Here is a 55,858-nt window from a genome sequence, read left to right on the forward strand (position 1 = left end):
TCCTTACCGGCTCTTATGGCCGGTAAGGAGGCCTTCACGGACCACAGAACCTAAGCCGTAGGCGGCTGGTAAACCTTCGTCAGCTTCCCGGCCGCAGCGCGGTCCAGCAGCCACAGCGTCCGCCGATGTCCGCGCGCCCCGGCCACCGGCAACTGGACTTCGCCAGCCCCCGACAAAGCCAACGCCACCGCATCCGCCTTCGCGGACCCAGCAGTCATCAACCACACGTCGCGAGCCCGCCGGATCGCCGGCAGCGTCAGCGAAATCCGCGTCGGCGGTGGCTTGGGGCAGTTGCGCACCGCCACCACCGACCGCTCGGTCTCGTACACCGCCGGGGACTCCGGGAACACCGATGCCGTGTGGCCCTCGCCGCCCAGGCCGAGCAGCATGATGTCGAACGACGGCACGTCGCCGTGGTCCTCCGGGCCCGCCTGGGACGCCAGCACCGACGCGTACGCCGCGGCCGCCGCGTCCACGTCGGAGCCGAACTCGCCGTCCGATGGCGCCATCGCGTGGATGCGCTTCGGGTCGAGCGGGACGTGGTCCAGCAAGGCCTCGCGGGCCTGCTTCTCGTTCCGCTCGTCCGAATCCGCCGGGACGAACCGCTCGTCGCCCCAGTAGATGTCCAGGCGCGACCAGTCGATCGCGTCCCGGGCCGATGATGCCCGCAGCTCCGACAGCACCGCGATGCCCGTGCCGCCGCCGGTCAGCACCAGTGATGCCGATCCCTTGGCCGCCTGGACGTCCACCAGCCGCGTGACCAGCCGGGCGGCCGCCGCGGCCGCCAGCAGGTCCTGGTTCGCGTAGACGACCACTTCCGTCTTGCTCATTTACGAGCCTTCGCAGAAACCGCCGCGGCGGCGGGCGAGGTGACGTCGGCCTTGGCCGGCGCGCCCGTCTTGCCGTTCGTCCCGGACGTGATCTTGTGCAGGCCGTGCAGCGAAGTCTCGTAGACCTCGTCCGGGTCGAGCCGGCGCAGCTCCTCGACCAGGCAGTCCTGGGTGCTGCGCCGCTGCAGGGCGATCCGCCGGGTCGGCTGACCCGGCTGGGTCAGCGTGCCGACGCGCCCGTCCGGCCGGTGCAGCTCCACCGCGCCCGAGCGGCGCTCCAGGGTGACCGAGATGATCCCGGCCGCCCCCGAGCTCTTGACCCGCTTGACCGGCACCTTCAGGTACTCGGCCAGCCAGGCGGCCAGCAGTTCGGTCGACGGCGAATCGGCCTCGCCGGTCACGGTCGCCCCGGTGACCTTCTCGTACGGCGGCAGGTCCAGCGCCGAGACGAGCTGGGCCCGCCAGTGCGTCAGCCGGGTCCAGGCCAGGTCGGTGTCGCCCGCCGCGTAGGCCTTCGCCCGCGTGGTCAGCGCCTTGACCGGGCTCTTCTCCGCGGCCGAGTCGGTGATCCGGCGCTGGGCCAGCTCGCCGAGCGGGTCCTTGTCCGGGTCCTTCGGGCCCGCTCCGGGCCACCAGGTGACGATCGGCGCGTCCGGCAGCAGCAGCGGTACCACCGCGCTCTGGCCCTGGGCGGCCAGCGGGCCGTAGAGCCGCAGCACGATGACCTCGCTCGCGCCGGCGTCGCCGCCGACCCGGATCTGGCCGTCGATCCGCGGCGCCGCGGTGCGCGCGCCCTTGGCCACCACGATCACCCGCGACGGGTGCTCGCGGCTCGCGCCGTTGGCCGCTTCGATGGCCTCTTCGAGGTTGGCGTCGTCGTCGGCGACGATCACCAGCGTCAGGACCCGGCCGAGGGCTACTTGCCCGCCCTGTTCGCGGATCTCCACCAGCTTCTTGTTCAGTGCCGAAGTCGTGGTGGACGGCAGGTCGATGATCACGGGCGCCTCCATTTCCGGCCGGTGCGCTCCAGCATTTCGTCGGCGGACGGCGGGCCCCAGGTGCCCGGCGGGTACTGCTCCGGCGAGCCTTCCTTGGCCCAGTGCGCCAGGATCGGGTCGAGGATCTTCCAGGAGAGCTCGACCTCTTCGTTGACCGGGAACAGCGACGGCTCGCCGAGCAGGACGTCGAGGATCAGGCGCTCGTAGGCCTCGGGGGAGGACTCGGTGAACGCGTGCCCGTAGCCGAAGTCCATCGTGACGTCGCGGACCTCCATCGTGGTCCCCGGCACCTTCGAGCCGAACCGCAGCGTGATGCCCTCGTCCGGCTGGACCCGGATGACCAGGGCGTTCTGCCCCAGCTCCTCGGTCGAGGTCGAGTCGAACGGCAGGTGCGGCGCCCGCTTGAACACGATGGCGATCTCGGTGACGCGGCGGCCGAGCCGCTTGCCGGTGCGCAGGTAGAACGGCACCCCGGCCCACCGGCGGCTCTGCACCTCCAGAGTCACCGCGGCGTAGGTCTCGGTCTTCGAGTCCTTCGCGAAACCCTCTTCCTGCAGCAGGCCGGGCACCTTCGTGCCGCCCTGCCAGCCGCCCGCGTACTGGCCGCGCGCGGTCGTCTTGTCCAGCGGCCCGAGGGGCTTGGTGCCCGAGAGCACCTTGATCTTCTCCGCGCGCAGGGCCCGCGGGTCGAACGACAGCGGCTCCTCCATCGCGGTGAAGGCGAGCAGCTGCAGCAGGTGGTTCTGGATGACGTCGCGGGCCGCGCCGATGCCGTCGTAGTACCCCGCGCGCCCGCCGAGGCCGATGTCCTCGGCCATGGTGATCTGCACGTGGTCGACGTAGTTGGCGTTCCAGATCGGCTCGAACAGCTGGTTCGCGAAGCGCAGCGCCAGGATGTTCTGCACCGTCTCCTTGCCGAGGTAGTGGTCGATGCGGAACACCGACTCCTCGGGGAAGACGTCGTTGACGATCGCGTTCAGCTCTTCGGCGCTCTTGAGGTCGTGGCCGAAGGGCTTCTCGATGACGACGCGCCGCCAGGTCTTCTCGTCGGCGTTCGCCAGCCCGGAACGGGCCAGCTGCTTGGTCACCACCGGGAACGCACCGGGCGGGATCGACAGGTAGAACGCGGTGTTGCCGCCGGTGCCGCGTTCCTTGTCGAGCTCGCGGACGGTCTCGGCGAGCCGGTCGAAGGCGTTGTCGTCGTCGAACGTGCCCTGCACGAACCGGATGCCTTCGGCGAGCCGGTTCCACACCGACTCCTTGAACGGCGTCCGGGCGTGCTCCTTGACCGAGTCGTGCACGAGCTCGCCGAAGTCCTGGTGCTCCCAGTCGCGCCGGGCGAACCCGACGAGCGAGAAGCCGGCGGGCAGCAGCCCGCGGTTGGCCAGGTCGTAGATGGCGGGCATCAGCTTCTTGCGGGCCAGGTCGCCGGTGACCCCGAAGATCACCAGGCTGGACGGCCCCGCGATGCGCGGGAGCCGCTTGTCCCGCGGATCGCGCAGCGGGTTGGTCCAGGTCATGCGCTCACCTCCTGTACCGCGCGGACGACCGCCGCGAGCCCGGCGGCCCGGTCGGTCAGGTGCAGGCGCAGCACCGGGCGGCCGTGCTCGGCGAGCACCTGGCCGTCGCCGAGGGCCTGGGCGTGCTGCAGCTGACCGAGCGTGTACGGCCGCTCGGGCACGTCGAGGTCCTCCTCGACGGCGCCGGTGAGCTGCAGGAACACGCCGTTCTGGTGCCCGCCCTTGTGGTACTGGCCGGTGGAGTGCAGGAACCGCGGTCCCCAGCCGAACGTCGTCTGCTTGCCGGTGCGCTTGGCGATCTCGGGGCGCAGCAGCGCGGTCGACGCGTCGTCGAGGCGGTCGAGGTAGGCCTGCACCGCGATGTAGCCCGCGTCCGGCGCCGAAGCGAAGAACGCGCGGAGCACGTCGGTCAGGCTGCCGTCGGTGGACACCCCGTCGCTGCCGAAGATCTCGACCGGACCGTCCACAGTGGACGCCGTCTCGCCGCCCTTGAGCTTCTCCGGGTCGTCCAGCAGCGCACGCGCCGCCTTCTTCGCCGTTTCGACGTCGGGCTGGTCGAACGGGTTGATCCCGAGCAGCCGGCCGGCCAGCGCCGTGGCGAACTCCCAGAGCAGGAGCTGCGCGCCGAGCGAGCCGGTGACGGCGATCTTCGCCGCGCCCCGCGGGCTGCCGACGGCGACCGGGGTGGCGTCGGACTTCGCGTCGGCGAAGCCGGGCGCTTCCGTGCTCTCGACCGCGACCGGCAGCAGTCCGGTGCCCTGCTTGCCGGTCGACTCCGCGATCAGCTGCTCGGCCCAGTCCGGGAAGCCCTTGATACCGGAACCGGAGTCGGCCAGCACGACCTTCTCGGCACCCGTTTCGTGGGCGGCGGCCCACGCGGCGGCCAGCTTGACCGCCGGGTTGGCCGCGTCGTCGGCGGCGAGCTCGTCGGCCGCCGAGGCGGCCTGGTCGAGCAGCCGGGCGACGTCCGCGCCGGCGAGGCCGGCCGGGACGAGCCCGAACGCGGTCAGCGCCGAGTAGCGGCCGCCGACGTGCGGGTCGGCGAGGAAGGTCTTGCGGTAACCCTCCTTTTCGGACAGTTCCTGGAACGGCGAGCCCGGGTCCGTGACGACCACGATCCGCCGCGCCGCGTCGATCCCCGCGTCGGTGAAGGCCTTCGCGAAGATCCGCCGGTGGCTGTCGGTCTCGACGGTGCCGCCCGACTTCGACGACACCACGATCACCGTGCGCTCGAGGTCACCGGCCAACGCGTCGGCGACCTGGCCGGGGTCGGTGGTGTCGAGCACGGTCAGCGCGACGCCGTCGGTGGCGGTGATCACCTCCGGCGCCAGCGACGAGCCGCCCATGCCGGCCAGCACGACCCGGTCGACGCCCTCGGAGCGCAGTTCGGTCCGCAGCGCCTCGATCTCGCCGATCAGCGGCCGGGACGACTTGTGCAGCGTCGTCCAGGACAGCCGGATCGACGCTTCGGACTCGGCGTCGGCTCCCCAGAGCGTCGCGTCCTGCGCCGCCAGCTTCGAAGCGGCCTGGTCGGCGACCAGTCGCTCGACCAGGGGCGCAGCACGTTCCGCCAGTGTGGCGTCCACGATCTCGACGCCGGTCTTTTCCCCTGTCGTCATGTCGTGCTTCAGCCCTTCGCGCTCTCGAGCTGGCCCTTGACGGTCTCGAGCAGTTCCACCCAGGACTTCTCGAACTTCTCGACGCCCTCGTTCTCCAGCGTGAGGAAGACGTCGGTGATGTCGATCCCGACCGCCTCGAGCTGGTCGAAGACCTTCTGCGCGTCCTTGCCGTGGCCGCTCACCCGGTCGCCCTGGAGGTCGGCGTGCTCCGCTACCGCGTCGAGGGTCTTCTCCGGCATGGTGTTGACGGTGTCCTTCACCACCAGGTCGTCGACGTAGAGGGTGGGGGAGTAGTCCGGGTTCTTGACGCCGGTCGAGGCCCACAGCGGGCGCTGCGCGTGGGCGCCGTCGGCCGCGAGGGCCTTCCAGCGGTCCGTGGCGAACAGCTCTTCGAAGGCCGCGTAGGCGAGCCGGGCGTTGGCGACGGCGGCCTTGCCGCGCAGGGCCTTGGCCTCGTCGGTGCCGATCGCGTCGAGCCGCTTGTCGATCTCGGTGTCCACACGGGACACGAAGAACGACGCGACCGAGTGGATGCCGCGCAGGTCGTGGCCGTTGGCCTTCGCCTGCTCGAGGCCGGCGAAGAAGGCTTCGATGACCTTCTTGTAGCGCTCGACGGAGAAGATCAGCGTGACGTTGACGCTGATGCCCTCGGCCAGCGTGCGGGTGATCGCCGGCAGGCCCTCTTCGGTGGCCGGGATCTTGATCAGCACGTTCGGCCGGTCCACGGTCTTCCACAGGTCCTGCGCCTCGGCCACCGTCTTCTCGGTGTCCTTGGCCAGGCGCGGGTCGACCTCGATGGAGACGCGGCCGTCGACGCCGTTCGTGGCGTTGTAGACGTCGCGGAACAGGTCCGCGGCGTTGCGCACGTCGGTCGTCGTCAGGTCCCGGATGGTCGCCTCGACGTCGGCGCCCTGGGCCGCGAGCTCGCGGGTGCGCTCGTCGTAGGCGTCACCCTTGGACATCGCGTTGGCGAAGATCGTCGGGTTGGTCGTCACGCCGACGACGTGCTTGTCGCGGATCAGGTCCGCGAGGTTGCCCGTGTTGAGGCGTTCGCGAGAGAGGTCGTCGAGCCAGATCGAAACACCGGCTTCGGACAGCTGCGCGAGCTTGTCGTTGCTCATCTATGTCCCCTTCAGTTCTTGGTGTTGGCGATCGAGCGGCGGGCCGCGTCGACGACTGCCTCCGTGGTGAACCCGAACTCACGGAACAGTGTGGCGGCATCGGCGGAGGCGCCGAAGTGCTCGATCGAAACGTTCACCCCGGCGTCACCGGTGAAGCGGTGCCACGACTGCGCGATGCCCGCCTCGACGGACACGCGGGCCTTCACACCGGCCGGGATGACGGATTCGCGGTAGGCCGCGTCCTGCGCGTCGAACCACTCGACGCACGGCATCGAGACGACGCGCGCCTTGACGCCGTCGGCCTCGAGGGTCTTCTTCGCCTCGACGGCGAGCTGGACCTCGGAACCGGTGGCGATGAGCACCACGTCCGGGGTGCCGCCCGAGTCCGCCAGGACGTACCCGCCCTTGGCGACGCCCTCGGCGCTGGTGCCCTCGAGCACCGGCACGTTCTGGCGGGTGAGCGCCAGGCCGGACGGGTGGTGGATGTCCTCCAGCACGGCCTTCCACGCGTACGCGGTCTCGTTGGCGTCCGCCGGGCGGACGACGTTGAGGCCCGGGATCGCGCGCAGCGCGGAGAGCTGCTCGATCGGCTGGTGCGTCGGCCCGTCCTCGCCGAGGCCGATCGAGTCGTGCGTCCAGACGTAGGTGACCGGCGCCTTCATCAGCGCGGCCAGCCGGACCGGCGGGCGCATGTAGTCGGAGAAGATGAGGAACGTCGCGCCGTACGGGCGGGTGCCGCCGTGCAGCGCGATCCCGTTGAGGATCGAGCCCATGGCGTGCTCGCGGATGCCGAAGTGCAGCGTCCGGCCGTACGGGTTGGCCTGCCACATGTCGGTGGCGGCCTTCTCGGGACCGAACGAGTCGGCGCCCTTCATCGTGGTGTTGTTGCTCTCGGCCAGGTCGGCCGAGCCGCCCCACAGCTCCGGCAGCGGGTCGGCGAGGGCGTTGAGCACCTCACCGGAGGCCTTGCGGGTCGCGACGCCCTTGGGGTCCGGCTCCCAGTGCGGCAGGTTGTCGGCGAAGCCCTCGGGCAGCGTGCGAGTGGCCATCCGGTCGCCGATCTTCTTGCGCTCCGGGTTGGCCTTGCCCCACGCCTCGTACTTCTCCTGCCATTCGGCGTGGGCGGCCTTGCCGCGCTCGAGCGCCTGGCGGGTGTGCTTCAGCACGTCGTCCTCGACCTGGAACGACTGCTCCGGGTCGAAGCCGAGGATCTTCTTGACCGCGGCGACCTCTTCGCCGCCCAGCGCGGCGCCGTGCGCCTTGCCGGTGCCCATCTTCTTCGGCGCGGGGTAGCCGATCACGGTCTTCACCGCGATGAACGACGGCCGGCCGGTCTCGGCCTTCGCGTTCTTGATGGCCTCTTCGATCGCGACGACGTCTTCGCCGCCCTCGACGACCTGGGTGTGCCACCCGTAGGCCTCGTACCGCGCGACCGTGTCCTCCGAGAGGGCGATGTTCGTGTCGTCCTCGATGGAGATCTTGTTGTCGTCCCAGAAGACGATCAGGTTGCCCAGCTCCTGGCGGCCCGCGATGGACGAGGCCTCGGAGGTGACGCCCTCTTCGATGTCGCCGTCGGAGGCGATCGCGTAGATGAAGTGGTCGAAGATGCTCTCGCCGGGCGCCGCGTCCGGGTCGAGCAGGCCGCGCTCGCGGCGGGCGGCCATCGCCATGCCCACGGCGTTCGCCAGGCCCTGGCCCAGCGGGCCGGTGGTGGTCTCGACACCGTCGGTGTGCCGGTACTCGGGGTGACCCGGGGTCTTCGAGCCCCACTTGCGCAGCTGCTTGAGGTCCTCGAGCTCGAGGCCGTAGCCGGCGAGGAACAGCTGGATGTAGAGCGTCAGGCTGCTGTGCCCGGCCGACAGCACGAAGCGGTCGCGGCCCGGCCAGTGCTGGTCGTTGGGGTCGTGGCGGAGGGTGCGCTGGAACAGCGTGTAGGCCAGCGGCGCCAGGCTCATCGCGGTACCGGGGTGGCCACTGCCACAGTTCTCGACCGCGTCCGCGGCGAGCACCCGGACGGTGTCCACGGCGCGGGTGTCGGTGTCGGTCCAGTCGGCGGGCACGTTACGCCGCAGGAGTGGGTTGTTCTCGCTGGTAGGGGCGGTTTCGGACACTGAACTCCAACTCCCGGTCATGATGGTTGCGGCTGGTCTTCCACGTTCCGGTTACCCGTGCGCGGGGTCATCTATCTCAATCGATCCCGAAGGGACGATATTCCTGCTCGCGACCCTGCGCAGGGGCAATCGCGGCCCGTCGCGGCCAGCCTAGTGCTTGGACTCGTTTCCGACCCGCGATCACCCACGGGATTCACCACGTCTAACATCGTTCGAGGGTTCAGTTCGGCAGGTTTGCGCGGCACCACCACTGCCTACCCGGACTCGCCCGCCCGAACCTGACGCAGGGAGTGAAATGTCGTTGGTGAACGCTGCGCACGGACGCAGTGACGACACCAGCGCCGTGCACCCGACCGGTGATCGACCGCACGGTGACCGGCTAAGCATCCGCCGGGTCGTCGGCGCCTACGCCGCACTGGCGAAACCGCGGGTGATCGAGCTCCTGCTGGTCACCACCATCCCGGCGATGTTCCTCGCCGGCCGTCAGATCCCGTCGCCGTGGCTGGTCCTGGCCACGCTGGTCGGCGGGACGATGGCCGCGGGCAGCGCGAACGCGCTCAACTGCGTGATCGACGCGGACATCGACAAGGTGATGAACCGCACGAAGCGCCGCCCGCTGGTGAAGGACTCGGTGCCGCGGCGCGGAGCGCTGATCTTCGGCTTGGTCATGGGCGTGGCGTCGGCCGTAGTGCTCTATTTCACGGTCAACCTGCTGTCGGCCGTGCTGGCCGTGGCCACGATCCTCTTCTACATCTTCGTCTACACGCTCGGCCTCAAGCGGCGCACGTCGCAGAACGTGGTCTGGGGCGGCGCGGCGGGCTGCATGCCGGTCGTCATCGGCTGGGCCGCGGTCACCGGCACCGTGCAGTGGCCGGCGTTCGTGATGTTCGGCGTCATCTTCTTCTGGACCCCGCCGCACACGTGGGCGCTGGGCATGAAGTACCGCGACGACTACGAGCGCGCGGGCGTCCCGATGCTGCCGGTGGTCGCCACCGCCCAGCACGTCGCCAAGCAGATCGTCATCTACTCGTGGGTGATGGTGGCGTGGACGCTGCTGCTGCTCCCGGTGACGTCCTGGCTGTACGGCACGTTCGCCATCCTGGCGGGCGGCTGGTTCCTCTTCTACGCGCACAGCCTGCAGGCCGCGGTGCGGCGCGGCGAAGAGACGAAGCCGATGGCGCTGTTCCACCGGTCCAACACGTACCTGATGATCGTGTTCGTGGCGCTGGCGGTCGACTCGGCCATCGGCCTGCCCACCCTCGGCCTTCCGTTCTGAGCCCGGCGGAGTTCCTCGCCGACGTCATCGAGTCCGGCACCGTCCTGGGGGCCGACCACACGTGGTCTCCCGAGCGGGTGGCGGAGTTGTTCGGCGACGACTACGGCGACAATCCGTCGAAGCACTCCCTGGGACGCGACCACGGCCTGGTCGAGTTCTTCTGGCAGCGAGGCAGCGCCCGCGAGCCGTGGGCGGGGACCCACTTCTCGGTGCAAGCGCACCGGCTCCGGTACCGGGCCCCTTCGACGGTCAACGGCGTGATCCGCGACCGTTACGGAGCTTTCCCCGATCCGGTGCGGTTCGACGAGGTCGACGCCGTGCTCGCCGGCCGCGGCGTGGCGCTGACCGAGGTGCCGTACCCGGCCGACCCGGACGAGATGCGCACGTACTGGCAGTCAGGCTCGCGGACCATGGTCTACGTGGTGGCGGGGTCCTACTACGGTCAACCTGGCGACGTGTACAAGGTGACCAGCCCGGACACGCCGTGATGCCACGCGTGGGCAAGGACCGGGTGGTCGTGGCGCTGGCGGCCGTCGTGGTCCTCGGCCTCCTGGCCTTTCTCGCCCGCGGCAGGGTGTCGCTCGACACGAACGAGCTGCTCGGTACCGCCTGCGCCATCCCGTCCCGGATCACCGCGGTCCCGGGCGCGGCCGACGCCGCTCCCGGTGGCGGTGGGCTGCGCGTCGTCGAGCAGGGGGCCGGGGTCGTGCTCGAGAACACCAGCGCCCAGTTCGCCTACCGGATCCCGGTGGCCGCCGGCTCGACGCGCGCCGAGGTACCGCTGCTCGCGCCCGGCCGGCGCACCGCGGTCGCGGGCGCCGGGCAGGTGACGTTCGGCCCGGTCGTCTGGCTGGCCCCGGAGTCACTCGGCGGCTACACGCCGGTGACCGCCACCGCCGTCCCGGGCGGCGTGCGCTACCACTCGGCGAACTGCCGGCCGCTGACGAGCCGAGGAGCGGCGGTGCTCTACCGCACCACCAGCGGCGCGATCGGCGGCAGCGAGCTGCTGCCCCCGGAGAGCGTGTCGTGCGCACCGGGGGACCGGGAACTGCCGGCCACCCTCCGGCCCGTGGTCCGCGCCGAGGTCTACCCGTACTGCGACCTCGCTCCGGAATGATCGCGCGGCCCTCGCCGTTAAACTTGGCTGGCCCTTTTCCTTGAGGCGAAAGCAGGATCCTCTTGTCCGTGTCCTCGGACGGCTTCACCGCCGAGCTCGCCCGCGAGCAGGCTTACGTCACCACCCTCTACGCGAAGCTCGACGCCGAACGCGTCGAGGCTCAGCGGCGCCTCGACGAGACCCTTCGCCAGACCGGCGGCACCCCGCAGGCCCGCACCGAACGCGACGTCGCCACCACCCTCTACACCGACCGGCTCGCCCAGCTCGGCTCCGTCGAGCAGGGCCTCGCCTTCGGGCGGCTCGACTTCGTCCCCGAGAACGCCGAGGAGACCACCTACATCGGCCGGCTCGGGCTGTTCGACGAGGACGACGACTACAAGCCGCTGCTCGTCGACTGGCGGGCGCCCGTCGCGCGGCCCTTCTACCTCGCCACCGCGGCGTCGCCCGAAGGGGTGCGCCGGCGCCGGCACCTGCGGTCGCTGACCCGCAAGGTCACCGGCTTCGACGACGAAATCCTCGACCTCACCGCCGCCGACCAGGGCCAGGACCTGGGGCTGGCCGGCGAGGCCGCGCTGCTGGCCGCGCTCGAACAGCGGCGCACCGGTGAGATGAGCGACATCGTCGCCACCATCCAGGCCGAGCAGGACCGCATCATCCGCGCCCCGCTGGGCGGCGTCATGGTCGTCCAAGGCGGGCCGGGCACCGGCAAGACCGCCGTCGCGCTGCACCGGGCGGCCTACCTGCTCTACACGCACCGTCAGCAGCTCACCACCCGCGGCGTGCTCGTCGTCGGGCCGAACAGCACGTTCCTGCGCTACATCGGCCAGGTGCTGCCGTCGCTCGGCGAGACCGGCGTGTTGCTCGCCACGATCGGGCAGCTCTACCCGGGCCTGGACGCCGACGGCGTCGAGCCGCGCGAGACCACCGAGGTGAAGGGCCGGCTGGTGATGGCCGACGTGCTCGCCAACGCCGTCCGCGACCGCCAGCGCGTGCCCGAACCGGTCCTGGAGATCGACTACGAGCACGACGTCCTCAAACTCGACCGCAAGACCTGCACGGACGCCCGGACCCGCGCCCGCCGCTCGCGGCGCCCGCACAACCCGGCGCGGCGCCTGTTCGTCTCCGACGTCCTCGACGCGCTGACCCGCCAGGCCGCCCGCAAGCTGGGGGAGGACCTCCTCGACGGCCAGGACCTCGCCGACATCCGCGCCGAACTGGCCGCGGACGAGAACGTCGCCGCGGCGCTGAACGAACTCTGGCCCGTGCTGACGCCGGAAGGCGTGCTCGACGACCTGTTCGCCGACCGCGAACGGCTCTCCCGCGCCGCTCGGAAGCTCCTTTCGGAGGAGGACCGCGCGCTGCTCGAGAGCGGCCGCGACACGAAGTGGACGCCGGCCGACGTGCCGCTGCTCGACGAGCTGGCCGAGCTGATCGGCGTCGACGACACCGAAGCCCGCGTCGAGCGCAAACGCCGTGAGCGCGAAGACCGCGCGTACGCCGAGGGCGTGCTCGACATCCTCGAGCAGGACGAGGAGATCATCGACGAAGAGCTGCTGCGCGTCTCCGACGTCCTCGACGCCGAGTTGTTCGCCGAGCGCCAGGTGGCGCGCAGCGAGCTGACCGCCGCCCAGCGCGCCGCGCAGGACCGGACCTGGACGTTCGGGCACGTGATCGTCGACGAGGCCCAGGAGCTGTCGGCGATGGACTGGCGGCTGCTCATGCGCCGCTCGCCGAACCGGTCGATGACGCTGGTCGGGGACGTCGCGCAGACCGGCGCGGCCGGTGGCGCGCGGTCGTGGGGCGAGGCGCTTTCGCCGTACGTCGCGGACCGGTGGCGGCTCGAGCAGCTGACCGTGAACTACCGCACGCCCGCCGAGATCATGGCGGTCGCGGCCCGCGTGCTCGCCGAGGTCGACCCGGCGTTGTCGGCGCCGTCTTCGGTGCGGGAGACCGGGGTGCCGCCGTGGTCGGCGCGGCCGGCTTCCCTGGCCGGGGAGCTGCCCGGGCTGGTGGCGCGCGAGCTGTCCGAAGTGGACGGTGGCACGGTGGCGGTCCTGGTGCCCGCCCAGCGGTTCGACGAGGTGTCGTCGTGGCTTTCGGAGCACGACGAGCGGCTGAGCGTGCTGACGGTCGAGCGGGCGAAGGGCCTGGAGTTCGACTCCGTGGTGCTGGTCGCGCCGGACGAGGTCGTGACGGGCTCGCCGCGCGGGCTCAACGACCTGTACGTCGCCCTGACCCGCGCTACGCGGCGGCTCGGCGTGGTCGCCACGGGTGACGACGTCCCGGCACTCTCCGTGCTTGGCTAGGGTGCCCGGCATGCAGAAGATCGGGAAGATCGTGGTCGTCGCCGCGGCGGCGCTGTCGCTGGCCGCGTGCGGCCAGGACGCCAAACCCCAGACGGCGGCCCCGGCGGGCCCGTCCGTCCCGTCGTCCGACGCCGCCCAGGCCACCCAGAGCAAGGGCCGCGAGTGCACCGCGGACGACATCAAGACGACGGGGAAGTTCGGCGAAAAGCCCGAAATCACCATCCCGGACTCCTGTGACCCGCCGAAGAAGCTGATCACCAAGGACCTGTCCACGGGCACCGGCGGCGGTGCTAAGGCCGGCCAGCAGCTGAAGATGAACTACCTGCTGGTGACGTGGTCGGACAAGAAGGTCCTGGACAACTCGTACGACCGCGGTGAGACGTTCGACCTGAACCTGGGCGCGGGCGAGGTCATCCCGGGCTGGGACAAGGGCCTGGAGGGCATCAAGCAGGGCGGCCGCCGCCTGTTGATCATCCCGCCGGACCTCGCCTACGGCCAGGGCGGCCGTGGCATCCAGCCGAACGAGACGCTGGTCTTCGTCACCGACGCCGTTTCGGTCCCGGCCGACAAGGGCTGATCCCGGGTCCGTGAATGGCGCATTGAGGGACTTCGAGTCCCTCAATGCGACATTCACGGCGTTCAGGGGATGAGCAGGAGCTTGCCGGTCGTGCGGCGGCCCTGGAGGTCTTCGTGGGCGCGGCGCGCGTCGGCCAGCGGGTACTTGCCGCCGATGCGGACGGTGAGATCGCCCGCGAGGACGGCGTCGAACAGTTCCTGGGACCGCCAGTCGATCTCCTCGCGGCTGCGCGTGTAGTGCGCCGACGTCGGGCGGGTCAGGTACAGCGAGCCGCCGGAGTTGAGGCGCTGCGGGTCGATCGGCGGCACCGGGCCGCTGGACGCGCCGAACAGCGCCAGTAGGCCGCGGATCTTGAGGCTGGCGAGGCTGCCGTCGACGGTGTCCTTGCCGACACCGTCGTACACGACGTCCACGCCGTTGCCGTCGGTCAGTTCGCGGGTGAGCTTCGCGAAGTCGTCCCGGTCGTAGCGGATCACCTCGTCGGCGCCGGCTTCGCGGGCGAGCTTCTCCTTCTCCTCGGTCGACACGGTGCCGATCACGCGGGCGCCGCGCGCCTTCGCCAGCTGCACCAGCAGCAGGCCGACGCCGCCCGCGGCCGCGTGCACCAGCACGTCGTGGCCAGCCTTGACCTCAAACGTCGACGCGACCAGGTAGTGCGCGGTCATGCCCTGGAGCAGGGTCGCGGCGGCGGTCTCCAGCGAGACACCTTCGGGTACCTTCACGGCGATCGACGCGGGGACGACCTTGCGCGCCGCGTAGCTGCCGAGGTCGCCTTGCCAGGCGACGCGGTCGCCGGCCTCGAACCCGGTCCCGGGGGCGGCTTCGAGGACCGTTCCCGCGCCCTCGAGGCCGAGCACGAACGGCAGGTCGATCGGGTAGATGCCCTGGCGCTGGTAGGTGTCGATGTAGTTGACGCCGGCCGCGGCGACGTCGACCAGCAGTTCGCCGGCCTCCGGGGCGCGCACGTCCACTTCGGCCGCTTCGAGCACTTCCGGGCCACCGGTCTTCGTCACCTGCACTGCGGTGGGCATGCGTCCTCCTCGGGTCGGGTTCTCCCAGGCACAACTATGGCCGACGCCACGCTGTTCCGCGTTCCGGCCGGTCTTTGGTTATGGTTCGGACCGTGGCTGATTCGGATTCGGAAGAGACGGTCGTTCCGCCGTCGAGCGCGCAGCTGGGAGCGGCGCGCAAGTTCGTGAAGGCGCACGGCAAGCCGTCCCGCGCGGTGGTGGAGAACATCGGCCGGGCGGGCGCGCGCGTCGTCCTCGTGGGCGCGGACGGCGCCATGGGCGACGTGGTGGTGCCTTCTGTGGCGACCGGAGAGGCGCTGATCGAGGCCGTCGAGGACCTCGAAGCGGCGTCGTGGGACGCGGAGACGGTCAAGGCCGCGAAGATCGGCCCGGAGCACCGCCGCAAGATGGCGGGCCGGTGAACCGCACGGCGATTCTGGCCGGCTGCGCGGAGCTTCCCTCGGGCGACGGCGACGACGACGCCGTGGTCCCCGCACTGGAGTCGCTGGGCTTCTCGGTCTCGTGGGCGGCGTGGGACTCGGGTGCGCCGTTCGAGGACGCCGACGCGGTGATCCTGCGCGCGACCTGGGACTACGCTTCGCGGCGTCCGGAGTTCCTCTCCTGGTGCGAGTCGGTCCCCGCGCTGTACAACCCGGCTCCGGTCGTCCGCTGGAACACGGACAAGTCGTACCTCACGGAGCTGCTCGACGCGGGTCTGGCGGTGGTCCCGACGGTCTTGGTCGAACCGGGCGACGACCCCCGCTTCCCTTCGGGTGACTTCGTGGTCAAGCCGTCGGTGGGCGCGGGCTCGCGCGGAGCGGCCCGGTTCACGTCCGGCGCCGAAGCGTCCGCGCATTTGGCGTCCCTGCACGCCGACGGCCACACCGCGCTGATCCAGCCGTACCAGTCCAGTGTGGACACTGCCGGTGAGCTGGCTTTGGTCTACCTGGGCGGGTTCTACTCCCACGCGTTCTCGAAGGCCGCGATGCTGGGGTCCACGATGGACTCGTCGGGGCTCTATTTGTCGGAGAAGCTGGAGGCGGCCTCGCCGCCGGCGGACGCGGTGGCGCTGGCCGAGGACGTACTGGATGCGGCGTCGGCGTTGCTGGGGATCCTGCGGGCCGAGCTGTTGTACGCGCGCGTCGATGTGGTGCGGGGTGCGGACGGGAAGCCGTTGCTGCTGGAGCTGGAGTTGACGGAGCCGTCGCTGGGCTTCCGCCAGACGGACCCGTCGGCGGCGCTGCGGTTCGCTTCGGCGGTGCGGCAGCAGCTGGCGTAGTCACTTGGCGGCTCGCTGTACCGCGGCGAGCGCGAGTGCGACGACGGCCCCGAGCGCGGTCACGGCCAGCGAGCCGGTGATCAAATAAAGCCCCCCGATGCCTGCTAGGCCGGCTTTGATCAATTCCCGCAGACCGCGGTCTGGAGCGGGTTCCCTTGTCTTCCTCTTGGTCACTGTGCTACCCCTTTATCGGTGTGCTAGTGCACTCCAGGCAATGGTGACCGGTGCTGAGCCCGACCGGAATTGATCTTTTGTTTTCGGGTGGGGTTTTTCGTTGTCGCCGCGAACATCGCCGTTGTCCGGGCTTGTCGCGAATTGTCGATCTTCGTCGGTAGCGGAGGCGTCATGACCATCCGGATGGACGGTGACCTGGTCGCCGAGATTTCGGCCGCAGAGGTTGAAGCGGCGCTGCGCTGGCTGGCGAAGCTCAGGAGCGGCGATCCGCTCCAGGCCTTCGGGGAGGCGATCAAGGACCCGGCGAGTGGGCCCGCAACCGTGCTCCGCTCCCTGGCGGTGCCGACGGCGTCCCTGCCCGCCGATTCGCGGGCGTTCGCCGTGTGGGGCTTGATCGTCGACGAGATCGGCTCGATCGGAGACGCTCGCCGCCGCCACGTCCTGATGGCGGCGTTCCGGGTTCCGCCGGCGCCGGGCGGGACCGGGTGGAAGTCGACGTTGAGGGACCGCTTCGAGCAGCTGATGCTGCTGGACGTATTCGGCGACCCGCGACCCACCACCACGACTCCGATGAACAAAGCCTGGCGGTGGGCGCTCGAGGTGTTGGCCGCCCGGCTGGTGGAGAAACTGGTTTCACTGGACGAGCCGGGCTGGCGGCACTACGCGGACATTGGTCGTGCGGCGGTGGAAGTCACGAACGACAAACGCGTCGGCTGGCGGGCCCGGGCCGCTTCGCCGGGGGCGCAGCCGGTGTTCGTTAAGCGCATGCTCGTGACGGCGGTTATGCACCGCCGAACGGTGCGGCGCCGGATTACCGAACGCGACATCGTCGCCTGCGAGGACGGTGTCGACGGGTTTAACGTCCACGCGGCGACCGGCTGGACGCACGACGCGGCGGACATACCGGTGACGGCACCGTGGGCGTGCCGGGTGGTCGCTTCGCCCAGGGAATACCCCGGCGCCCCGGTTCTGACGCGCCTGCGCTTTCGCCGGACGCTGCGTAAGGGCGAGCGCTACGCGTTTGTCTCTGAGGCGCTCGACGAGCAAGTCGACGAAGAACGCCAGTGGCTCAACGTCGAAGTAGATCACCACGGCATCGCGCCCGGCGGCCTGACCATCCAGCTGAACTTCGACTCGGAGTATCTTCCCGAGGCGTGCTGGTGGTATGCCGAACAACTCGAATTCGAGTGGACTCGGCAACCGCCCGACGGTGACCCGCATCTGCTCCCAGTCGGGGACGGCTTCGTCCGGCACACCTTTGTCGAAGGGTGCCATCCGCGGGAGAGTTACGGCATCGCCTTCAGGTGGTGATCCACGTCAACCAGGCCAAGTCACGCCTGGGTGACGTGGATCTATTAGGCATCCTATGCGATCTGGATCAGCTGATTGCCGGTGTTGCCGCCGCCGAGGCTAGCGGAGGACGTCAGGATGGGCGTGCCGAACAGTGCCAGGCTCAGAATGATCGCGGTGGCGAGGCGCAGAATCTTTTTGCCCCGCTTGTTGTCGCTGTGCTCCACCGTGAGTCTCCTTCGGTGTGGGGAATTCGGCTCACCGTAAGAGGAAGCAACCGACACGATCGAGCCCGTCATCTCTCTTTCGTGTCAGCGCGGGCGTATTAAGCTACCCGTTTCGCGGCCAGCCGATCGGCCTTCGGCCACCGGACATCGGTCGCCCATCCCAACCGCTCGAACGCCCAGATCACCCGCGCCGAAATATCCACCTGCCCCCGCAGCACCCCATGCCGCGCGCAAGTCGGGTCCGCGTGGTGCGAGTTGTGCCACGACTCGCCCATCGAAAGCACCGCCAGCGGCCAAAAATTAGCCGCCTTGTCGCGACTGGCGAACGGCCTCTCGCCGATCAGGTGACACACCGAGTTCACCGACCAGCTCACATGGTGCAGGAACGCGATCCGCACCAATCCGGCCCAGAAGAACGCCGTCACCGCGCCCCACCAGGACCACGTCAGCAGGCCACCCAGCAGAGCCGGCAGGGCGAGGCTCAGCGTGATCCACAGCCAGAAGTACCGGTTCACCACCCGCAGATCACCGTCCGCCACCAGGTCCGGGGCGAAGCGATCCGCGTTGGTCACCTCGCGGGAGAACATCCACCCCATGTGTGCGTGCCAAAAGCCGCGCAGCAGCGCCGATGCCGATGTCCCGAACAGCCACGGCGAGTGCGGGTCACCCTCACGGTCGGCGAACGCGTGGTGCCGCCGGTGGCTCGCCACCCAGAAGATCACCGAGCCCTGGACCGCCATGCTGCCCGCGATCGCCAGCGCCACCCGCAGGGGCCGGGACGCCTTGAACGCGCCGTGCGTGAAGTAGCGGTGGTAGCCGACCGTCACCCCGAGCGTCGCGAACACGTAGAACGCCGCCGCCAGTGCCAGGTCGACCCACGTCATGCCCCAGCCCCACACCAGGGGGACCGCTACCAGCAGTGCCAGGAACGGCACCAGGAGGAACGTCTTCAGCACGAGCATCTCGCCCGTGCCGCGACGGTGGGAGATCAGCGGCTTGGGGGCGGCGCGCGAGGTCATGGCGCGAACAGTAACCCACGGGCGAAACGGGCACGCCGACGCCGAGTTAAGCCCGCGTTGCCGTCAGGCGGCGGCGAGCTCGCGGGGCGCCGGCTCCAGGGACGTCACCGGGCCGCGGTCGCGGCTGCCCGTCCACAGGGACGCCGTCGCGATGATCACCGCCATCGCGCCGAGGACGTGGAACGACACCATCGCCTCCGGCACGCCCAGCGCGTACTGCAGCGAGCCCAGCCCACCCTGCGCGACCGCGACCGCCCACACCACCGTGTAGCGCTGCCACAGCCCCTTCGGCGCGCCGATGCGCAGCAGCTGCAGGCCGAACACCGCGAGCAGCAACAGGTAGAGCACCAGCAGTCCGCCGTGGACCTGGGCGAGCGCCTCCACCGAAACGGCCAGGCGGTGCGTGTTGATGTCGCCGCTGTGCGGGCCGGCGCCGGTCACCGTGGTGCCCGCCGCGAGCACCAGCCACATGACCACGGCCAGCGCGACCAGGACCGAGCGGCCGGGAACCAGGAGCCGCGCGGGTTCGTCGCCTTCGCGGAACGCGCGCAGCAGCAGGACCGCGAGCCAGACCAGCGGCGTCGTGGCGAGGAAGTGGATCGCGACGGTCCACCACTCGAGCTTGGCGAGCACGGTCATCCCGCCGACGACGGCCTGCAGCACGACGCCGCCGGGCATCGTCCAGGCCAGCTTCACCAGCCGCTTGCGGGACGGGTGGTCGATCTGCACGCGCCACGCCGTGATGACGGCGACCGCGGCGACGAGGATGACCACGCCGGTCAGCAGCCGGTTGCCGAACTCGATCCACTGGTTGAGCGCGTGGATGCCCGGGTGGTCCACCGGGACCAGGCTGCCGGCGACGCACTGCGGCCAGGTCGGGCAGCCGAGGCCCGAGCCGGTGACGCGCACGATGGAGCCGGTGACACCGATCAGCGCCTGCGCGAGGACCGCGGTGATCCCGACGGCCCGCTGCACGGCGGCGGACGGATACGGCAGGCGGGCGACGAGGCTGGTGAACGGCACCCATCGATGGTAGAGCGCCGGGAAACGCGGCTTTCGGCAGGTCCCGGCGCCCAGAACGGCGCGCCGGGCACAAGGGACCTAGGTCACTCGGTTTTCTTGGCCTTCTTCTGGAAGAGCCCGAGCGACTGCGCGAAGACGGCGCCGAACCCCAGCACGGCGATGGGGACGGTCCTGACCCAGAAGGCCCCCGCGTCGAGCGAGACGAGCAGGGCGACCAGCCCGATCGCCACGACGAGCAGGAGCAGCATGATCAGGGTGACGCGCAGCTTCGAAACCATGGAACTTCCCCCTCGGCGGACCGGACCCGGACCGGGTGACCATCTCAGGGGCGGCGCGGGTTCGTGAGGTGAGTTCTACCCGGCCCGCAAGGCATTCAGGTGAGCTTCGTCGTGCGGGAAGCCAGGGCTCCCGCGGCGACCGCCCACACCGCCAGCACCACGAGCGGCCCGGGGGCGAACGCGCCGTCGACCAGCGCGGAGCGCATCCCTTCGGCCAGCGCCCCCGACGGCAGCAGCTCCACCACGCGAGCCAGCCCCGAAGGCAGCGAAGACGGCGCCAGCAGGATCCCGCCCGCCAGCAGCAACACGAACCAGACGATGTTCGCCAGCGCCAGCACGGCTTCCGCGCGCAGCGCGCCGCCCAGGAGCACGCCCAGCGCGCCGAAGGCCAGCGTGCCCAGCACCAGCAGCAAGATCGCCGAAGCCAGCCCCGAGAAAGTGGGCGACCACCCCAGGAACGCCGCCACCACACCGATGATCACCGACTGCAGCGCCACCACGACGACGGCCGCCGCGAGCCGGCCCACCACCAGCAGCCACCGCGGCAGCGCCGTCGCCGAAAGGCGCTTCAGCACCCCGTAGCGCCGGTCGAAGCCCAGGGCGATCGCCTGGCCGGTGAACGCCGACGACATCACCGCCAGCGCCAGGATGCGCGGCGTGATCCAGTCCACTTTGGACGTCGAACCCAGCGAAGACGCCGGCAGGATGTCCAGCAGCGACAACCCGATCAGCAAGGCCAGGGGAATGAGCAGCGTCAGCAGCACCTGCTCGCCGTGGCGCAGCGTCAGGCTCGCCTCGACCCGCGCGTGCGTCCGCAGCATGCGGCCCAGCGAGCCGCGCCCGGGCGCCGGGGTGAACGTGCCGGCGGGGAAAGACGTCATGCCCGCAGCTCCCGTCCGGTCAGCTCGAGGAAGACCTCTTCGAGCGTGCGCTTGCCGACCTGCAGCTCCTCCGGCAGCACGCCCTGCTGCGCGCACCACGCCGTGACCGTCGACACGACCTGCGGGTCGACCGAGCCGGCCACGACGTACGTGCCCGGCGCCGACTCGCGCACGGCGTAGCCCTCCGGCAGCGCCGCGGTCAGCAGGGCCGTGTCCAGCCGCGTGCGCGCCTTGAACCGCAGGCCCGCGTTGCCGCTCTCGTCGACCGTCAGGGATTCCGGCGCGCCGGAGACGACGACCTTGCCGTGGTCGACGATCACCACGGTGTCGGCCAGCGCTTCGGCCTCCTCCATCAGGTGCGTGGTCAGCAGCACCGAGACGCCGTCGCGGCGCAGCGCGCCCAGCAGGTCCCACACCAGCCGCCGGGCCTGCGGGTCCATGCCCGCGGTCGGCTCGTCGAGGAACACCAGCTCCGGCCGTCCGATCAGCGCGCACGCCAGCGAAAGCCGCTGCTGCTGCCCGCCGGAGAGGCGCTTGAACGGCGTCCGCCGCACCGAGGCCAGCCCGAGGACGTCCAGCAGCCAGGCCGGATCCAGCGGGGAGGCCGCGCAGGAGGCCACCAGCCCGAGCATCTCGTCGGCGCGGACGCCGGGGTAGGCGCCGCCGCCCTGGGGCATGATCCCGACGCGGGGGCGCAGCGCGGCCGACTCGCGCACGGGGTCGAAGCCGAGCACGCGCACCGTGCCCGCGTCAGGCTTCAGGAAGCCTTCGCAGACCTCGACGGTGGTGGTCTTGCCGGCCCCGTTCGGGCCGAGCAGGGCGAGCAGGCTGCCGCGCTCCATCCGCAGGTCGAGACCGTCGACCGCGCGGGTGGAGCCGTAGCTTTTCACCAGCCCGGTGATCTCGACGGCGGGGGCACTCACATCGCGTCACGATACGGCGTCGGCCCGCGCGGGCACCCGCGGGGACGGCCTGGAGAGCAGGACGGGGGCGAGCCGCCGCACGATCAGCATCCCGGTGCCGCACACGACGATCGCCGCGACGTAGGCGAACGGCAGCACGTACGGGCGGCCGTCGAAGGTGCTGCCGGTCGGCGGCAGGAGGAACGGCAGGGCGGCGGACAGCACCGCCGCGGCCACCCGGAACCGGGACGTCCCGGCCGCGGCGGCGAGGGGGATCACCGCCCACAGCACGTACCAGGGCTGCAGGTTGATCTGCAGGATCATCACCGCGCCGAGCGAGACGCCGAGGCCGATGATCGGCCGGTAGCGCCACTTGAAGCTGTCCCACAGGAACTTGAACGTGATGGCGACGGCGACCAGGTAGCCGAGCGCGCCGAGGATGGGCACCAGGCCGTTGGTGTGGTTGCCGAGCCCGAGCGCGATGCCGAGGACGCCGGAGAGGTTGGCGAGCTCGGCGGTGGGGGAGATCCACGAGCGGACCAGGCCGGGGGTGTCGAACGTCGCGCCGACCCAGCCGAAGCCGAGCCCGGTGCCGAAGCAGACGGCGACCAGCACGGCGCCGAACCACACCGCCATCGGTGCCCCGGCGACGAAGAGGTCCTTGAGCCGGCCGTGCCAGCGGCGCGCGACCATCACGGCGAAGAACGGCAAGGCGAACAACGCGGGCAGCTTCACCGCGACGCCCAGGGTGATGATCGCCACCCCGAGCCCGATGTAGAGCAGCTCCCCGCGCGCCAGGGGCGGTGGGGTGTCGCCCTTCACCCGGATCGGCAGCCGCCGGATGCCGACCTCCAGCCCGGCGAGCATCAGGCCGATGGCCAGCGCGTCGTTGTGGGCGCCGGCGATGAAGTGGAAGATCAGCAGCGGGTTGAGGGCGCCGAGCCACAGCGCCGTCGCGGGCTGGACGCCGAAGCGGCGGGCGAGCCGGGGCAGCGCCCAGACGATGAGGACCACGCCGGCCAGGGCGAGCACGCGCTGCAGGAGCACGCCGACGGCGATGCTGTTGCCGGCCAGGGGCGCGAGCCAGCCGCCGAGGCGCAGCACCAGCGGCCCGTACGGCGCCGGCGTCTCGCGCCACATGTTCGACACGCCCATGGTGAACGGGTCGGCGACGCCGAGGGCCTGCGCCGGGCCGAGGACGTAGGGGTCCATGCCGCGGTGCACGATCTCGCTCTGCGCGAGGTAGCTGTAGACGTCGCGGGAGAACAGCGGCGGGATGACCAGCAGCGGCAGCACCCACAGCGCGATCGTGCGCGCGAGCTGGCCCTGCGACGCGAGCCGGGCGCGGTCGGGCCGGGCGAACTTCCCGAGCATCAGCCAGCTGAGCACCAGGATGCCCATCCCGGAGATCGCGATGGCCAGCGACACCGTCGGGATGCGGGTGAACAGCCGCAGCACCGGGATCTCCTGCACCGGGTTGATCACCGGGGCGGCGCCGGCGCCGAGCGAGCCGAGGGCGAGGAAGAGCGACCCGACCGTGCCGAACCGGCGGACGACGGCGAGCCCGCGCCGCTCGTCACCCTCCAGGGGGAGCGGCACGCGGGGCTCGACGGGCGACAGCGTCACCGCGTGCGCACGCTCTTGCTGGTCCTGCCGTGCAGGATGTTCACCCACTGCCACGGGAGCAGGGTATCGCCGCCGCCGCGGAGTGAGTCGGGTCACTGCCGAAGACCCTGCCTTTGCCGACCGCCGGGAAATAAGACACACTTGTGTTGTGAAAAAGACGGAGGCACGTGACCAGGTGGGCGGCGACATGCCGCGCGCCGGGCTTCCCGTGGTTCCGCCGCAGGTCAGCGCCGAGGGCAAGACCCGCCACGAGGTCGCCCGGGTGCTCCTGGAACAGGGTCCCATGACCGCCGTCGTGGTCGCCGAGCAGCTCGGGATCAGCCCCACGGCCGTCCGCCGGCACCTCGACGCGCTTCTCGCGGACGGCGAAGCCGAGACGCGGGACGCGCCGCGCCGCGGACCCCGGGGCCGGGGTCGTCCGGCCAAGCTCTTCCTGCTGACCGAGTCCGGCCGCGCCCGCTTCGGGCACGCCTACGACGACCTGGCCGTGTCCGCCATCCGCTTCCTCGCCGAGCACGCGGGCGAAGACGCCGTACGCGCCTTCGCCGAGCGTCGCGTCGCGTCCCTGGTCGAGCCGCACCGCTCCGCGATCACCGGATCGAGTGATCCGGCGGCACGCGCGGAGGCCTTGGCGACCGCCCTGAGCAGGGAGGGCTACGCTGCGTCGACCCGCCAGGTCGGTACCCCGGCACCGGGTCAGAACGTCGGAGCGCAGCTCTGTCAGCACCACTGTCCGGTCGCCCACGTGGCCGCGGAGTTCCCGCAGCTGTGCGAGGCCGAGACCGAGGCGTTCGCGAAGCTGCTGGGCACCCACGTCCAGCGGCTGGCGACGATCGCACGCGGTGACTCCGCGTGCACCACCCACGTTCCCGTCACGACGGGGAACAACCCGGCCCATCCCGAGCCGGGAAGCACGGTGCCCCCTGGGCGCACAGCACGGATCCCGAATGGAGGGAAACCCGCATGACTGCCGCTGCCGAGCAGCGCACTCCCACCACCGCGCCACTGAGCCAGGAAGAGACCATCGAGTCCCTTGGCAAGTACGCGTTCGGCTGGGCCGACTCCGACGAAGCGGGCGCCAGCGCCCGTCGCGGGCTGAACGAGGATGTCGTCACCGACATCTCCGGGAAGAAGTCCGAGCCGGAGTGGATGCGCGAAGCGCGACTGAAGGCGCTCAAGCTCTTCGAGAAGAAGCCCATGCCCAACTGGGGGGCCGACCTCTCCGGGATCGACTTCGACAACATCAAGTACTTCGTCCGCTCCAGCGAGAAGCAGGCTGCGAGCTGGGAAGACCTGCCCGAAGACATCAAGAACACGTACGACAAGCTCGGCATCCCCGAGGCGGAGAAGCAGCGCCTCGTGGCCGGTGTCGCGGCCCAGTACGAGTCCGAGGTCGTCTACCACTCGATCCGCGAGGACCTCGAGAAGCAGGGCGTGCTCTTCCTCGACACCGACACCGCGCTGCGCGAGCAGCCGGAGCTGTTCGAGGAGTACTTCGGCTCGGTCATCCCGGCCGGCGACAACAAGTTCTCCGCGCTGAACACGGCGGTGTGGTCCGGCGGCTCGTTCATCTACGTGCCCAAGGGCGTCAAGGTGGACATCCCGCTGCAGGCCTACTTCCGGATCAACACCGAGAACATGGGCCAGTTCGAGCGCACCCTGATCATCGTCGACGAAGACGCCTACGTGCACTACGTCGAGGGCTGCACGGCGCCGATCTACCAGTCCGACTCGCTGCACTCGGCGGTCGTGGAGATCATCGTCAAGAAGGGCGCCCGCTGCCGCTACACGACCATCCAGAACTGGTCGAACAACGTCTACAACCTGGTCACCAAGCGCGCCAAGTGCGAAGAGGGCGCGACCATGGAATGGATCGACGGCAACATCGGTTCCAAGGTGACGATGAAGTACCCGTCGGTCTTCCTCATGGGCGAGCACGCCAAGGGCGAGGTCCTTTCGGTCGCGTTCGCGGGCGAGGGCCAGCACCAGGACGCGGGCGCCAAGATGGAGCACCTCGCGCCGTACACCTCTTCGACGATCGTGTCGAAGTCGGTGGCGCGCGGCGGCGGCCGCACCTCGTACCGCGGCCTGGTCCGCGTCGCGAAGCGCGCGCACCACTCGCGCTCCAGCGTGGTCTGCGACGCCCTGCTGGTCGACACGATCTCGCGCTCGGACACCTACCCGTACGTGGACATCCGCAACGACGAGGTGTCCATGGGCCACGAGGCCACGGTGTCCAAGGTCAGCGAAGAGCAGCTGTTCTACCTGATGTCGCGCGGCCTCGACGAGGCCGAGGCGATGGCGATGATCGTGCGCGGGTTCGTCGAGCCCATCGCGCGTGAGCTGCCGATGGAGTACGCGCTCGAGCTGAACCGCCTGATCGAGCTCCAGATGGAAGGGTCCGTCGGCTAGTCATGTCGGTTACCGAGAACAACGTTTCGGAGTCTCTGCGCGAGGGGGCCGTCATTCCGGCGGCCTCCCGCGCGGAGCGCTTCACCTCCTACGACGTCGAGGCCTTCGAGGTCCCGGGCGGCCGTGAGGAGAACTGGCGCTTCACGCCGATGAAGCGGCTGCGCGGCCTGCACGACGGCAGCGCGGTCGCCACCGGCGAGATCACCCTCGAAGCCGACGCCGCCCCCGAGCTGGGCATCGTGACCGTCGGCCGCGACGACCCGCGGCTGGGCCAGGCCGGCGTCCCGAGCGACCGGATCGCCGCGCAGGCGTACTCCTCGTTCACCAAGGCCACCATCGTGACGGTGCCCAAGGAGACGAAGGCGTCGAAGCCGTCGGTGCTGCGCATCCACGGCCCGGGCGAGGACAAGGTCGCCTACGGGCACCTGCAGGTCCGCGCCGAGGCGTTCGCCGAAGCCCTCATCGTGCTCGACCACGTCGGCTCCGGCACCTACGCCGACAATGTCGAGTTCGTCATCGGCGACGGCGCGAAGATCACCGTGGTCAGCGTCCAGGACTGGGCCGACGACGCGGTGCACGTCTCCGAGCAGCACCTGAAGCTCGGCCGCGACGCCTCGCTCAAGCACACGGTCATCACCCTGGGCGGCGACCTGGTCCGCGTCTCGCCGACGGCGACCTTCGCCGACAAGGGCGGCGACGTCGAGATGCTCGGCGTCTACTTCGCCGACGGCGGCCAGCACCAGGAACACCGCCTCTTCGTCGACCACGCGGTGCCGAACTGCAAGTCGCGCGTGGGCTACAAGGGCGCGCTGCAGGGCGAGGGCGCGCACACGGTGTGGATCGGCGACGTGCTGATCCGGGCCGCGGCCGAGGCCACCGACACCTACGAGTTCAACCGCAACCTGGTGCTCACGCCGGGCGCCCGCGCGGACTCCGTGCCGAACCTCGAGATCGAGACCGGCGAGATCGAAGGCGCCGGCCACGCGAGCGCGACGGGAAGGTTCGACGACGAGCAGTTGTTCTACCTGCAGTCGCGCGGGATCGCCGAAGAAGCCGCCCGGCGCTTGGTCGTGCGCGGGTTCTTCCACGAGATCCTGGTGAAGATCGACGTCCCCGAGGTGCGCGAGCGCCTCGAAGCCGCGATCGAGGCCGAGCTCGAAGCCGTCGGCGCCTGACGCCGCCCACCGCAGACTTTTAGGAAACGAAGAATGGCTACCCTGGAAATCAAGGACCTGCACGCCTCGGTCGAGACCGACGAAGGCGCCAAGGAGATCCTCAAGGGCGTGAACCTGACGATCAAGTCGGGCGAGACGCACGCGATCATGGGCCCCAACGGCTCCGGCAAGTCCACCCTGTCCTACGCGATCGCCGGCCACCCGAAGTACCAGGTGACCTCCGGCGAGGTGCTGCTCGACGGCGAGAACGTCCTCGAGATGAGCGTCGACGAGCGTGCCCGCGCCGGCCTCTTCCTGGCCATGCAGTACCCGGTCGAGGTGCCCGGCGTGTCCATGTCCAACTTCCTCCGCACCGCGGCCACCGCGGTCCGTGGCGAGGCTCCCAAGCTGCGCCACTGGGTCAAGGAGGTCAAGGAGGAGATGGGCAAGCTCGAGATCTCGCAGGAGTTCGCCGAGCGCTCGGTCAACGAAGGGTTCTCCGGCGGCGAGAAGAAGCGCCACGAGATCCTGCAGCTGGCGCTGCTCAAGCCGAAGTTCGCCATCCTCGACGAGACCGACTCCGGTCTCGACGTCGACGCCCTGCGCGTCGTCTCCGAGGGCGTGAACGCGTACAAGGCTTCGAGCGAGGTCGGCGTCATGCTGATCACGCACTACACCCGGATCCTGCGGCACATCACGCCGGACTTCGTGCACGTCTTCGCCGGCGGCAAGATCGTCGAGTCGGGCGGCAAGGAGCTGGCCGACGAGCTGGAGGAGCACGGCTACGTCAAGTACGTCGGCAAGCCCGAGCCGGCCGCGCTCTGACGTTTTCCCCCGTACGACACCGAGAACGAGAGGAGTCGGCCCGATGACCACCACCTCGGCCAGCTCTCTGCCACTCGACGTGGCGGCCCTGAGGGCCGACTTCCCCATCCTGTCGCGCACCGTCCGCGACGGGAAACCCTTGGTGTACCTGGACTCCGGCGCGACGTCGCAACGCCCGACCGCGGTGTTCGACGCCGAACGCGACTACGTGTTCACGTCGAACGCCGCCGTCCACCGCGGTGCGCACCAGCTGTCCGAAGAGGCCACCGACGCCTACGAGTCCGCGCGCGCGAAGATCGCGGAGTTCGTCGGCGCCGACCCCGAGGAACTGGTGTTCACCAAGAACGCGACCGAGGGCATCAACCTCGTCGCGTACTCGATGAGCAACGCCGCCACGGCCGGTCCGGAAGCTTCGCGCTTCGTGGTCGGCCCGGGCGACGAGATCGTCGTCACCGAGATGGAGCACCACGCGAACCTCGTGCCGTGGCAGCAGCTGTGCCAGCGCACCGGGGCGACGCTGAAGTGGTTCAAGGTCACCGAAGCCGGGCGCCTCGACCTGTCCGATGTGGACGAACTGATCACCGAGCGCACGAAGGTGGTCGCGTTCGCGCACCAGTCCAACGTGCTCGGCACGGTCAACCCGGTGGAGCTGCTCGTCGAGAAGGCCAAGGCCGTCGGCGCGTTCACCGTGCTCGACGCGTGCCAGTCGGTGCCGCACTTCCCCGTGGACTTCCACGCGCTAGGCGTCGACTTCGCGGTGTTCTCCGGGCACAAGATGCTCGGCCCGTCCGGCATCGGCGTGCTCTACGGGCGCACCGAGCTGCTCGAAGCGATGCCGCCGTTCCTCACCGGCGGGTCGATGATCGAGATGGTCCGCATGGAGGGCTCCACCTTCGCGCCGCCGCCGCAGCGGTTCGAGGCCGGCGTGCCGATGACGTCGCAGGCCATCGGCCTCGGCGCGGCCGTCGACTACCTCTCGGCCATCGGCATGGACCGGATCGCGGCGCACGAGCACGAGCTCGCCGCGGCGGCCCTCGAAGGCGTCGGCGCGATCCCGGGTGTCCGGATCGTCGGGCCGACGGATCTGAAGGACCGCGGCGCGACCGTGTCGTTCGTGATCGACGGCGTGCACCCGCACGACGCCGGCCAGGTGCTCGACAGCCTCGGCATCGCCGTCCGCGTCGGCCACCACTGCGCGTGGCCGCTGCACCGGGCCTGCAACGCGCAGGCGACCGTGCGCGCGTCGTTCTACCTCTACAACACGCTGTCCGAAGTGGACGCCCTGGTAGCGGGTGTTCGCGAGGCCCAGAAGTTCTTCGGAGTGGCCCAGTGAACCTGGAAAGCATGTACCAGGAGATCATCCTGGACCACTACAAGAACCCGCACGGCCGCGGCCTGCGCGACCCGTTCGACGCCGAGTCGTTCCAGGTCAACCCGACCTGCGGTGACGAGGTGACCCTGCGGGTCAAGCTCGACGACGGTAAGGTCGCCGACGTCTCCTACGACGGCCAGGGCTGCTCCATCAGCCAGGCCTCGACGTCGGTCTTGACGGATCTCGTCGTCGGCCACACGCTTGAGGAGGCGTTCACCACCATGGACGCCTTCGTGGAACTGATGCAGGGCAAGGGAAAGATCGAGCCGGACGAGGACGTGCTGGAGGACGGGATCGCCTTCGCGGGCGTCGCCAAGTACCCCGCCCGCGTCAAGTGCGCCCTCCTCGGCTGGATGGCTTTCAAGGACGCCGTCGCCCGGACCACCAGTGGAGCTGAGAAAGCATGACCGAAGACACCGCCACCGAAGCACGCGAGGGCCGGACCGCCGCCGACCTCGACGCCGAGACCACGGCCACGCAGGACCTCGACCTCGCCAAGCTCGAGGACGTCGAGGAAGCCATGCGCGACGTCGTCGACCCGGAACTCGGCATCAACGTCGTCGACCTGGGCCTGGTCTACGACATCCGCGTCGAGCAGGACAACACCGCCACCATCGACATGACGCTCACGTCGGCGGCCTGCCCGCTGACCGACGTCATCGAAGACCAGACGTCGGCCGCGCTGACCTCCGGCGGCCTCGTCAAGGACTTCCGCATCAACTGGGTCTGGATGCCGCCGTGGGGCCCGGAGAAGATCACCGAGGACGGCCGCGAGCAACTGCGCGCCCTCGGCTTCACCGTCTGACTTCATTTCGCATCGAGCGGGTCACCTTCCGAGGTGGCCCGCTTTGTGTATAACAACCTATACCGCGCGTGCCAGGCCAGCGCGTAAAGGACGAGCGCGGCGGCGAACCCGCTGCAGGCACCGGTGGCCAGCAGGTACGTCGCGTTGCCGACGACGCCCGCGCGGGTCATCGGGTCGTGGTGGGCCAGGAAGGGCAGCACGTCGGCCAGGACGCCGGCCAGCGTGCCGCCAGCGAGGAACGCCACCACCGGTTTGCGGCGGCGAGTGCCTCTCGGCGCCGGCTCGGTGGGTGCGGTGCGGTACCAGCGCACGAGCCACCACGCGAGGATCCCGGCTCCGGCGATCGTGCTGACCAGCTGGATCAGCCGACCGACGTCGACCCCGGTGACGAGCGGGGTCCGCAGGAACGGGAACCCGTCGTTCTCGTGGGTGAAGGCGTCCCAGCCGACGTGGGTCGCGGCGCCGAGGACCAGGGACAGGGCGATCCAGCCCGGCCGCTTCCAGCTGAAGTGGCGGGGGAGCCGCTCGGCCAGCGGTCTCGGCGCCAGGGCGAGCAGCGGCCGCTTCAAGACGATCTGGAAGACCGCCAGCAGGGCGAGCGCGAGCAGCGGGTCGAGCCAGAGGACGGACGCGAATTCGTGCGTCTTGGTGAGGCCGACGCCGGGCAGCCGCGGCACGAACCAGAAGACGTCCGGCGCGACGGACCCGGCGACGAGCGCGGCCGGCACCAGCGGTCGTCTCGCCAGTGGGAGCACGGCGGCGGGATGACTCAGCGTGAACGGCACGGAAGTAGTATCCCGGGGTGGTCCTGCGCTCGATCCTCCTATTCCTGGCCGCGGCGGTCTGCGAAATCGGTGGCGCGTGGCTGGTGTGGCAGGGCGTCCGCGAACACCGCGGCTGGCTGTGGATCGGCGGCGGGCTGCTGGCTCTCGGCGTGTACGGCTTCGTGGCGACGCTCCAGCCGGACGCCCACTTCGGCCGCATCCTCGCGGCGTACGGCGGCGTGTTCGTCGCGGGTTCGCTGGCCTGGGGGGTGGTGGCGGACGGTTACCGCCCGGACCGCTACGACGTGCTCGGGGCGCTCCTGTGCCTGGCCGGGGTCGCGGTGATCATGTACGCGCCCCGGACGGGGTAACGGCGGGCGCCATGGCCCGATAGATCACCGTGACCGAGATGTCCTTTCCGCCCGCTCCGCCGTCCGCGCCGAAACGCTCCGGCGTGTCCAAGGTGCTCCTGCTGATGATCGCCGTCGCGGTGCTCGGCGCCGGCGCCGGTGGGTACGGCTTCGGCCGGCTGATGCTGGGGTACCACGCCTATACGCAGGCGAGCGGGAACATGAGCCCGACCCTCGCGCCGGGCGACCGGCTCGTCGTGCGCCAGGTGGACGACGTGGAGGTGCACCGCGGGGATCTCGTCGCCATCGACATGAGTGCGTACGCCGATTCGCCCCGCGACGGAATCAGCATCGTCCGCGTGGTCGGGGTCGCCGGGGACACCGTCGCCTGCTGCACCGACGAGCACCTCTCGGTCGACGGCAAGCCGATCACCGAGCCCTACATCACGCCCGGCTACGAAGGTCTCTTCGAGTTCTCCGCCAAGGTGCCTGAGGGTGCGGTCTTCGTCGAAGGGGACAACCGGGGCAATTCCGACGACTCACGGTTCGGCGGCCCGGTGCGGTTGTCCGCGGTCACCGGGATCGTGGTCGCCACCGGCACGGTCGTCACCCCGAAGCCGCTGCCGCCGGTCACCTCGTTCACCGACGCGGGCCTGCCCGGGACGCCGTACTCCGACGGGACGTTGACCGGGTTGCGGTGGTGGATCCTCGGCGGGTTCGTGCTGTTCGTGGCCGGCGTCATCGGAGTGATCGTGACCGCCGTCCGGAACGCCGGAAGACGACGAAAAGCAGCCGCAGCCCCACCAACGCGCTGATCACCAGCAGGTTGTAGCCGAACACCTGGTGCAGCGTCAGGTCCGCCGCGATGCGCGGCCCGCCGTCGCCGGCCAGCAGCAGGACGGCCATCAGGCCGGCCGCCGCGCCGACGAAGGCCAGCAGGAATTCGTGGACGAGGCTCGTGACGACGTCGCGGTCGCGCTCGTCGGAGAACAGCCGGACGTTCACCGACAGCCGGCCCTCCTCGATGGCGGCTCCGATGCGGTCGACGCGGCGGGGGATGCGGCGCAGCACCGGCAGCAGCGCCAGGACCTCGGTGAGCGCGGTGTGGCGCAGCGAGTCCGGCCGCAGCCGGGCGCCGACCTGCTCGGCGGCGAACGCGCGCGACTCGGCCACGACGTCGAACGCGGGATCCAGCGCGGCCAGGGTGCCCTCCACCGTGGCCAGCGCCCGGAACACGGCGGCGACCGGCGGCGGCACGCTCAGCCGGAAGTCCGCGACCACCCGGAACAGCCCGGTGAACAGGTCGAGGCCGGCGGCGCGCCCGGGCCCGAAGTGCCGGGCGACCAGGGCGCCGAGGGCGCGTTCGAGGCGCTGCTCGTCGATGTCGTCCGTGCGGTCGACGATTTCCAGCAGCCCGTCGCGCAGGGCCGCCGGGTCGCCGCGGTCGAGGGCCAGGACCAGGTTCTGCAGGCCGCCGCGCAGCCCGGCGTCGAGGCGGCCGACCGAGCCGAAGTCGAGCAGCCCCAGGCGGCCGTCTTCCAGGACCATGAGGTTGCCCGGGTGCGGGTCGGCGTGGAAGACGCCGCCGATCATCACCTGGTCGAGCAGGCACCGCAGGAGCGACCGCGCGAGCCGCTTGCGGTCGGCCGCCGGCGCCGTCTCGAGAGGCCGGCCCGCCAGCCGGGACATGACCAGGACGCGTTCGGTGGACAGTGCCTTGTGGACGGTCGGCAGAACGACGTCCGGGCCGGAAGTCGCAGCCACGGCGGTGATGTTGCGGGCCTCGATGGTGAAGTCGAGCTCCTCGGTGAGTGCTTCGGCGAACCCGTCGGCGAGCTCGGCGACGCCGAGCGAGCGTGCCCAGTCCGCGCGCTCCTCCAGCGCCGCGGCGACGCGGCGGACGATGTCGATGTCGCGCTCGGCCTGCTCCCGCACGCCCGGGCGCTGGACCTTGACGACGACGTCCTCGCCGCCGCGCAGCTTCGCCCGGTAAACCTGCGCGACCGACGCGGTGGCCAGCGGTTCCGGGTCGAACTCGGCGAAGACGTCGTCGGGTGAGCCGCCCAGTTCCTCGGTCAGCACCGCCCACACGGCGTCGGCCTTCGCCGGTGCCACCTGGTCCTGCAGCTTGCCGAGCTCGTCGAGGAACGACGGCGGCAGCAGGTCCGCGCGCGTGGAAAGCACCTGGCCGAGCTTCACGAACGTGACGCCGCCTTCCTCCAGCGCGCGGCGCAGGGAGCGGGCGAGCTTGGCGTGCCGGCCGGGCGCGAGATCGGGGTCGCGGCGGCCGGCGAGGTAGCGCCCGAGGCCGTGCTTGACGGCGATCCGGCTGATCTGCGAGTACCGGCGGGCGCGCGCGATCTTGGCGCCGATCGCGCGCGGCCGGAACCCGCCTGGCAAGGCCATTTCGGCGACGAAGAGGAAGATCAGTGTCGCGAGGAAAGCGCTGCCCGCCAACGGAATCAGCAGCCCGACGGCTGCGCCGCCGTTGTGCAGCAGGGAAACCGGGAACGCCTGGCCGATGCCGCCCGCGACGAGCCAGCCGAACGCGGCGCCGCACAGTGCGCGGACGGCGCCGATCCGGACCCCGAGCACCCGCCGCGACGCGACGACCAGCGGCCAGAGCACGAGTGCGTAAAGGGGAAGGGTCAGCAGGCCCAGCAGGACGTCCATGCCGCAGAGCAGACCACGCGGGCCGGGCCGGACGGCTCATCCGGCGGCGGGACCGGGCTCCCTCCCGGGAGGGAGCTACTTTCGGCCGTGGCCCGGATCGCTCGTGGACTCCTAACCTGATCGCGCGGACCACGGTTGGATGTTCTCTGAACGGACATGAGGAGACATGATGAACGGACGCGTGCTCGGCCGGATCGTGGCACTGGCCACGGCGGTCGCGGCCTCGCTGGGCATGGGGCTCGCCGTCGCTCCCGGCGCTTCGGCGGCCGCCGTCACGACGCTGTACTACAGCTCGTCGGGCGCACCGGACTACCTCGCGCAGATCGACCAGGGCGCGGCCAACTGGAACGCCGCGGTCACGGACGTGAAGCTGGTCAAGCGGAGCTCGGGGGCGACGATCACGTTCCACGAGATCCACAGCGGCGGTTCGTACACGAACACGAACGGCCACGGCCGCGGCGACATCTACCTGGACACGAGCCAGGTGGCGGAGGGCTTCGACCCGACCCGCATCGCGGCGCACGAGCTGGGCCACAACCTCGGGCTGCCGGACCACTACACGGGCCCGTGCACGGAGCTGATGTCCGGCCACGGCCCGGGGACGGCGTGCAAGAACGCGAAGCCTTCGTCTGCCGAGGCGGCGAAGGTGCAGTCGCTGTGGGTGAACGGCTTCGCGGCTTCGGAGCTGCGCAAGGTCGCTTACTAGCTCACCTTCGAGCGCCCCAAGGTGGCCTTGGTTGCGTCTGACGCACCGAAGGCCGCCTTGGGTGCGTGAGACGCACCGAAGGCCACCTTGGGGCGCTCCATCCCGAGAGGGAGGCGGCCGACGACGCTGCCTGCGAAGATCGACCGGTGCGCGTACTCCGCCCCCTGACGAGCAAGGCGACCTACCGCCGCTGGGTGTACCTCGTCCTCGGCGGTGCCATCAGCGTTCCCTACCTGCTGTTCTCCGCGGTCGCCGTGCCGTCGCTGCTGCCGTTCGTCACCACCCTCGAGCGCGCCACCCTCGTCGGCGGGCTGCTCACCCTGGTCGTCCTCGGCGGCACCGCCTTCTTGCCCGCCGTGCACGTCCTCGAGTCCACCGCCGTCCGGGAACTGCTCGACGATCCCGTGCCCGGCGCCCCCGCGAAACCGCGGACCCGGCCGGGGCGGCGGCGGGCGGCGGGGATGTTCGTGCTGCACGTCGTCGCCGGGTTCGTCGTCAGCTTCTTCAGCCTGGCCGCGCCCGTGGCCGTCGGGATCTCGGTCAGTGCCGTGTTCACCGGGCACTTCTTCCAGACCGCCGGGAGCGACGAGGTCACCGTGCCGACGGGCTGGCCCTCCGTCTGGCTGCCCGTCGTGTTCCTCGTCGCCACCGTGCTGCTGATCTACGCCGTCCGGGCGATCGGCGCCGGGCTGCGGAAGGCCGCGGTCCGATTGCTCGGGATGACCGCCGCCGACCGGATCGCCCAGCTGGAACGGCGGACCGGGCAGCTCGCCGAACGCAACCGCCTGGCCCGGGAGCTGCACGACTCGGTCGGGCACGCGCTGAGCGTCGTCACCGTCCAGGCCGGGGCCGCCCGGCGGACGCTGCGCACCGACCCGGAGTTCACCGAACGCGCGCTTGGTGCGATCGAGGAGTCCGCCCGCACCGCGCTCGACGACCTCGACCACGTCCTCGGGCTGCTGCGTGACGAGGCGGCCGGCCGGACGCCGCAGCCGGGGCTGGCCGACCTGGAGACCCTGCTCGAAACGACGCGGCTGGCCGGCACCGACGTCACGGCCGAGCTCGGCGGCGACCTGGCCGCGGTGCCCGCTGTGGTGTCACGCGAGGTCTACCGGATCCTGCAGGAATGCCTGACCAACGCGGTGCGGCACGCCGGTAGGGTCCCGGTGACGGTGGTCGTCGACGTCGCGGCGCACGGCCTCCTCGCCCGGGTCGCCAACCCGCTGGGGGCCGGCTCCGGCCGCACCGGCGGCGGCCGCGGCCTGCGGGGGATGACCGAGCGGGTCGAGGTGCTCGGCGGCACGCTGTCGGCCGGGCGGGTGGACGAGCGGTGGGAGGTCGTGGTGCGGGTGCCGTGGGGGAGCGGGCGATGACCGCCGGGGTGCTGCTGGTCGACGACGAGCCGCTGATCCGCGCCGGGCTGCGCGCGATCATCGACAGCGAGGACGACCTGAGCGTGCTCGGCGAGGCCGCCGACGGCGCCGAGGTGCCCGGGCTCGTGACCCGGCTCCGCCCGGACGTCGTGCTGATGGACGTGCGGATGCCCGCGGTCGACGGGATCCGCGCCACCACGCACCTGATGTCCACGATGGACAGCCCGCCGAAGGTGATCGTGGTGACCACCTTCGAGAACGACGACTACGTCTACGACGCGCTGGTCGCCGGCGCCAGCGGGTTCCTCCTCAAGCGGGCCCGGCCGGAGGAGATCGTCGCGGCGATCCGGACGGTGCTGACGGGGGAGTCGCTGCTGTTCCCGGCGGCGATCCGCCGTCTCGCCGCCCACCACGCGCCGGCGCCCACCGGTGACGGCTTGGCGCGGGCCGGGCTGACCGACCGCGAGCGCGAGGTGCTGCGGCTGATGGCGTCCGGGCTGTCCAATGTGGAGATCGCGGGCGAGCTGTACCTGGGGATCCAGACGGTGAAGACCCACGTCGGCAACGTGCTGGCGAAGCTGGGCGCGCGGGACCGGACCCAAGCGGTGATCCGGGCGTACGACTCGGGGTTCGTGACGCCGGCGGGCTAGTGCGCCCCTCCGTCACGGGCCCGATCCGCCGGCTCGCTCACCCGGCACGCTCCAGGTTGTCACTGCTGGTACGGCCCACGCGGCGGCTGGTACCCCGGCGGCGGGGCTTGCTGAAACCCCTGCGGCGGCGGGAATCCCTGCTGCTGGTACTGAAATCCAGGCTGCTGCGGGAAGTCTTGCGGGGCCGGGAATCCCTGCGGCTGGTAGCCCTGCTGCGGGTATCCCGGCGGCGGACCGAAGCCGGTCTGCTGCCCGGGCACGGTACGGCCGGCCCGGCGCCGGACCGCGACGACCAGCCGCCACCCGCACAGGGCGCCGATCCCCGCGCCGATCCCGACCGTGACCCACCGGCCGCCGTTGTTGAAGGTGTTCGCGCTGTCGATCGATTCCTGGCGCTTCTCTTCGTAGGTCTCGGTGCTCGTCTGGCCGTACTGGGTCCTCTCGCAGGTCTGCCCCGGCCGCATCTCTTCGCTGCCGCAGAGCACCTTGGAGTTGGGATCCCCGGAGCCGAACAGGCCGAGTGACACCAGGCTCAGCCCGAACAGCAGCCCGATCGACCACCACACCACGCTTTTCACTGCATTTCCCCTCTGCAACACCCCGGTCAGCGGACATATCAGACCATAGACCGAGCTGTGACGCACGCGCTTCCGACGTCACTGGCCGCTTCAGGACACGTTCCGGTCGAGGACGGCCTGGATCGCCGCGGCCATCGCCGCCGGGTCGCCGTCGCCCGGGCGCAGCACCAGATCGGGTGACGACGGACGTTCGTACGGCGCGTCGACCCCGGTGAACCCGGTGATCTCCCGCGCGCGGGCCTTGGCGTACATCCCCTTCGGGTCGCGCGCCTCGCACACCTCCAGGGGCGTGTCCACGAAGACCTCCACGAACGGCAGATCCCCGGAGATCGCTCGCGCCGAAGCGCGGTCGGCCGCATACGGGCTGATGAGCGACGCGATCGCCACCACGCCCGCGTCCGCGAACAGCCGCGCCACCTCCGCCACCCGGCGGACGTTCTCCGCGCGGTCCGCCGGGCTGAACCCGAGGCCCTTGTTCAGCCCGTGGCGCAGGTTGTCGCCGTCCAGGAGGTAGGCCGGGCGGCCCGCGGCGACCAGCCGGCGTTCCAGCTCGACCGCCACCGACGACTTGCCCGACGCCGAGAGCCCGGTCAGCCACACCGTGGCACCCCGGGTCGGCCGGTCCTCGCGCCGCACCGCCGCGGTGTGCCAGACGATCGGGGACGCCGCGGCGCCGGTGATCATCCCGGCCGCGACCGTGTCGCCGGTGTGCTCGTCGACCAGCAGGAACCCGCCCGTGGCCCGGTTGCGGCGATACGGGTCGAACAGCAGCGGGGCGCGCGTGCGCAGCCGGATGCGGCCGATGTCGTTCAACGACAACGATTCCGCGGGGTCGCGGTGCAGGGTGGTGACGTCGAGCCGGTAGTCCAGCCGCTCCACCGAACCGCGGGTCTCGGTGGTCGTGTGCCGGACGACGTAGGAAGCGCCCGGCGTCAAGGAAGCCCGCGGCGAGAACCAGCACACCAGCGCGTCGACCTCGTGGGCGGACTCCGCGCGGTTGCCCGGACGGCACAGCATCGCGCCCCGCCCCAGGTCCAGATCATCGGCCAGTTCGACCGCGACCGCTTGTCCCGTGAAGGCCTCGGAAAGCGGTTCCCCGCCCGGTCCCCACACCGCCCGGACCGTGGACGTGAACCCCGACGGCAGCGCCACGACCTCGTCGCCCGGCTTGAACACCCCGCCGGCGATGGTGCCCGCGTAGCCGCGGAAGTCCGACCGGCGGATCACGTACTGCACCGGGAACCGCGCGTCGATCAGGTTGCGGTCGGACGCGACGTGCACCTCCTCCAGCTGGTGCAGCAGGGAAGTTCCTTCGTACCAGGGCATGCTCGCGCTGCGGTGGACGACGTTGTCGCCGTGCAGCGCCGAAACGGGCACGAACGTCAGGTCGGCGATGTCCAGTTTCATCGCGAACCGCCGGAAGTCCTCGCGGATCTCGTCGAACCGCTCCTGCGACCAGCCGACGAGGTCCATTTTGTTCACGCACACCACGAGGTGCCCGATCCCGAGCAGCGACGCGAGGAACGCGTGCCGCCGCGACTGTTCCAGCACGCCCTTGCGCGCGTCGACCAGGACCAGGGCCAGGTCGGCCGTCGACGCGCCGGTCACCATGTTCCGCGTGTACTGCAGGTGCCCGGGGGTGTCCGCGATGATGAACTTCCGCTTGGGCGTGGCGAAGTAGCGGTGCGCGACGTCGATCGTGATGCCCTGCTCGCGCTCGGCGCGCAGGCCGTCGGTGAGCAGCGCGAGGTCCGGGTAGTCCTCGCCGCGGTCGCGGCTGGCGCGCTCGACGGCGGCGAGCTGGTCGGTGAAGATCGCCTTCGAATCGAACAGCAGCCGGCCGATCAACGTGGACTTGCCGTCGTCCACGCTCCCGGCGGTGGCGATCCTCAGCAGCTGCATCAGAAGTAGCCCTCCCGCTTGCGGTCTTCCATGCCTGCTTCGGAAATCCGGTCGTCCGCGCGCGTCGCCCCGCGTTCGGTGACGCGGGTCGCGGCGACCTCGGCGACCACCTCGGACGGTGTCGCCGCCGACGATTCGACGCAGCCGGTGCACGTCGCGTCGCCAACGGTCCGGAAGCGCACGGTCGCCTCGTACGGCGTCTCTCCGTCCACAAGGGACAGGAAGCGCGTGGCCGCCAGCAGCATGCCGTCCCGCTGGACCACCGGGCGCCGGTGCGCGTAGTAGAGCGGTGGCAGGGCGATCCGCTCGTCGCGGATGTACTGCCAGATGTCCAGCTCGGTCCAGTTCGACAGCGGGAAGACGCGGATGTGCTCGCCGCGCCGGTGCCGCCCGTTGTAGAGGTTCCACAGCTCCGGACGCTGCGCCCGCGGATCCCACTGGCCGTGTTCGTCGCGGAAGCTGAACACGCGCTCCTTCGCGCGGGCCTTCTCCTCGTCGCGTCGGGCGCCGCCGAACACGGCGTCGAAGCCGCCCTCGCGGATCGCCCGCAGCAGCGTGACCGTCTGCAGCCGGTTGCGGCTGGCTCCCGGGCCGGTCTCCTCGACGACGCGGCCGGCGTCGAGGTCGTCCTGCACGCTCGCGACGTGCAGCCGGAGGTTCAACGCGGCGACGGTCTCGTCGCGGAACCGCAGCACCTCGTCGAAGTTGTGGCCGGTGTCGACGTGCAGCACGGGGAAGGGCAACGGCGCCGGCCAGAACGCCTTCGCGGCGGCGTGCAGCATCACCACGGAGTCCTTGCCGCCGGAGAAGAGCAGCACCGGGCGTTCGAAGGTCGCCGCGACCTCACGGAAGACGTGCACGGCCTCCGCTTCGAGCGCGGCCAGGTGCGAAAGCTCGTACGAGGTCACGGACACTCGAAAAAAGTAGAACATGTTCTTGTCATCGGTCAAGCGGTGCGGGACCCTGGGGACATGGACCTGGTCGTACTCGAAGAGATCAAGCGGCTGAAGTACCGGTACCTGCGCGGCGTGGACCTGAAGCTGTGGGACGAGGTGGCCGACACCTTCACCGTCGACGCCACGGCCGACTACGGGACGCACGCCGTGGGTGGCGACGGGAAGAAGTTCGAGGGACGCGACGCGATCGTCGAGTTCCTCACCAAGAGCCTCGGCAACGGCATCATCACCGTCCACCACGCAGGTCAGCCCGAGATCGAGGTCGACGGCGACACCGCGACCGGGCGGTGGTCGTTCACCGACAAGGTCATCGTCCCCGACCACAAGGTGATCATCGAGGGCGCCGCCTTCTACGAGGACACCTATCGCCGCGAGGCCGACGGCGCCTGGCGGATGACGCACATCGGGTACGTCCGGACCTACGAGTCGATGCTCTCGTGGGCCGACAACCCGGGCTTCCGGCTGCTCGCGAACCGCTGGGCCGTGCCGGCATGATCGAGAACGAGTTCTCGTTGACCAGGTCGTTCGCCGACGCGATCGCCGAGGCCGAGAAACTGATCGCCGAAGCCCCGCCCGCGCAGACCGAACAGGGCCTCCTGGAGGGCTACGACTACCTCGCCGGGAGCATCCGCGCGTCGCTGCAGATGGCGTGGGCCTACCAGCGCGACTTCCCGTACTTCACCGCGTCCACCGGGCCGTACACGAAGATGGGCCTGGACAACCCGGACACCCTCTACTTCAACGCGAACATCCGCGCCGACCGCGAGTACCTGGTCACCGGGGTCCGCGGGACCACCGCCGACCTCAGCTTCCAGATCCTCAACGGCGACTACTCGCCGGTCGTGGTGCCCGACAGCCTCGCCGCGTTCGACGACCGCGCGATCGAAATCGACGAAGACGGCCGGTTCGAACTGCGCTTCGGCCCGGCTCGCGAGAACCCCGGGCCCAACTACTTCGTCCTGGGCGAGGGCTCGTCGATGCTCGTCGTCCGCGAGGTCCACAGCGACTGGGCTACCGAGAAGCGCGGCGAGATCCGGATCCAGTGCGTCGACACGGCGGGCCACGCGCCGCCGGTGCCGGACCTCTCGGCGATGGCCAAGCGCTACGGCGTCACGGGCAAGATCCTGCTGAGCCGGCTGAGGACGTTCCTGGCCTTCCCGAAGTGGTTCTACGACAACCTGCCGGTGAACACGATGACCGAGCCCCGCTCGACGCCGGGCGGGCTGACCACGCAGTTCTCCTCGGCCGGGCACTACGAACTCGGCGACGAGGAGGCGATGGTCGTCACCGTGCCGAAGTGCGCGGACGCGCCGTACCAGGGCATCCAGCTCGGCAGCCTCTGGTACGTCTCGCTCGACTACGTCAACCACCAGACGAGCCTCACCGCCGACCAGGCGCGCGTCGACCCGGACGGCAAGATCCGGTTCGTCATCAGCGAGCGCGACCCCGGCGTGGCGAACTGGCTGGAGCGCACCGGGCACGACCGCGGGTACGTCCAGATCCGCTGGCAGCGGCTCGCGCGGGACCTCGGCCCGGCCGACGGGCCGGTCGTCGAGGTGGTCAAGGTGGACGAACTGCCCGACCGCCTGCCGTTCTACGACGAAGCGCGCGTGACGCCGGCCGAGTGGACGGCGCGGATCGCGGCCCGGCAGGACGCCGTCGCCGCCCGGATGCTGGGGTGAGCGTGGAGAACCTGTTGCAGGGCAAGGTGGTCGTGGTCTCGGGCATCGGCCCGGGACTCGGCCGGTCGATCGCCGTGCGCAGCGCGCTGGCCGGCGCGGACGTCGTCCTCGCCGCGCGCACCGAGTCACGGCTCACCGAGGTGGCCAAGGAGGTCACCGACCTCGGGCGGCGCGCCGTCGCGGTCCGCACCGACATCGACGACGAGGACTCCGCCGCGCACTTGGTGAGCGAGGCGGTCGAGGCATTCGGCCGGGTGGACACGGTGGTGCACAACGCCTTCGCGGTCCCGCCGCTGACCGATCTGGCCACTGTGGACCTCGACGCCGTCCGGGCCGGGTTCGAAACGGCCGGGATCTCGGTGCTGCGCCTGACCCGGCTGTTCCTGCCCGCGCTCAAGGAGAGCAAGGGCTCGCTGGTGATGATCAACTCGGCGGTGCTGCGGCATTCGCGGCGCACGTTCGGCGCCTACAAGATGGCGAAGTCGGCGCTGCTGTCGCTCTCGCAGAGCCTCGCCAGCGAACTCGGGCCCGACGGCATCCGGGTCAACACGGTCGCGCCCGGGTACATCTGGGCGCCGAACCTCAAGTGGTACTTCGCCTACCTGGCCAAGGAACGCGGCACCACGCCGGAGGAGATCTACGCCGAGACCGCGTCCACAATAGACCTGCGGAAGCTGCCGGAGCCCGACGAGATCGCCGACGCCGTGGTGTTCCTCGCCTCGCCGATGGCGCGCGCGATCACCGGGCAGTGCCTCGACGTCAACGGCGGCGAGTACCACCACTAGGAGGATCCATGCTCCCCGGCCGCGAAGACGTCGGCACCGTCGAGGACCTGCACGCGTCGGCCACCAAGCTCACCGGGCTCGGCGACTTCGGTGACGACGAGTACGTCGAAGGCCTGCGCGTGCTGCTGGAGTCGTACGAGGCCGACGAGGACCTCACGCCGTTCGGCAACAAGGTGCACCGCGCGATGCTGCGCGGCGCGCTCGTCGCCCGGCTGCTCAGCGAGGCCGGCTGGAAGCAGCACCCGGCGTCGGCTTCCGTGGCGATCGAGCGGCCGATCTTCGTCACCGGCCTGCCCCGCACCGGCACGACCGCGCTGCACCGGCTGCTCGCCGAGGACCCGGGGCACCAGGGCCTCGAAGTCTGGCTCGCCGAGGTCCCGCAGCCGCGGCCGCCGCGCTCGACGTGGGCGGAGAACCCGGTGTTCCAGGGGATCCAGGCCGGGTACGAACGCCACCACGTCGAGCACCCGGAGTTCATGGGTGTCCACCACATGTCCGCGGACCAGGTGGAGGAGTGCTGGCAGCTGCTGCGCCAGTCGATGCGGTCGGTGTCGTTCGAATGCCTCGCGCACGTGCCGCGCTACTCGCGCTGGCTCGCGAAGCAGGACTGGACGGACGCCTACGCCCGGCATCGGCGGAACCTGCAGCTGATCGGGCTGCCGGACGCGGGCAAGCGGTGGGTGCTCAAGAACCCGAGCCACCTCTTCGCCTTGGACGCGCTGATGGCGGCGTACCCGGACGCGCTGGTGATCCAGACCCACCGCGCGCCGAGCACGATCATGGGCTCGATGTGCAGCCTCGCCGAGAAGGCGGCGGACGGCTGGTCGGCGAAGTTCCGCGGCGAGGTGCTCGGCAAGTCCCAGCTCGACCTGTGGGCCCGCGGCGCGGACGAGTTCCACGCGGCCCGCGCCCGGTACGACGCGGCCCAGTTCTGCGACGTGCGCTACGAGGATTTCGTGGCGGACCCGATCGGCACGGTGTCCACAGTGTACGACCACTTCGGACTGACGCTGACCGGCGACGCGCGGGCGGCGATGACCGCGCTGCACACGGAAAGCCGCTCGGGCTCGGCGAAGCCCGCGCACAGGTACAGCCTGGCGGACTTCGGCCTGACGCCGGAGGAGGTCGACGAGCGGTTCGCGGGTTACCTGCGTGCGTACTTCTGACCGGCGGTGATCAGCTCGACCACGTCGTCCATCGCCGGTCCCGCGGCCATTTCGGCGGCCAGCTCGCGCGCCCGGCCCCGGTAACGCGGCTCGTCCAGCACGGCGCGGACGTCCCGCCTGATCGTCCGCGGTGAGGCCGAGGCGCGGGCGCGGCCGATCCCGGCGCCGGACCAGGTGACCCGGGCGGCGACCTCGCGCTTGTCCTCGCTGGCCCCGACGACGACCAGCGGCACCCCGTAGCGGAGAGCGTGGTTGACGCCGCCGTACCCGCCGTTGCCGACCATGGCGGCGCAGCGGGGGAGCAACTCGTCGTAGGGCAGGAAGTCCGCGACGCGCACGTTGGCCGGCAGCGGGCCCGGGCTCAGCCGGCCACCGCATGTAGTGGCGACGACCAGCACGTCTTCGTCGGCGAGGGCGGCGATCGTGGGTTCGACGAGCCGGCCGAGGTCGTCGTTCGCGACCGTCCCCTGGGTCACGTGCACCACCGGGCGGGAGCCGTCGAGGTCGTCCCACCACGGCGGCAGCGGGTGCTCGCTCGCCGCGCTGATCGTGGTCGGCCCGATGAAGTGCAGCGGCGCGTTCGGTCGTGGGTATTCGAAGCCCCGGCAAGTCATCTGCAGCACGCCGTCGCTGTGCAGCGGCCAGTTCGCGAAGAGCATGCCGGGGTCCTCGCCCAGTACTTCACGGGCTCGCCGCTGCGCCGGTCCGAGCACCCACGGTGCCAGCACCTTCAAGAGCGCGCTGTTCGGGCCGCTCGGCACCGGCGGCATGAACGGCAGGAACCCGAGCACCAGCACACGTGGCCGGTGCTCGCGGCGGACCAGCGCGAGGCCGGCCATGAACAGCGGGTCGCACAGGACGACGTCGACGTCGAGGTCCAGGACGCTCAGCTGGGCGGGCAGCGCGTTCACGAAGTTCGCGAGTTCGAACCGGGCGAGTTTCAGCCCCCGTTTCCCGGCGCGGCCGGGGATCGAGCCGTCCAGGTCGGTTTCGTCGAAGTCGGCTTCCGGCGGCAGGACTTTCACGGTGGCTTTCCCGAACGCCTCCCGGTAGCGCTCGCCGGTGACGACGGTGACAGCGTGCCCGGCGGCGAGCAGGGCTTCGACGATCGGCTTGGTCGGGCCGACGTGGCCGCGAGCGGGCTGGACGCAGACGAGTACGCGGCTCATGGTTCCCCCTGATTGACCGATACGCTGTACTGATGAACATACCGGAGTCCGGGGGCGCGCGGCGCCGTTATGAGTCACCGGTGCGCGAGGCACGCGCCCGGCGCACCCGCGAGCACGTGGTGACGACGGCCGGGCGGCTGTTCGCCGAGCGCGGCTACGCGGGCACGAGCGTGCGGCAGATCGCGGCCGCGGCCGGGGTGAGCCTCGAGACGGTGACGCAGGCCGGGCGCAAGGCCGACCTGCTGCTCGCCGCGTTCCAGGACGTCTTCGCGGGCGACCCGGACGCGGTGAACCTGGACGCGCTGGTGGGGCCGGCCGGGCCGGCGGACCTGCCGGCGGTGGTGGGGCTGCTGGCCGAAGGGCTGCGCCGGTCGTTGCCGATCTGGCGCGCGTTCACGACCGCGGCGGCGGCCGACCCGGCGGTGGCGGCGGTCCGCGCGGAGCTGGCGGTGGCCCGCCGCACGGAGATCGTGGCGCGCCTGGAGGCGGCGGGCTTGGCTCCGCCGGGTGACTGCGGCCGCCTGGCGGACGCGATCGGCCTGCTCACGTCCCACGAGGCGTACGACCATCTGACGGCGGTGTGCGGCTGGCCGCACGAGGACTACGTGTCGTGGGCCGCGGCGGCGATCCGGGCCCAGCTCACCCTCGCCTGGCCGTGAGAACCTTCAGCGCCGGTAGGCGTAGTGGATGAGTCCTTCGTGGAGCTTGCCGACCTTGTCGTACAGCGCCCGAGCCGGGGCGTCTTCCAGCGTGTTCCAGTAGAGGCCGGGGAACCCGTGCTCCTCGGCGTCCCGTGCCACCCATTCGATCACGGCCGTCGCGACACCCCGCCGCCGGACGGCCGGGTCCACGAACAGGTCCGCCAGGTAGCACTTCCCGGCGTACCAGACACTCGCGTGGAACAAGTAGTGCGCGATACCGACCATCCGGCCGTCCAGGTGGGCGGCGACGCCGCGGATCCGTTCGTCGTCGAGCAGGCGCCGCCAAGTCCGTTCGTAGGCGTCGTCACCGCGTTCGACGGCGAAGTAGGTGTCCTTGGCCCGGGCCAGCGGTTCCCAGGAGGCACGGTCGGATTCGGCCAGGAAGCTGATCTCCACCATGCGGCTCATCCTGCCGCGCCGTCGGGCCCGGCGGCGTGGCGGCGAGCGCGACGCTGTACACGACGCAACGGGTAGTGATGAACGGTCGTCCGTGGCCGACGCGACCGAAGCGGCGCGCCGGAAACGGGCTGCAGAGATGCGGCAGGGTCAGGTACTCGGTGAACAGGTCGGCGTCGCTGGTCCACACCCACCCGGGCCATCAAGCGCCGGAGTCCGAAGGTGCGATCTTTCCGGTAGCGAGCCACTCGAGCAAGCACGCACCCGGGACGCGAAGAGGTCGTAGCGCGTGGCCATCCGTGCGGTCGGGAGCCCGATCGGCTGCCGCACGGAGGCCGAGCCGAACTGCTCGTCGTCGAGTACCTGTTTGGCCCGGTCGGCACCACCCTAACCCGCGGCGGCCTGCAGGCCGCGGGTTCCGATGCCGCGCAAGACTTCGACGCGGTCCGAGCCCGGCCGGCCGAGCACCCAGCTCGATCCCGGTACCGCCTTGGCGCGCTTCTTCAACGGCGCCAGCAGCCGCGAAACCTCCTGGTACGAGCGGATCGAGCCGCTCGCGCAGACCAGCGTCGCCAGGGATACCGTCACCGGCATGCCGTCGGCCGTCCAGGGGCGGTCCAGCAGGGCGCCCGCCACCGTCGCGATCTCGTCGACGTCGCAGACCACCAGGAAGTCGTCGCCGCCGACGTGGCTGACCCGCATGCGGCGGAGGCCGCCGCCCAGCTCGGTGAGCGCGCCGCCCAGCTCGCGGATCAGGTCGTCGCCCGCGGCGAACCCGGCCGTGTCGTTGACCGTCTTGAACGCGTCGATGTCCAGCCACGCGGCGACGAACGGCTCGCCGATCGTGATCCGGCGGGCGACGTCGCGGGCGACCGTGTCGCTGCCCGGCAGCCGCGTCAACGGGTTGAGCGCCGCCGCGGCCTCGACCTTCGCCTCCGCCACGCCGCGCACCACCTCGGTCACCAGCACCACGCCCAGGCAGCGGCCGGCCTCGTCGACCACGACGACGTCGTCGCCGGTGCGGCCCCAGTCGGCGTCGGTGACCAGCTCGAGGAACTCCATCGCGCCCGCGCGGGCCTCGATCGTGTGCGGGGTGTCGGCGAGCCGCGCCGCCGGGCGCTTCGCGTGCAGCGCGTGCCCGTACGGCCCGGTGACCGCGACGAGGAACCGCGTCCGGTCGACCGACCAGCGCGGCCGGTTCTGCTCGTCGACGCCGATGACGCCGCTCGGCGCGTCCGCCGCCGCCAGCGTTTCCCGGACGTCGTCGCAGGTCGCGGTGTCCGGCAGCGTCGTCGCCGGGCGGAGGAAGTCGCCGACGCACTGCGCCGGACCCGGCGCGCGGGTAGCCGGCTGGGATCGCGTGAGCAGCGCCGGGGCGGGGCCGGCGGCCGTGGGCGGGGCGAGCAGGGTGCCCTGCGCGATCCGGATGCCGAGGCCGCGGACGGCGTCGAGCTGGGCGTCGGTCTCCACGCCGGTCGCGACGAGCCGGGTGCCGGTGCGGTGGGTGTAGTGCAGCAGCGCCTCGACGAGGGCGGCCGGCGCCGGGTCGTCCGGCAGCCCGCGCAGCGCCGTGCGGTCGAGCTTGACCAGATCGACCGGCGCCTCGACGAGCAGGCCGAGCGGCAGGTCACCGCGGCCGAGGCCGTCGAGCGCGAGCCGGAAGCCGAGCTCGGTGAGCGTCCGCATCCCGGCGAGCGCGCGCTCCGCGGGCAGCGGCGTGAACGGCGGCCCGATCTCGAGGACGATGTCGCGGGTGCGGCGCCCGGCGTCGCCGAGCGCTTCGAGGAGGTCGTCGTACATCGCCGACGGCGCGGCGAGGGTGCGGGCGGAGAGGTTGAGGTGCAGGGGGAGCGACGACTCGTCCTGCCGGACGGCGGCGATCGCGAGCCCGAGGTCGACCTCGGCGAGGCGGCCGTCGCGGCGGGCCTGCGTGAGCAGGTCCGGGACGGTGCCCCGGCCCGGCCTGGCCAGCGCTTCGTGAGCCACGACGCCTCCCGTTTGGAGGCTGTACAGCGGCTGGAAAGCGAAGCGGACCGCGCGTGGCGACTTCACGCCCCGATCGTCGCGGGTCGGGCGGCGAAACGAAACGGATGTCGACTGATGTTCACCGCCGATACCCGGATCGGAGTAACGCAGGGTGACATCGGCCACTTGTTCAGAGTTGACTTATATAAGTCCGTGCTTGTAGCTTGGCGGGGTGCACGCGTTCGACGTCCTCGGTGACCCGGTCCGCCGCCGGATCCTGGAGCTGCTGGCCGACGGCGAGCGGGCGGCCGGCGCGGTGACCGAGGTGATCCGGACCGAGTTCGGCATCTCGCAACCTGCCGTGTCCCAGCACCTGAAAGTGCTGCGCGACAACGGTTTCGCGGTCGTCCGCCAGGACGGGACGCGGCGGCTGTACGCGGTCGGGCACGCGCCGCTGCGCGACGTCGACGCCTGGCTCGACCGGTTCCGCCGGTTCTGGACCCCGCCGCTGGACGCGCTGGCCACCGAAATCGCCCGTGGCAAGCGTGCCCGGCGCCGTAGCGAAGAAGGAGAAGGATCGTGATCGAGGTCAACCACCAGATCAGTGCCGTCCGCAGGACGGTCGGCCGCCGCGTGCTCGAAGCGGGGGAGGCGCGCGTGATGACCATCAGCCAGGTCTACGACACCGACGTCGACGACCTGTGGGACGCCTGCACGAACGCCGAACGCATCCCGCGCTGGTTCCTGCCGGTCAGAGGCGAGCTCAAGGTCGGCGGGAAGTACCAGCTGGAGGGCAACGCGGGCGGCACGGTCGAGCGCTGCGACCCGCCGAAGAGCTTCGCCGCGACGTGGGAGGCCATGGGCGGCGTCAGCTGGATCGAGGTGCGGCTGGCGCCCGAGGGCGACGGCACGCGGTTCGAGCTGGAGCACGTCGCGCACGTCGACGACCACTGGGAGCAGTTCGGCCCGGGCGCGGTCGGCGTCGGCTGGGACATGGCGCTGACCGCCCTCGTCCGGCACCTGGCCGCCGACCCCGGGTACGTGGTCGACCCGGCCGAGGCGATGGCCTGGATGGCGTCCCCGGCGGGCGTCGAGTTCGTGACGTCGGCGAACGAAGCCTGGTACGAGGCCCACGTCGCGGGCGGCGAGGACCAGGCGACGGCCCGCGCGCAGGCGGACCGCTGCCTGGCCGCGTACACCGGCCAGCCGGAGGCTTAGCGCTCGCCGGTCTTGACCGCGGTCAGGGTGATCACCGCGTCGGCCGGGACCTCGGTGCCGGCCGACGGGTCCTGGCCCGTCTGGACCCAGTTGCGGTCGATCACCAGCATGCGGCCCTGGCCGGTGCCGTCGACCTCGCGCAGGTTGTAGAGGCCGGCTTTCTGCATCGTGTCCTGGGCGTCCTGGTGGTTCATGCCGGAGACGTCCGGGACCTTCACCCGCTTGGCCGGCTCAGAGGTCGGGGCCGGTGCGGCGGAGGTCGTGGTTTCGGCGCCGGTCGCGACTGTGGTGGCGGTCGACGCAGGGCTGCCCGCGGGCCCGGCGCCGCAGGCGGCGAGCCCGGTGCCGAGCACCAAGGCGGCGGCGAGGCGAATCGGGCGGTTCATGGCGGCTCCTCTTCCTGACGTGGATACCCCTTCAATCGATCCGCGAACTCGTGACGTTGCCCATCGATCGGGTGAACCGGAGGCCGCCGGATAGGGTCGGCGCATGGATCAGGGCAGTGAGCAGACCGACCCGAGGGTGCTGCGGCGGGACCCCGTCGCCAATGCCGGCGGGTTCACCGACCTGGCGACCAGCCCGTTCCGGATCGACCGCGACCGCATCGCCGCGTCCCCGTTCTTCGCCCGGCTCGGCGGCGTCACGCAGGTCGTCAGCGCCGGCGGGGCCGGGCTCCTGCACAACCGGCTCACCCACAGCCTGAAGGTCGCGCAGGTCGCCCGCGCCATCGCCGAGCGGATCACCGCCGGGGACGACGCCGGCCTCGTCGACAAGCTGGGCGGCTGCGACCCGGACGTCGCCGAGGCCGCCGCGCTCGCCCACGACCTCGGGCACCCGCCGTTCGGGCACCTCGGCGAGCAGACGCTCGACCGCATCGCCCGGCACCGCTTCGGCCTGGCCGACGGCTTCGAGGGCAACGCCCAGACGTTCCGCATCATCACCACGACCGACGTGCGCGGGCCGTCGGCGATCGGGCTCGACCTGACCACGGCGGTGCGCGCGGCCGTCCTGAAGTACCCGTGGCTGCGGCTGCACCACCCGGCGCCGCACCCGTCCGCGATGGCCGTGCCGCCGCGCGGCGCCGGCGAGCCGGCCGAGGCGCCCGGCACCGGCGCGGCCAAGTTCTCCGCCTACGCCACCGAACTCGACGACTTCGAGCAGGCGCGCGCGGCGTTCGCGGGGCGCGTCGAAGGCTGGCAGCAGACCGTCGAAGCGTCCGTGATGGACACCGCCGACGACATCGCCTACGCCATCCACGACCTGCAGGACTTCCACCGTATCGGCGTCCTGCAGCACGCGCCGGTGGCGGCGGAGCTGGGGGAGTGGCTCGAGCACGCGGGCGAGCTGGCCGCGCTGGACGACGAGACGCTGCACGCGGAACTGCGCCGGCCGGGCCGGTCGCTCGAGCGGGTCCGCCGCCGCATGCACGTCAAGGACGCGTGGATCGTCGACGACGACGCGTTCGCGGCCGCGGTGGCCCGGGTCCGCGCGGAGCTCGTCGACGGCTTGCTGGCCGCGGAGTTCGACGGCTCGATCGAAGCGGAGCAGGCCACGGCGGCGTTCTCGACGAACTGGACCGCGCGCCTGGTCGACGGCGTGTTCGTGCTGGCGTCCCCGTCCACCCGCGCCGGCCACGTGTCGCTGCGCCCCGCCCAGTGGCACGAGGTGCAGGTGCTGAAGTTCGTGCACCGCCGGTTCGTGCTGCTGCGCCCGGACCTGGCGTTGCACCAGCGCGGGCAGGCGGGCGTGGTGTCGAGCCTCGTCGACGCGCTCGACGCGTGGCTGTCCGATCGCGACGAGGTTTCCCGGCTGCCGCGGCGGCTGCACGACCTCGTGGAGCTGGCGCACGCCGAGTACACGGGGCTGGCGCGCTCGGCGCCGGAGCTGCTCGTCGGCGCGACCGGGGAGCCGGTGTCCGGACCGGACGCGGTGCGCGGTCTCGCGCGCGGCCGGGCCGTGGTGGACTTCGTGGCTTCGCTGACGGACAAGCAGGCCGTGACCCTCTTGGACGCGCTGTCCGGGCGGGCCGCCCAGCCGTGGTCGGACTCGTTCGTGTTGTGACCGACGGCTGTCCGGTTCTTGTCCGGTCCGGTAATCCCGTGCAGTGGTATCGCTTGACGCGGCTCGTCCGTTTCGTTCGCCCTGTAACGGTTGTGCGGTTCCGCTGAACGGCCTACGACTTACGGTCCATTCGGGAAATTACCCGTCCGATGTCACTCGAACGGCCGCTGCTTACCGGGAACTCACAGTACTTAGCTTGATCCTGCCGGTGATCACCGGCGATCGGTCAGCGTGAGTCGGGGCACGCGCCTGGAGACAATCGGAGGGCGCACGTGCGTCGTACCCGTTCCACGAGATCGAGATCCACTGTGCTCACAGCCGGGGCCGCGGCGTTGCTCGCCGCCCTCGGCCTCGTGTCGCCGCCCGCCGCGGGCGCCGCCACCGCGTCCACACCGGACACGTTCAGCGAAGTCGCCCAGCAGCAGATCGCCGCCCTGCAGGCGGTCAAGGCGGGCCGCACCGCCGCCGAGTCCAAAGTGGACAGCAACCTCCTCGCCGCGCAGAAGGGCGTCACCAAGCAGCTCAGCGCGCTGCAGTCCGGTGCCCAGGTCTCGTCGGCCGGCACCGTCCTGGTCGACATCCGCGCGAGCAAGGTGACGCCGGACCTCATCAGCGGGCTGACCAAGGCCGGGGCGGGCATCCGCGCGGTGTCCGACCGGTACGCCAGCGTCCGCGCCGAGGTGCCGCTGAACCAGCTCGCCGCGATCGCCGCCCGCGGCGACGTCAAGCGCGTCGAGCAGGCCGACCAGGCCATGACGGCCCGCGAACTGGCCACCCCGGCGACGACGCCGGCCAAGACCGAAACCAAGCAGCAGAAGGCCGACCGCATCGCCGGCGAGCTGCAGAAGGCCGTCTCCGCCAAGTCCCAGCGCAGCGCCGCCGCGGCCGCCACGCTGACCAGTGAAGGCGATCGCGCCCACAACGCCGACATCGCCCGCCAGCAGTTCGGTGTCACCGGCGTCGGCGTCAAGGCGTGCGCGCTGTCCGACGGCGTCGACTCGCTGGCCGCGTCGCAGGCCAAGGGCGAGCTCCCGCCGAACGTCGACGTCATCGCCGGGCAGGAGGGCGACGGCGACGAAGGCACCGCGATGCTCGAGATCATCCACGACCTCGCGCCCAACGCCGCGCTCGGCTTCGCCTCGGCGTTCAACTCCGACGCCAGCTTCGCGGACAACATCCGCAAGCTGCGCTTCGAGTCGCACTGCGACGTCATCGTCGACGACGTCATCTACTTCAAGGAATCCCCGTTCCAGGACTGGATCATCGCCCAGGCCGTGAACGACGTGACCGCGGACGGCGCGCTGTACTTCTCGTCGGCGGGCAACGAGGGCAACGTCGCCGACGGCACCGCCGGGCACTGGGAAGGCGACTTCGTCGACTCCGGCAAGTCGGTCGGCAAGTTCGCCGGCACGGCGCACAACTTCGCCGGCACCGCCGGCAACCAGATCTACGAGCCCGTCTCCGACGCCTCTTCGGCCGGCGTCCCGGTGACACTGCACTGGTCCGACCCGATCGGGCACTCGGCGAACGACTACGACCTCTACCTGCTCAACTCCGCGGGCGGCGTGGTCAGCTTCAGCCAGAACGTCCAGGACGGCACACAGGACCCGTTCGAGATCCTGCAGACGCCGGCCTTCGGCGGCACCGGGCTGCGCCTGGCCGTCGTGAAGTTCTCCGGTGAGAACCGCTACCTGTCGCTGTCCGCGCTGCGCGGCCGGTTCAAGGACTCGGCGGACGGCCTCAAGGCCTTCACCACCCCGGGTGTCACGGTCGGCCACTCGGCCGCGCGGGACGCCTTCAGCGTCGCGGCGGCTCCGGCGGCCAAGGCCTTCGGCCGGGCTCTCGAGCCCGGTGACCCGGCCAACCCGGCGGGCCCGTACCCGGCGGCGTTCAGCGGTGCCACGAAGGCCGAGCGGTTCACCTCCGACGGCCCGCGCCGCGTGTTCTACGAAGCCGACGGCACGCCCATCACCCCGGGCAACGTGTCCTCGACCGGCGGCGAGGTCCGGAACAAGCCGGAGATCACCGCGGCCGACGGCGTGCAGACCAGCGTGACCGGGTTCAACCCGTTCTTCGGCACCTCGGCCGCCGCGCCGCACGCGGCCGCCATCGCCTCGCTGGTGCTGTCCGGCAACCCCGGCCTCCCGCCGTCGGAGGTCCGTGAAGCGCTGATCAACACCGCGATCGACATCGAAACCCCGGGCCGGGACAACTTCACCGGGTCCGGCGTCATCCTCGCGGACAAGGTGCTCGCCTACACCGGTGCCAGCCCGCAGCCGCTCGTGGTGGCGAAGCAGCCGACGGTCACCCCGGCCGACGGCGGCTCCGCGCTCGACCCGGGCGACACGGCCAAGGTGACCCTGCCGGTGACCAACGACGGTGACGGCACCGCCGTGTCGACCAGCGTCGTGCTCACCAGCCCGACCCCGGGCGTCACGGTGGCGCCGCGGTCCAAGTCCTACGGCACCATCAGCCCGGGACAGACCGGCGTCAACGACTTCACCATCACCGTCCCGGCGACGCAGCAGCTCGGCGCGCCGGTCGTCCTGAACGCCCGCGTCACCTTCGCCGGCGCGCACTCGCCGACGACGTCGACGTTCTCGCTGCCGGTCGGCACCCCGTCGCCGGTCGCGCAGGACTTCGCCTACACCGGCGCGCCGGTGGCGATCCCGGACAACAGCCCGGTCGGCGCGTCGGTGACCATCCCGGTCACCGGGGTCGGCCGCGCGTCCAAGGTGACGTTCTCCGTGGACGGCACCACGTGCAGCACCGACCCGAACTCGACGACGGTGGGGCTCAACCATTCCTACGTCGGTGACCTGGTCGGCTCGCTCACCGCGCCGTCCGGGGCCAAGGCCACGGTGTTCCAGCGCAACGGCGGCTCGGGCAAGAACCTGTGCCAGGTCGTCTTCGCCGACACCGCGGCGGCCGCGTTCAGCACGGTGACCTCGGCCAACGCGCCGTTCACCGGAACGTGGCGGCCGACGCAGCCGCTGACCGGCGGCCTGGCGGGCGCGGCGGTCGACGGCACGTGGACGTTCTCCGTGGTCGACGCGGCGGGCGGCGACGCCGGCTCGATCCGCGCGGTCGCCCTGCACATCAACGGGTTCGTGCAGCCCCCGGCGGCCGGAGCGCCGTCGAACGTGCGGGGGTACACGAACAACGGGCCGGTGCACCCGCTGTAACCGGCATCGAGTGAACTGAACCACCCGTACGGGGCCGTCGCGGCGACGCGGCGGCCCCGTACCGTTTCCCCCATGGCGAAGCCCCGGCAGGTCGCGGGCGGCGGCCGCGCGGTGGAGGTACCGCCCGACCGGCTGGCCGGCTGGTTCGACCGCTTCTCCGCCCGCCACGAAGGGGCCGTCGCGACCGAGGTCGCGAAGCGCGCGGTGCGCGTGGTGGCCGCCGACGGCGCCACGGCGACCGCGACCGTCCCTTTCGGACCGCTGGAAGCGCCGTCCGGGACGTTCGACGGCCTGGTCGTCGACGCGCTCCTGGCCCACGCGCTGGTGCCCCGGCGGATCGCGCTGGTGCTGGTGCGGCTGGGCGGCCACAGCGTCGGCGTCGCGCACGGGGGCCGCGTCGAGCTGTCGCGCACCGGCCGGAACCTCGTGCACGGCCGTTCGGCCGCGGGCGGCTGGTCACAGCAGCGCTTCGCCCGGCGTCGCGCGGGCCAGGCGCGCCACGCGCTCGAGGACGCGGCGAAGGACGTCTTCGAAGTGCTCCTGCCCCGGCTGTCCGAAGTGGACGCCGTGGTGCTCGGCGGCGACCGGCGGGCGTTGGCCGCCCTGGGGGAGAACCGCCGGCTGGCGCCGCTGTTCGCCCGGGCCGAGCCGCGCGTGCTCGAGGTCGGCGAGCCGAGCCGGGCCGTGCTCGACGAAGCCGCCGTGCGGGCGCTGTCGGTGCAGGTCACGCTGCACGACGGGTGAGACCGCACACGTCCGGAAAAACCGGTGGACCCCGGCCCGTACACTGGTCTCCGTGGATATCCAGCTGGAGTGACGCCGCCGCCGGTCGACCCGACCGGCCGTTCGACGCTGTCCTCCGTTCACCCCCGTCCACGGGAGTTCCCCTTGATCACGGCCACCGGCCTTGAGCTGCGCGCGGGTTCGCGCATCCTGCTCAACGGCGCGTCCATCCGCATCCAGTCCGGCGACCGCATCGGCCTCGTCGGCCGCAACGGCGCGGGCAAGACCACCTCGTTGAAGGTCCTCGCCGGCGAGGGCGAGCCGCACGCGGGCGAGGTCCGCCGCAGCGGCGAACTCGGCTACCTGCCGCAGGACCCGCGCGAAGGTGATCTCTCGGTCACCGCGAAGGACCGCGTGCTCTCCGCGCGCGGCCTCGACAAGCTGATGCGCGACATGGAGAAGGCGCAGGCCTCGATGGCCGAGCTCGTCGACGACGCCGCGCGCGACAAGGCCATCAACCGCTACGCCCGGCTCGAAGAGCGCTTCTCCTCGCTCGGCGGGTACGCCGCGGAGAGCGAAGCCGCGCGGATCTGCTCGAACCTCGGCCTGGCCGACCGGATCCTGGCGCAGACGCTGCAGACGCTGTCCGGCGGGCAGCGCCGCCGCGTCGAGCTGGCGCGGATCCTGTTCGCCGCGGCCGAAGCCGGCGCCGGCGGCAAGTCCGAGACGATCCTGCTGCTCGACGAGCCGACCAACCACCTCGACGCCGACTCCATCAACTGGCTGCGCGGGTTCCTCAAGCAGCACGACGGCGGCCTGGTCGTGATCAGCCACGACGTCGAGCTGCTGGGCGACGTGGTCAACAAGGTCTGGTTCCTCGACGCCACCCGCGGCGAGCTCGACCTGTACAACATGGGCTGGCAGCGCTACCTCGACGCGCGCGCGACCGACGAGAAGCGCCGCCGCCGCGAGCGCGCCAACGCCGAGAAGAAGGCGTCGGCGCTGCAGCAGCAGGCCGCGAAGCTCGGCGCGAAGGCGACGAAGGCCGTGGCGGCCAAGAACATGGCCCGCCGCGCCGAGCAGATGCTCTCGGCGCTCGACGA

At 71.1% G+C, this 55,858-nt stretch carries 55 protein-coding genes (1 of these 55 cut by a window edge); 31 read left to right on the forward strand and 24 right to left on the reverse strand.

Annotated elements, in window-relative coordinates:
- Positions 1–50: 50 nt before the first annotated feature.
- The 6 genes from pgl to tkt are packed head-to-tail and all read right to left on the reverse strand — an operon-like array spanning position 51 to position 8,199.
- Positions 51–830 carry a 6-phosphogluconolactonase gene (gene pgl, locus AB0M83_RS15760; protein ID WP_364517463.1) on the reverse strand — a complete coding sequence of 260 codons (780 nt, stop codon included), beginning with the start codon at positions 828–830 and terminating at the stop codon, positions 51–53.
- On the reverse strand, positions 827–1,828 hold the full coding sequence (opcA, locus tag AB0M83_RS15765) for a glucose-6-phosphate dehydrogenase assembly protein OpcA (RefSeq protein ID WP_364517465.1): 1,002 nt from the start codon (positions 1,826–1,828) through the stop codon (positions 827–829). The genes pgl and opcA overlap by 4 nt, the downstream gene beginning before the upstream one ends.
- Positions 1,825–3,348 carry a glucose-6-phosphate dehydrogenase gene (gene zwf, locus AB0M83_RS15770; protein ID WP_364517467.1) on the reverse strand — a complete coding sequence of 508 codons (1,524 nt, stop codon included), beginning with the start codon at positions 3,346–3,348 and terminating at the stop codon, positions 1,825–1,827. The genes opcA and zwf overlap by 4 nt, the downstream gene beginning before the upstream one ends.
- Positions 3,345–4,967, reverse strand: coding sequence for a glucose-6-phosphate isomerase (locus AB0M83_RS15775; protein WP_364517469.1), 1,623 nt, complete (start codon positions 4,965–4,967; stop codon positions 3,345–3,347). The genes zwf and AB0M83_RS15775 overlap by 4 nt, the downstream gene beginning before the upstream one ends.
- A gap of 8 nt (positions 4,968–4,975) precedes the next feature.
- Complete coding sequence (tal, locus tag AB0M83_RS15780; RefSeq protein ID WP_364517471.1) at positions 4,976–6,088, reverse strand: transaldolase; 1,113 nt, start codon at positions 6,086–6,088, stop codon at positions 4,976–4,978.
- An 11-nt stretch (positions 6,089–6,099) separates the two neighbouring features.
- Complete coding sequence (tkt, locus tag AB0M83_RS15785) at positions 6,100–8,199, reverse strand: transketolase (RefSeq protein WP_364517473.1); 2,100 nt, start codon at positions 8,197–8,199, stop codon at positions 6,100–6,102.
- Positions 8,200–8,494: 295 nt separating this feature from the next.
- Between tkt and AB0M83_RS15790 the strand changes: the two genes are divergently transcribed.
- The 5 genes from AB0M83_RS15790 (at position 8,495) to AB0M83_RS15810 (ending at position 13,475) form a co-directional block, all read left to right on the forward strand.
- Positions 8,495–9,475 (forward strand): heme o synthase, encoded by a 981-nt coding sequence (locus AB0M83_RS15790; protein ID WP_364517475.1) that lies wholly within the window; start codon positions 8,495–8,497, stop codon positions 9,473–9,475.
- 77 nt (positions 9,476–9,552) lie between these two features.
- The gene (locus tag AB0M83_RS15795) at positions 9,553–9,963 is read left to right on the forward strand and encodes a hypothetical protein (RefSeq protein ID WP_364517477.1); all 411 of its coding nucleotides are present in this window, start codon (positions 9,553–9,555) and stop codon (positions 9,961–9,963) included.
- Positions 9,960–10,592 (forward strand): hypothetical protein, encoded by a 633-nt coding sequence (locus AB0M83_RS15800; RefSeq protein ID WP_364517479.1) that lies wholly within the window; start codon positions 9,960–9,962, stop codon positions 10,590–10,592. The genes AB0M83_RS15795 and AB0M83_RS15800 overlap by 4 nt, the downstream gene beginning before the upstream one ends.
- A 62-nt stretch (positions 10,593–10,654) precedes the next feature.
- A complete protein-coding gene (locus tag AB0M83_RS15805; RefSeq protein ID WP_364517481.1) occupies positions 10,655–12,898 on the forward strand; it encodes an ATP-binding domain-containing protein in 2,244 nt (747 codons plus the stop codon).
- A gap of 10 nt (positions 12,899–12,908) precedes the next feature.
- Complete coding sequence (locus AB0M83_RS15810) at positions 12,909–13,475, forward strand: FKBP-type peptidyl-prolyl cis-trans isomerase (RefSeq protein ID WP_364517483.1); 567 nt, start codon at positions 12,909–12,911, stop codon at positions 13,473–13,475.
- Between the two features lie 62 nt (positions 13,476–13,537).
- On the opposite strand, the gene AB0M83_RS15815 is transcribed toward AB0M83_RS15810, so the two are convergent.
- The gene (locus AB0M83_RS15815; protein ID WP_364517485.1) at positions 13,538–14,506 is read right to left on the reverse strand and encodes a quinone oxidoreductase; all 969 of its coding nucleotides are present in this window, start codon (positions 14,504–14,506) and stop codon (positions 13,538–13,540) included.
- An 80-nt stretch (positions 14,507–14,586) separates the two neighbouring features.
- Between AB0M83_RS15815 and AB0M83_RS15820 the strand changes: the two genes are divergently transcribed.
- Complete coding sequence (locus AB0M83_RS15820; protein WP_364517487.1) at positions 14,587–14,907, forward strand: hypothetical protein; 321 nt, start codon at positions 14,587–14,589, stop codon at positions 14,905–14,907.
- A complete protein-coding gene (locus AB0M83_RS15825) occupies positions 14,904–15,764 on the forward strand; it encodes a hypothetical protein (protein WP_364517489.1) in 861 nt (286 codons plus the stop codon). The genes AB0M83_RS15820 and AB0M83_RS15825 overlap by 4 nt, the downstream gene beginning before the upstream one ends.
- Here AB0M83_RS15825 and AB0M83_RS15830 read toward each other — a convergent pair whose 3' ends face one another.
- Positions 15,765–15,938 (reverse strand): hypothetical protein, encoded by a 174-nt coding sequence (locus tag AB0M83_RS15830; RefSeq protein WP_364517490.1) that lies wholly within the window; start codon positions 15,936–15,938, stop codon positions 15,765–15,767.
- A 171-nt stretch (positions 15,939–16,109) separates the two neighbouring features.
- Here AB0M83_RS15830 and AB0M83_RS15835 point away from each other — a divergent pair, with 171 nt between their 5' ends.
- The gene (locus AB0M83_RS15835) at positions 16,110–17,249 is read left to right on the forward strand and encodes a hypothetical protein (RefSeq protein ID WP_364517492.1); all 1,140 of its coding nucleotides are present in this window, start codon (positions 16,110–16,112) and stop codon (positions 17,247–17,249) included.
- A 53-nt stretch (positions 17,250–17,302) separates the two neighbouring features.
- Here the strand turns inward: AB0M83_RS15835 and AB0M83_RS15840 are convergent, their stop codons facing one another.
- The 7 genes from AB0M83_RS15840 to mptB all read right to left on the reverse strand — a co-directional run bounded on the left by AB0M83_RS15840 (position 17,303) and on the right by mptB (position 23,232).
- Positions 17,303–17,455 (reverse strand): hypothetical protein, encoded by a 153-nt coding sequence (locus AB0M83_RS15840; protein ID WP_364517494.1) that lies wholly within the window; start codon positions 17,453–17,455, stop codon positions 17,303–17,305.
- A 98-nt stretch (positions 17,456–17,553) separates the two neighbouring features.
- Positions 17,554–18,474, reverse strand: a complete 921-nt coding sequence (locus tag AB0M83_RS15845) for an acyl-CoA desaturase (RefSeq protein ID WP_364517496.1) — start codon at positions 18,472–18,474, stop codon at positions 17,554–17,556.
- A 63-nt stretch (positions 18,475–18,537) separates the two neighbouring features.
- A complete protein-coding gene (locus AB0M83_RS15850) occupies positions 18,538–19,497 on the reverse strand; it encodes a COX15/CtaA family protein (protein ID WP_364517498.1) in 960 nt (319 codons plus the stop codon).
- A gap of 83 nt (positions 19,498–19,580) precedes the next feature.
- Positions 19,581–19,775 (reverse strand): hypothetical protein, encoded by a 195-nt coding sequence (locus tag AB0M83_RS15855; RefSeq protein WP_364517500.1) that lies wholly within the window; start codon positions 19,773–19,775, stop codon positions 19,581–19,583.
- A gap of 95 nt (positions 19,776–19,870) precedes the next feature.
- On the reverse strand, positions 19,871–20,656 hold the full coding sequence (locus tag AB0M83_RS15860; protein ID WP_364517502.1) for an ABC transporter permease: 786 nt from the start codon (positions 20,654–20,656) through the stop codon (positions 19,871–19,873).
- Positions 20,653–21,579, reverse strand: a complete 927-nt coding sequence (locus AB0M83_RS15865) for an ABC transporter ATP-binding protein (protein WP_364517504.1) — start codon at positions 21,577–21,579, stop codon at positions 20,653–20,655. Before AB0M83_RS15865 ends, AB0M83_RS15860 begins: the two co-directional genes overlap by 4 nt.
- 6 nt (positions 21,580–21,585) lie before the next feature.
- Positions 21,586–23,232, reverse strand: coding sequence for a polyprenol phosphomannose-dependent alpha 1,6 mannosyltransferase MptB (mptB, locus tag AB0M83_RS15870; protein ID WP_364517680.1), 1,647 nt, complete (start codon positions 23,230–23,232; stop codon positions 21,586–21,588).
- Between the two features lie 139 nt (positions 23,233–23,371).
- Between mptB and AB0M83_RS15875 the strand changes: the two genes are divergently transcribed.
- The 7 genes from AB0M83_RS15875 to AB0M83_RS15905 are packed head-to-tail and all read left to right on the forward strand — an operon-like array spanning position 23,372 to position 29,752.
- Positions 23,372–24,151, forward strand: coding sequence for a metalloregulator ArsR/SmtB family transcription factor (locus AB0M83_RS15875; RefSeq protein WP_364517682.1), 780 nt, complete (start codon positions 23,372–23,374; stop codon positions 24,149–24,151).
- Positions 24,148–25,596: a Fe-S cluster assembly protein SufB gene (gene sufB, locus AB0M83_RS15880; protein WP_364517506.1), complete on the forward strand. Its 1,449-nt coding sequence runs from the start codon at positions 24,148–24,150 to the stop codon at positions 25,594–25,596. The genes AB0M83_RS15875 and sufB overlap by 4 nt, the downstream gene beginning before the upstream one ends.
- A 2-nt stretch (positions 25,597–25,598) precedes the next feature.
- On the forward strand, positions 25,599–26,771 hold the full coding sequence (gene sufD / locus AB0M83_RS15885) for a Fe-S cluster assembly protein SufD (protein WP_364517508.1): 1,173 nt from the start codon (positions 25,599–25,601) through the stop codon (positions 26,769–26,771).
- Positions 26,772–26,804: 33 nt separating this feature from the next.
- Positions 26,805–27,575 (forward strand): Fe-S cluster assembly ATPase SufC, encoded by a 771-nt coding sequence (gene sufC, locus AB0M83_RS15890; protein WP_364517510.1) that lies wholly within the window; start codon positions 26,805–26,807, stop codon positions 27,573–27,575.
- Positions 27,576–27,618: 43 nt separating this feature from the next.
- Positions 27,619–28,908, forward strand: coding sequence for a cysteine desulfurase (locus tag AB0M83_RS15895; RefSeq protein ID WP_364517513.1), 1,290 nt, complete (start codon positions 27,619–27,621; stop codon positions 28,906–28,908).
- The gene (gene sufU / locus AB0M83_RS15900; protein WP_329049227.1) at positions 28,905–29,354 is read left to right on the forward strand and encodes a Fe-S cluster assembly sulfur transfer protein SufU; all 450 of its coding nucleotides are present in this window, start codon (positions 28,905–28,907) and stop codon (positions 29,352–29,354) included. The genes AB0M83_RS15895 and sufU overlap by 4 nt, the downstream gene beginning before the upstream one ends.
- Positions 29,351–29,752: a metal-sulfur cluster assembly factor gene (locus AB0M83_RS15905; RefSeq protein ID WP_284747199.1), complete on the forward strand. Its 402-nt coding sequence runs from the start codon at positions 29,351–29,353 to the stop codon at positions 29,750–29,752. Before sufU ends, AB0M83_RS15905 begins: the two co-directional genes overlap by 4 nt.
- A gap of 2 nt (positions 29,753–29,754) precedes the next feature.
- Here AB0M83_RS15905 and AB0M83_RS15910 read toward each other — a convergent pair whose 3' ends face one another.
- Positions 29,755–30,537, reverse strand: coding sequence for a DUF4184 family protein (locus AB0M83_RS15910; RefSeq protein WP_364517515.1), 783 nt, complete (start codon positions 30,535–30,537; stop codon positions 29,755–29,757).
- A 17-nt stretch (positions 30,538–30,554) separates the two neighbouring features.
- On the opposite strand from AB0M83_RS15910, the gene AB0M83_RS15915 reads away from it, so the two are divergent.
- Both AB0M83_RS15915 and lepB read left to right on the forward strand, forming a co-directional pair.
- Positions 30,555–30,887, forward strand: coding sequence for a YnfA family protein (locus AB0M83_RS15915; protein WP_364517517.1), 333 nt, complete (start codon positions 30,555–30,557; stop codon positions 30,885–30,887).
- 38 nt (positions 30,888–30,925) lie between these two features.
- The gene (gene lepB, locus AB0M83_RS15920; RefSeq protein ID WP_364517519.1) at positions 30,926–31,681 is read left to right on the forward strand and encodes a signal peptidase I; all 756 of its coding nucleotides are present in this window, start codon (positions 30,926–30,928) and stop codon (positions 31,679–31,681) included.
- On the opposite strand, the gene AB0M83_RS15925 is transcribed toward lepB, so the two are convergent.
- Positions 31,605–33,539 (reverse strand): AarF/UbiB family protein, encoded by a 1,935-nt coding sequence (locus AB0M83_RS15925; RefSeq protein ID WP_364517521.1) that lies wholly within the window; start codon positions 33,537–33,539, stop codon positions 31,605–31,607. The genes lepB and AB0M83_RS15925 overlap by 77 nt on opposite strands.
- A gap of 169 nt (positions 33,540–33,708) precedes the next feature.
- On the opposite strand from AB0M83_RS15925, the gene AB0M83_RS15930 reads away from it, so the two are divergent.
- The 3 genes from AB0M83_RS15930 (at position 33,709) to AB0M83_RS15940 (ending at position 36,268) form a co-directional block, all read left to right on the forward strand.
- On the forward strand, positions 33,709–34,245 hold the full coding sequence (locus AB0M83_RS15930; protein WP_364517523.1) for a snapalysin family zinc-dependent metalloprotease: 537 nt from the start codon (positions 33,709–33,711) through the stop codon (positions 34,243–34,245).
- A gap of 146 nt (positions 34,246–34,391) precedes the next feature.
- Positions 34,392–35,618 (forward strand): histidine kinase, encoded by a 1,227-nt coding sequence (locus AB0M83_RS15935; RefSeq protein WP_364517525.1) that lies wholly within the window; start codon positions 34,392–34,394, stop codon positions 35,616–35,618.
- Positions 35,615–36,268: a response regulator transcription factor gene (locus AB0M83_RS15940; protein ID WP_364517527.1), complete on the forward strand. Its 654-nt coding sequence runs from the start codon at positions 35,615–35,617 to the stop codon at positions 36,266–36,268. Before AB0M83_RS15935 ends, AB0M83_RS15940 begins: the two co-directional genes overlap by 4 nt.
- A 59-nt stretch (positions 36,269–36,327) precedes the next feature.
- On the opposite strand, the gene AB0M83_RS15945 is transcribed toward AB0M83_RS15940, so the two are convergent.
- The 3 genes from AB0M83_RS15945 to cysD form a co-directional block, all read right to left on the reverse strand.
- The gene (locus AB0M83_RS15945) at positions 36,328–36,846 is read right to left on the reverse strand and encodes a hypothetical protein (protein WP_364517529.1); all 519 of its coding nucleotides are present in this window, start codon (positions 36,844–36,846) and stop codon (positions 36,328–36,330) included.
- A gap of 90 nt (positions 36,847–36,936) precedes the next feature.
- Positions 36,937–38,748 (reverse strand): adenylyl-sulfate kinase, encoded by a 1,812-nt coding sequence (gene cysC, locus AB0M83_RS15950; RefSeq protein WP_364517531.1) that lies wholly within the window; start codon positions 38,746–38,748, stop codon positions 36,937–36,939.
- The gene (cysD, locus tag AB0M83_RS15955; RefSeq protein WP_364517533.1) at positions 38,748–39,680 is read right to left on the reverse strand and encodes a sulfate adenylyltransferase subunit CysD; all 933 of its coding nucleotides are present in this window, start codon (positions 39,678–39,680) and stop codon (positions 38,748–38,750) included. The genes cysC and cysD overlap by 1 nt, the downstream gene beginning before the upstream one ends.
- A gap of 39 nt (positions 39,681–39,719) precedes the next feature.
- Here cysD and AB0M83_RS15960 point away from each other — a divergent pair, with 39 nt between their 5' ends.
- The 4 genes from AB0M83_RS15960 to AB0M83_RS15975 are packed head-to-tail and all read left to right on the forward strand — an operon-like array spanning position 39,720 to position 43,337.
- The gene (locus AB0M83_RS15960; protein ID WP_364517535.1) at positions 39,720–40,199 is read left to right on the forward strand and encodes a nuclear transport factor 2 family protein; all 480 of its coding nucleotides are present in this window, start codon (positions 39,720–39,722) and stop codon (positions 40,197–40,199) included.
- The gene (locus tag AB0M83_RS15965) at positions 40,196–41,386 is read left to right on the forward strand and encodes a hypothetical protein (protein WP_364517537.1); all 1,191 of its coding nucleotides are present in this window, start codon (positions 40,196–40,198) and stop codon (positions 41,384–41,386) included. Before AB0M83_RS15960 ends, AB0M83_RS15965 begins: the two co-directional genes overlap by 4 nt.
- Positions 41,383–42,171, forward strand: coding sequence for an SDR family oxidoreductase (locus tag AB0M83_RS15970; protein WP_364517539.1), 789 nt, complete (start codon positions 41,383–41,385; stop codon positions 42,169–42,171). Before AB0M83_RS15965 ends, AB0M83_RS15970 begins: the two co-directional genes overlap by 4 nt.
- A gap of 8 nt (positions 42,172–42,179) precedes the next feature.
- Positions 42,180–43,337 (forward strand): sulfotransferase, encoded by a 1,158-nt coding sequence (locus AB0M83_RS15975; protein WP_364517541.1) that lies wholly within the window; start codon positions 42,180–42,182, stop codon positions 43,335–43,337.
- On the opposite strand, the gene AB0M83_RS15980 is transcribed toward AB0M83_RS15975, so the two are convergent.
- Positions 43,316–44,506, reverse strand: coding sequence for a nucleotide disphospho-sugar-binding domain-containing protein (locus AB0M83_RS15980; protein ID WP_364517543.1), 1,191 nt, complete (start codon positions 44,504–44,506; stop codon positions 43,316–43,318). The genes AB0M83_RS15975 and AB0M83_RS15980 overlap by 22 nt on opposite strands.
- 32 nt (positions 44,507–44,538) lie before the next feature.
- Here AB0M83_RS15980 and AB0M83_RS15985 point away from each other — a divergent pair, with 32 nt between their 5' ends.
- Entirely contained in the window at positions 44,539–45,165 is a 627-nt protein-coding gene (locus tag AB0M83_RS15985) for a TetR/AcrR family transcriptional regulator (RefSeq protein WP_364517545.1), read from the forward strand.
- 6 nt (positions 45,166–45,171) lie between these two features.
- Here the strand turns inward: AB0M83_RS15985 and AB0M83_RS15990 are convergent, their stop codons facing one another.
- Together AB0M83_RS15990 and AB0M83_RS15995 are read right to left on the reverse strand one after the other, a co-directional pair.
- Positions 45,172–45,744 (reverse strand): GNAT family N-acetyltransferase, encoded by a 573-nt coding sequence (locus AB0M83_RS15990; RefSeq protein WP_364517684.1) that lies wholly within the window; start codon positions 45,742–45,744, stop codon positions 45,172–45,174.
- Positions 45,745–45,990: 246 nt separating this feature from the next.
- The gene (locus AB0M83_RS15995; RefSeq protein ID WP_364517547.1) at positions 45,991–47,655 is read right to left on the reverse strand and encodes a GGDEF domain-containing protein; all 1,665 of its coding nucleotides are present in this window, start codon (positions 47,653–47,655) and stop codon (positions 45,991–45,993) included.
- A 145-nt stretch (positions 47,656–47,800) separates the two neighbouring features.
- Here AB0M83_RS15995 and AB0M83_RS16000 point away from each other — a divergent pair, with 145 nt between their 5' ends.
- Complete coding sequence (locus AB0M83_RS16000; RefSeq protein WP_364517549.1) at positions 47,801–48,151, forward strand: metalloregulator ArsR/SmtB family transcription factor; 351 nt, start codon at positions 47,801–47,803, stop codon at positions 48,149–48,151.
- The gene (locus tag AB0M83_RS16005) at positions 48,148–48,786 is read left to right on the forward strand and encodes an SRPBCC family protein (RefSeq protein ID WP_364517551.1); all 639 of its coding nucleotides are present in this window, start codon (positions 48,148–48,150) and stop codon (positions 48,784–48,786) included. The genes AB0M83_RS16000 and AB0M83_RS16005 overlap by 4 nt, the downstream gene beginning before the upstream one ends.
- Here AB0M83_RS16005 and AB0M83_RS16010 read toward each other — a convergent pair.
- Positions 48,783–49,172 carry a PASTA domain-containing protein gene (locus tag AB0M83_RS16010; protein ID WP_364517553.1) on the reverse strand — a complete coding sequence of 130 codons (390 nt, stop codon included), beginning with the start codon at positions 49,170–49,172 and terminating at the stop codon, positions 48,783–48,785. The two genes, AB0M83_RS16005 and AB0M83_RS16010, sit on opposite strands and share 4 nt — an antisense overlap.
- 103 nt (positions 49,173–49,275) lie before the next feature.
- Here AB0M83_RS16010 and dgt point away from each other — a divergent pair, with 103 nt between their 5' ends.
- The 4 genes from dgt to AB0M83_RS16030 form a co-directional block, all read left to right on the forward strand.
- Complete coding sequence (dgt, locus tag AB0M83_RS16015) at positions 49,276–50,847, forward strand: dGTP triphosphohydrolase (RefSeq protein WP_364517555.1); 1,572 nt, start codon at positions 49,276–49,278, stop codon at positions 50,845–50,847.
- 308 nt (positions 50,848–51,155) lie between these two features.
- Positions 51,156–54,032, forward strand: a complete 2,877-nt coding sequence (locus AB0M83_RS16020) for a S8 family serine peptidase (protein WP_364517557.1) — start codon at positions 51,156–51,158, stop codon at positions 54,030–54,032.
- A gap of 72 nt (positions 54,033–54,104) precedes the next feature.
- A complete protein-coding gene (locus AB0M83_RS16025) occupies positions 54,105–54,776 on the forward strand; it encodes an acVLRF1 family peptidyl-tRNA hydrolase (protein ID WP_364517559.1) in 672 nt (223 codons plus the stop codon).
- Positions 54,777–54,920: 144 nt separating this feature from the next.
- A protein-coding gene (locus tag AB0M83_RS16030) for an ABC-F family ATP-binding cassette domain-containing protein (RefSeq protein WP_364517561.1) crosses the window boundary here: on the forward strand, positions 54,921–55,858 show its 5' portion. The gene runs 691 nt beyond the window's last position; 938 of the gene's 1,629 nt are visible here — the first part of the coding sequence; it begins with the start codon at positions 54,921–54,923; its stop codon lies off the right edge, out of view.

Origin of the sequence: Amycolatopsis sp. NPDC051106 (assembly GCF_040682775.1) — a bacterium.
Classification (GTDB): domain Bacteria; phylum Actinomycetota; class Actinomycetes; order Mycobacteriales; family Pseudonocardiaceae; genus Amycolatopsis.

What these genes read in the sequence shown, in the direction of transcription:
- pgl (WP_364517463.1), bottom strand. Translation starts at nt 830, where the DNA reads ATGAGCAAGACGGAAGTGGTCGTCTACGCGAACCAGGACCTGCTGGCG.
- zwf (WP_364517467.1), bottom strand. Translation starts at nt 3,348, where the DNA reads ATGACCTGGACCAACCCGCTGCGCGATCCGCGGGACAAGCGGCTCCCG.
- AB0M83_RS15775 (WP_364517469.1), bottom strand. Translation starts at nt 4,967, where the DNA reads ATGACGACAGGGGAAAAGACCGGCGTCGAGATCGTGGACGCCACACTG.
- tal (WP_364517471.1), bottom strand. Translation starts at nt 6,088, where the DNA reads ATGAGCAACGACAAGCTCGCGCAGCTGTCCGAAGCCGGTGTTTCGATC.
- AB0M83_RS15790 (WP_364517475.1), top strand. Translation starts at nt 8,495, where the DNA reads ATGTCGTTGGTGAACGCTGCGCACGGACGCAGTGACGACACCAGCGCC.
- AB0M83_RS15810 (WP_364517483.1), top strand. Translation starts at nt 12,909, where the DNA reads ATGCAGAAGATCGGGAAGATCGTGGTCGTCGCCGCGGCGGCGCTGTCG.
- AB0M83_RS15815 (WP_364517485.1), bottom strand. Translation starts at nt 14,506, where the DNA reads ATGCCCACCGCAGTGCAGGTGACGAAGACCGGTGGCCCGGAAGTGCTC.
- AB0M83_RS15820 (WP_364517487.1), top strand. Translation starts at nt 14,587, where the DNA reads ATGGTTCGGACCGTGGCTGATTCGGATTCGGAAGAGACGGTCGTTCCG.
- AB0M83_RS15835 (WP_364517492.1), top strand. Translation starts at nt 16,110, where the DNA reads ATGACCATCCGGATGGACGGTGACCTGGTCGCCGAGATTTCGGCCGCA.
- AB0M83_RS15845 (WP_364517496.1), bottom strand. Translation starts at nt 18,474, where the DNA reads ATGACCTCGCGCGCCGCCCCCAAGCCGCTGATCTCCCACCGTCGCGGC.
- AB0M83_RS15855 (WP_364517500.1), bottom strand. Translation starts at nt 19,775, where the DNA reads ATGGTTTCGAAGCTGCGCGTCACCCTGATCATGCTGCTCCTGCTCGTC.
- AB0M83_RS15860 (WP_364517502.1), bottom strand. Translation starts at nt 20,656, where the DNA reads ATGACGTCTTTCCCCGCCGGCACGTTCACCCCGGCGCCCGGGCGCGGC.
- AB0M83_RS15875 (WP_364517682.1), top strand. Translation starts at nt 23,372, where the DNA reads ATGCCGCGCGCCGGGCTTCCCGTGGTTCCGCCGCAGGTCAGCGCCGAG.
- sufB (WP_364517506.1), top strand. Translation starts at nt 24,148, where the DNA reads ATGACTGCCGCTGCCGAGCAGCGCACTCCCACCACCGCGCCACTGAGC.
- sufD (WP_364517508.1), top strand. Translation starts at nt 25,599, where the DNA reads ATGTCGGTTACCGAGAACAACGTTTCGGAGTCTCTGCGCGAGGGGGCC.
- sufC (WP_364517510.1), top strand. Translation starts at nt 26,805, where the DNA reads ATGGCTACCCTGGAAATCAAGGACCTGCACGCCTCGGTCGAGACCGAC.
- AB0M83_RS15895 (WP_364517513.1), top strand. Translation starts at nt 27,619, where the DNA reads ATGACCACCACCTCGGCCAGCTCTCTGCCACTCGACGTGGCGGCCCTG.
- AB0M83_RS15905 (WP_284747199.1), top strand. Translation starts at nt 29,351, where the DNA reads ATGACCGAAGACACCGCCACCGAAGCACGCGAGGGCCGGACCGCCGCC.
- lepB (WP_364517519.1), top strand. Translation starts at nt 30,926, where the DNA reads ATGTCCTTTCCGCCCGCTCCGCCGTCCGCGCCGAAACGCTCCGGCGTG.
- AB0M83_RS15925 (WP_364517521.1), bottom strand. Translation starts at nt 33,539, where the DNA reads ATGGACGTCCTGCTGGGCCTGCTGACCCTTCCCCTTTACGCACTCGTG.
- AB0M83_RS15930 (WP_364517523.1), top strand. Translation starts at nt 33,709, where the DNA reads ATGAACGGACGCGTGCTCGGCCGGATCGTGGCACTGGCCACGGCGGTC.
- AB0M83_RS15940 (WP_364517527.1), top strand. Translation starts at nt 35,615, where the DNA reads ATGACCGCCGGGGTGCTGCTGGTCGACGACGAGCCGCTGATCCGCGCC.
- cysC (WP_364517531.1), bottom strand. Translation starts at nt 38,748, where the DNA reads ATGCAGCTGCTGAGGATCGCCACCGCCGGGAGCGTGGACGACGGCAAG.
- cysD (WP_364517533.1), bottom strand. Translation starts at nt 39,680, where the DNA reads ATGTTCTACTTTTTTCGAGTGTCCGTGACCTCGTACGAGCTTTCGCAC.
- AB0M83_RS15960 (WP_364517535.1), top strand. Translation starts at nt 39,720, where the DNA reads ATGGACCTGGTCGTACTCGAAGAGATCAAGCGGCTGAAGTACCGGTAC.
- AB0M83_RS15965 (WP_364517537.1), top strand. Translation starts at nt 40,196, where the DNA reads ATGATCGAGAACGAGTTCTCGTTGACCAGGTCGTTCGCCGACGCGATC.
- AB0M83_RS15975 (WP_364517541.1), top strand. Translation starts at nt 42,180, where the DNA reads ATGCTCCCCGGCCGCGAAGACGTCGGCACCGTCGAGGACCTGCACGCG.
- AB0M83_RS15980 (WP_364517543.1), bottom strand. Translation starts at nt 44,506, where the DNA reads ATGAGCCGCGTACTCGTCTGCGTCCAGCCCGCTCGCGGCCACGTCGGC.
- AB0M83_RS15985 (WP_364517545.1), top strand. Translation starts at nt 44,539, where the DNA reads ATGAACATACCGGAGTCCGGGGGCGCGCGGCGCCGTTATGAGTCACCG.
- AB0M83_RS16010 (WP_364517553.1), bottom strand. Translation starts at nt 49,172, where the DNA reads ATGAACCGCCCGATTCGCCTCGCCGCCGCCTTGGTGCTCGGCACCGGG.
- dgt (WP_364517555.1), top strand. Translation starts at nt 49,276, where the DNA reads ATGGATCAGGGCAGTGAGCAGACCGACCCGAGGGTGCTGCGGCGGGAC.
- AB0M83_RS16025 (WP_364517559.1), top strand. Translation starts at nt 54,105, where the DNA reads ATGGCGAAGCCCCGGCAGGTCGCGGGCGGCGGCCGCGCGGTGGAGGTA.